The sequence below is a fragment of the Paraburkholderia aspalathi genome (assembly GCF_900116445.1).
Taxonomy (GTDB): domain Bacteria; phylum Pseudomonadota; class Gammaproteobacteria; order Burkholderiales; family Burkholderiaceae; genus Paraburkholderia; species Paraburkholderia aspalathi.
The window spans coordinates 57,672-115,342 of sequence record NZ_FPBH01000005.1; the positions used below are offsets into that span (position 1 = coordinate 57,672).

Here is a 57,671-nt window from a genome sequence, read left to right on the forward strand (position 1 = left end):
TTGATGTGGCATTGCTTGCCCGAAGCTGTCCGCAACTGCACCATCACCGTATCGAAGTCAGTCAGCTTCTCAAGCGACTCGTCGACGAGACGGCTGGCCATGGCCATTACCTCGACCGGTTCTTCGCCGAGCAGCCAGCGAGCCATGTCCAGGTCGTGGATCACCATGTCGCGGAAGATGCCGCCTGAGTGTTCGACATAGTCACGCGGAGGCATGCCCGGGTCACGGCTCGAAATGATGACCTGGCGCACTTCGCCGACGTCGCCTGCGTCGATCGCTTTGCGGAAGGCTTGCGATGTCGGGTCGAAACGTCGATTGAACGCGAGCATGACGCGACCGCCCAGTCGCTCGACTTCGTTTGCCGCGGCTAGCGACTTCTCCATGTCGAGGTCGATAGGCTTCTCGCACAGAACAGCCTTGCCGCGCTTGACGGCTTCGAGCATGAACGTGATGTGCGTATCCGTCGGCGTACCGATGACCACTGCGTCGATGTCGTTGCGCTCGAGGACGGCTGCCGCGTCCGTCGAGGCCTCGCAGCCCAAACGGCTAGCCAGCGACTTAGCCGCACTTTCAACGGGGTCTGCCACCACGACCAGTTTTGCGTTCGGGCTCGCGGCGACGTTGCCGGCGTGAATGCGACCAATGCGGCCGGCGCCGAGTACGGCGATTCGAATCATGTGAGTCTCCAGAAATACGTTGTCGGTTAAGGTCGAAAGCTTCAGGCGGAAGTCGCGGCTTTTGCCGAGAACTGGGCGATGGTGGTGTCGTAAGCGCGCTTTGCCATCTCGTCGAGCGGAAATTTCCGGTGCACCTCGGAGATGAGTTCCACGCCGTAGTACGGCAGCGTGCAGCCTGCTTGTTCAAGGGCATCGACGAAGGCGGGGCAGTCACCTGCACCTTCGCCACAAAGCTGGCGGTTAAAGGTCGAGTCGTCGAACAACGATCCCTTGACCTGCGCGCCGACGTCATCCATCTCCACGCCCTTGATGAAGCGCGCGGGGATCTGGGCGACTTCGCTATAGGGGCTACCGCCGCGTGCGACGTGCCAGTGGTCAACCATCAGGCCGCCATTGGGTTGGTTTGCGCCTTGAGCAACCTGCAGCGCTTCCGCGATGTTTCGAATGGGAGAGAAAGGCATGAACTCGATTGCAACCGTGGCGTCAACCATCGCCACGTCCTGGCAAAGCTTCCCGAATTCGTCGGTCATGCGGGGGAAGTCGGCCGGATTCTTGTCGAACGGACTCGCGCCGATTTTCAGATTGCGCATGCCCAGTTCGCCGCCCAGTTCGATGAAACGGCGACGGCAATCGTCCGACTTGGCACGCACCTCGCCGTCGAAGTACCAGTCCATGAGGATCTCGAGCTCGAAGTACTTCATACCCGTGTCGTCCAGAATCTTCTTGACGCCGGACACGCCGTACTTCCCGATGCTGTACTCGAGATCATCGAGAATGAGGCCGATACCGCTCCAGCCGGCACGCGAAGCTGCTTCGCAGCGATCGCGCAGCGGGAACGGGCTGATTTCGTTCGGTGCACACGGATAGACGTCGCCAGCGAGTGTCCAGTACGCAGCCAGCAGTTCTTTCTTCGCGCTCATAGGTAGTACTCCTGTATCTCTCAATGTCATCAGTTTTTTTGGCGGCACGCTCCCGCGCACCAAACGATTACGGGATTGCCCGCGTGGGCTTTGTGGACGTCGCGAGGGTGAAGTCCCACGACACAGACCAAAACGGCGATAAGACCCCGACGCGTTTAGCAGCTTCCGCGTCGTCAATCTTGTTGAATTCAGCGATGAGTTCACGCTTGACGCCGAAGACCGCGTCTTCGGGGAGATACGGACAGTCGGGCGTAAAAATGTGAGTGATGACCGGGTCAAAGCCAGGCGCGGTCACGATGAAGTGCAGATGAGCGGCTCGGTTAGGGTGTCGGCCTATTGCGGCGAGGAGCTTGCCAACCGGACCGTCCGAAGGAATCGGATAGTGACGCGGCTTGACAGACTTGAACCAATAGCGGCCCTCAGCATCCGACGTAAAAACGCCGCGAAGATTTGAGTCAGGCTGAATGCCTTTCTGCTGCACGTCATAGAAGCCGTCGTCGTTGGTCTGCCACACCTCGAGCTTCGCGTCAGGAATCGGGTTTCCATTGATATCGGCAACCCGGCCTTCAACAACCATGAGCTCGCCCTTTCCGTCCAGGCAGATGTTCGCGCCGTTCGGATATTCAGGTGCGTTGGCGACGTAGAAGGGACCCAGAATCGTGTTCGGCGTAGCACCGCTCGGACGACGATGATTGATTGCATCAACGAGCATCGAGACGCCCAGAACGTCGGAGAGCAGGATGTACTCTTGCCGCCAGTCCGTGCACATTTGACCCGTCTCGGTCAGGAAGCGAATGGCGGTGAACCATTCCTCATGCGTCGGCTCAATTTCCTTGACCGCAGCATGAAGATGCTTGACCAGAACGGACATCACCTGACGCAGGCGAGCGTCGGCATCTTCGCTCATACGGGCGTTGACGACTTCGGCCGAGCGAGCCTCATCGAAATAAGGCGATGCGGGCGGAACTGCAGAGGTTGCGCTTTGCATTGCGTGTCTCCATCAATCTCTTCTGTAGCTTTGAGACGAGTCTATATTCGTCGTGACTGGCAAAACAGAGCTAGAAAGGGAAAGTCTTTCGCGCTGAGTGGGAAGAAACCCCAAATGCGATGAGCGCAAGCTCACGCTGTCCAATGACGTTCGTATTCGTTCTGGTGGAACCGCGCCACAAGCGCGTCAATGAACAGTCGCACCTTTACAGGTAGGTGGGAGCGAGTCTGAAACGCGATGTTCATCGTCAGGCGGGGAAGGTCCCAGTCGTCGAGCACCGGGACAAGTCGGCCTGCTTCGAGATCGTCGTAGATGATGTATTTGGGCTGCACCAGAATGCCCATGCCGTCTAGCGCGGCGATGCGCAATATTTGGCCGTCATTCGACTCCACTAACGGCTTCACTTTGACCACGACGTTCTCGCCACCACGTGTGAAAGAAAGCTCGCGTGGATTGTCGGCGAGTTGATAGTTCAGCAGTCTGTGCTTCGCGAGCTCCGCCGGGAAGCGAGGGCGTCCGTTCGCCTCGATGTAGCCGGGCGATGCGGCCAATATGCGGCGTGTCGAAGCCAGTCTTCTAATGGTTATGTTGCTATCTGGCTCAAGGACTTTCGTACGAATCGCGACGTCGATGCCGTTCTCGATGATGTCGCAGTAACGGTTAGCCGCTACCACGTCCACTGTAATGTCGGGGTAGCGCGCCGTGAAATCAGGAAGCATCGGCGCGATGTGAAGCATGCAGAACGATAACGAGGCGGTGACGCGAAGGATCCCGCTTGGCCGCACAACCGCTTCCTTGGTGACAGCCTCTGCTTCGCCAAGATCGGCGAGGATGGATTTGCAACGTCGATGAAACTCGGCGCCCGCCTCAGTCAGGTAAAGGTTGCGAGTCGTCCTGCGCACCAGTTGGACGCCAAGTCTCGCCTCCAACGAAATCAAATACCGACTTGCGGCCGAGATGGAAAGCTCGACAGCTTCCGCAGCACGGCTGATGCTGCCCGTCTCGGCCACCTCGACGAATAGTTGTAGTTCCTTGAACTGATCCATGCCCTTGCACCATTACGCCTCGTTCGCCCACATCCGAGCCGGATACGGGAGCACGCGCGACTTCGCTGAGTCATTTCGTGTGTCGCGTCGGCATCATGATAGTGCTGTAGCTCTATCTTTTAGTCACAAAAACACATCAATAATCTATCAGTTCAGTGGATTCGCCATGCCCTTGACGCCAGGCATGCTTCGCGAGGGCTCGCGCAAACTCGACCGGCCCCCAGTCCTCCCGAAGCGCTCGGAGCATCATCTGGCCTTGGCTCTCCGGCGCGAGTCCCCCGGCGGGCGGATCCCTGTCAAGGTTTGTCGGGAACGCATAGCCTTCGGCGCACGAGGCAATGACTGAAAGGACCTCGAGCCCGCTTATCTTGCCGGTCTTAAATCTGTCCCGAAGGACTGGGTAGAGAGTCTCGGACATGCGCGTTCGATCCACGGCTTCCATCGCCCGACCATAAGCCGACGAGATTTGAAGCAGGTTTGCCATGCGCTGAACGTGGCTCGTTCGATTCGACCCGGCTGCGTGAAATAGCGCCGGATTGAAGAAGATGGCATCGCCCTTGGCAAGCGGCACCTGAACGAAGTTGTTCTCGAAATACTCGCGGAAATCAGATCTACGCCAAGCCACATAGCCTTGAGCGTATCGCTGCGAGTAAGGCAGGAGTTTGGTCGGACCGCTCTCAACTGGCATGTCGCTGTGCGCAACAGCCCCTTGCAGCGTGAGAAAAGGCGACATCCTATGCACGTGCGCTGGAAAAGACGCCGCCATCTCAGCCGTCTGGAAGCCCAGATGGTAGTCACGATGGGCTTGCTGTGCCTCGCCGCCGGGTCTGACAACATTGACCTGCGACGTAACCTGAAAGCACGGGCCAAGCCATGCCTCGGCGGCCGCCGGCAGCCAAGGGTTCGAAAAGTATCTGGCGAAGACATCAGGTGCCGCAAGGCAGAGTTTTTCCTGTGCGTTCCAGATACGATCGTTTGCGCCTGCTTTCGCGAAATGGTCAGCCTTCGAGCCCGATTTCTTCTCGGCTTCAATAATCGATTCGAAGATGGCCGTCGCCTCATCCACGCACCCGGTGTCGTCAAAAGCGCGCTTGAGCACAAAGACGCCCGCTCCATCTCGCAGGACTTCGGCCCACTCCGACAGTAGCTGAAGCCTTTCCGTTTCAGACGAGCGCACTTCTTCCAGCTCACGGCATTCGTATACAGGAATCGCTTGAACCGACTTTGTCGCGTAGCGTAGCCCGCGCTCCCCTGTCGCGTTGAGCGCTCTCACGAAATCGCTCAAGCTGCAGTCGCTTTCGCGATACCAGTTGGTTCGCTCAGCGCGATAGTCTCCGCGTCGGTCGTCCATACGTGCCTCCTATATTCGATGTAGGATAGCTCGCAAAGCACAGATCGAATTATCAGAAACACATCAAAAAACTATCAACGATGGAGGGTCGGATTGGCTCACCGCTTCTTGATCAAGGAAATTGCCCTTCAGGCAGGGCTTGGAGTGGCAACTGTTGATAGGGTGCTGAACGGACGCGCGAACGTCCGGGAGCACACTCGCAATCGGGTTGAGCAGGCGATAAAAGAACTTGAGAAACAGGAGCTAAACCTGGCGACCACGGGGCGCAAGCTCATGGTCGACGTGGTAGTGGAAGCACCAGCGCGGTTCAGCGACGAGATAAAGAATGCGCTCGAAGCGGAACTCGCGTTGATGCACCCGGCGGTTGTTCGTCCGCGCTTCCTGTTGCGGGAGACGATGACGACGCCCGAAGTCGTGGATGCTCTTCGATCTATCGCCCGCAGAGGCAGCCATGGTGTTTTTCTGAAAGCCCGCGACGTTCCCGAGATTGCCGAGGTGGTCCGCGAACTCCAGCATCACGGCATTCCCGTCGTCACCGTCTTCACCGACATACCGCTGTCGGGACGCATCGCCTACGCCGGACTCGACAATCGCGTCGCTGGGGCCACGGCGGCCTACCTTCTGGGCCTTTTGCTGGGCCCCCAGGCGGCTAATGTGTTGATAACGATGAGCGACGAGCATTTTCGGGGCGAGGAGGAGCGCGAGATAAGCTTTCGTCGAGCATTGCGCAAGCATCACCCCCAACTCAGGCTGATTGATGCAAGCGGCGGACACGGCCTTGATTTGCCGACTGAAGAGCGAGTCCGAAGCGTTCTCAACGATGGTACTTGTATCGCTGCCGTGTACTCCATGGGCGGGGGTAATGTCGCGATTCTTCGCGCGCTGGAAGCGCAGCAGCAAGCTCCGGTCTGCTTCATCGGCCACGATCTGGACAAGGATAATGTGCAGCTTCTACGCACTGGAAGGATTCAGGCCATCCTGCATCATGATCTCCGACAGGACATGCGCTCCGCGTGTCATCACGTCATGCACTTCCACAAGCTCCTGCCAGCATCCTCTGTCGCGTCATCTTCTTCGGTCGTGGTCGTGACGCCAGAAAACATTCCGGACCACATCGCCAGTCGTTTCCGCGATTGAATCGACCACTCGTGTTCCTGATAGGTCCGGGAATCAATCGTCACCCGGACCTCTCGACAGCATCAGAACTTCGTCGCCAACCCTGCAATAACGCCAAACTGGCTTTTGCCATAGTTGGGGTTGGTGCTCGAGGTGCTCCCGTTGACGGGGTCGTTGTTGATATTCGCGCCATACAGACCACTGTCGAGGCCGATGTTAGACGACGAGCTGTTTCTCACATACGCCAGTTCCGTGTACAGGAGCGTTCGCTTGGACAGCGAATAGTTCGCCCCCAACGTGTAGAGGGTTGCGTTCCCATTCCCGTTGTTTGCATTCGCGTGATAGACGGCGCCAGTGATAGCAAGCGCAGGCGTCGTTTGCCAGATCGCGCCAATCCACTCATGATTAACGGCTGTCGGGAGGCTCGTTCCTGCCGGCAACGCTGACGGGGTCGCCGTGCCGAAATAGCCCGCATTCGATGCGTTCGGAGCGCTCAGATGCTGGTAGCCAATGTATCCAGTCACAGGACCGAATGCGTACGTCAAGCCCGTGAGAATCGAGCGGGAAGCAAGGTACACGTTGCTGAATTGGCCGTTTCCGTCGCGAACCTCGTCATAGGTCGCCTGCCAGAAAAGGCCCTTGTTCGCGTAAGAGAGTTTGATACCATCCGAGCGCCCCTGCGAGCTTCCGAGTCCGCTAGAAGTACCGAGTTGACCAGGTGCGCTTCCAGGATTTCCCGCGTTCCACGTCGACGAATTCGTCAAATCATACTGGCCTTGCAGGGTAAAGCCGCCAATCGTCGGCGACAGGTACTCCGCGCCGTTCGCTGCCTGCGAAAAGATGCGGCCGCGTACCAGCGTTCCAATCGCATACTTCTTTGTTTGCTGGGGGTCGACGTCGCCCGAGTATTGACTTATCTCAGCCGAACCCATGTTGCCGAACTTGATTTGCCCCCAGGTGTCATTCTGCAGGCCTACGGTCGCCTGCCCCTCGAAGAAACTTCCGTTCGCGAAAGCCCCGGTCATGGTATTCAGTCGGGACTCGAGCGTGAAAATTGCATGAGTGCCGCCGCCGAGGTCCTCACTGCCTTTGAGACCAAATCTCGATTGCGCCCAGCCTCCACTTTGCGCACCGAATACATGCCCCTTCGGTTGATTGGTCTCGTATGCGATACCGTTGTCCACGATGCCGTATAACGTGACGCTGCTCTGAGCCATCGCGGTTGCCGTCGCAGACAATGCGAACATGCCGAACAGAAGTTTCTTCATTGCTATCTCCGTTAATATAGTTGTACTACGTACTTCCCCTGATACAGCAGGAGATCACATCTTTCCCGGCGCCCGTCAATCGTTGATCAAATGCGACACGCCTGAAGGACGTGGAGTCTCAGAGACGCTCGCAAGGAAGGAAATGAGAAGAAAAAACAAGCACTGGAGTAAGGCTTAGGCGGAGGGTAATAACTTCCGTGGGGCACGTCTCCTGAACTGCGCTTGTATTTTTGCCCGAGTGTATATTCCCCATCCACTCGAACAAAGAGCAGAAAGGGGAATCTCTTTCGTGAAATCAGGGAAAATCCGCGTTAGAGCAAGTGCGCAAGAGCCTTTCAGCGTTATGCCTCCTCGCCTCCTCGCGGTTAACCCCTGTATCCCTGTCGACGTCTCATCGATTACGGTTCGAGCGTTCCCCATGCGAAGAGACACGTTCTTCTCAGGAACCAACCCAAATGGACCGTGAGCAGTCTCACGCCGCCTAACGCACCCATACGGAGATACGTATGAAGTTCAAGCAACTGTCTGTTTTTGTTGTTTCAGCAGGTATGGCTTTGAGTCTCCTCTCACTTCCGACGTTGCAAGCTCATGCAGCGACAAGCGATGCCGGCGCCTCCGATAGTGCTATGTCGAAGCAGGAGATGAAGGCGCAAAAGAAGGCCGACCGCAAGGCGCGCCGCGCGAAGAAAAATGCCGAGCTCAGTAAGCTGGAAAAGAACGGGTATAACCCGGCGGGAGATCAAACGAACTATCCGCAGAATCTGCAGAATGCCCAGCAGAAGGCGAATGGTCAAAAGCCTACCAACGCACCTGCGGTCGCACCTTGACGCTTTACGCGTACTGGATCGCACGCGTGGTCAAGCTGATGATGGCTCGAGTCGCGCGGGCGATCGAACAGGATCGTGGGTAGCCGCCGTCGTGTGACGGCCTCCACCTCTGCCCACAAAAAGAAGACTACGTAAGCGCCATCCCTCCTTCGGCCTCACTCCACCTCGCAACCCATCCGGGCAACTCCGGCGACGGCTGCGTAATCTCCGACAGTTCCAGCAACTCGGCAGTCGTCACAACACCGCCACTTCGCTTCAGGAACCGTGCTCGCACAACGGCCAATGCAACCCGCACGTCATCACGCACGAACCCTTGCTCGATGAAAATGTGCTTCTCATCCCAACCGATAACGCGAGTCTGGACATTATAGCGGTCGCCAAGCTCGAGCGACCGATGAAAACGCATCGTTTCCAGCGTGACGACAGGGTACCAACCTTGTGCCTTCAATTGCCGCCACAGACCACTACGCATCATCAGATCGACGCGCGCCAGATCGAGGATCGTAAAGTAGCGGCCGTTGTTCATATGGAGCAAGACATCGAGGTCATTGAGCCACACTCGAAACGGCGTGACACACGTGTCGAGCACCTGCAGCCGGCTCCGGCCACGACTGGTGATTAACAAAAGCAGCAAACGAATTAGTAGGCTCATGCGAAAACCCGGTGGTAGGAACGCGCCGCGCGCGGCACAAAAGCGTGAATGGTAGTCGCGCAGATAAAATCCGGGATGCAGAGGGCGAGGCAAATCTGTAGAACATTCCCTCGAAAAGATGCGGCATGCAGTGGTGAATCACGACGTAGGGATATGTTGCCGGCGCACGCGCTTCGCCAAATGCCCGGATAATATCGCTCTGGCACGCTAATCAAGGGCACCCCAAGATGACAAAGCCTTCAATCGCAAAACGCCGTAACGGCATGGTCAAAACATTGGCGGCCTTGATGGCGTCAAGTGCGGTCTTGTCCGTGCCCGTTCCCACGCCCGCTGTCGCGCAAACGAAAGACGCCGGCGCATCGATGGCAAGCGTGTTCGCGCCGAGCGGCACGCTGCGCGCGTCGATCAATCTCGGCAATCCGATTCTGGCAAATCTTGATCCGGCAACGGGCAAACCGGTCGGCGTGTCTGTCGATCTCGCTACCGAGCTCGCCAAACGACTGGGCGTACCGCTGCAACTGATCGCGGTCAAGTCGGCGGGTGAATCGGTTGACAACGTGAATCAGGACAAGGCAGACATCGGGTTCTTCGCCGTCGATCCGAAGCGCGGACAGGAAATCGCCTTCACCAAACCGTACGTGCTGATCGAGGGCTTTTATCTCGTGCGCGACACCTCGCCGATCACGACTAACGAGGGTGTCGATCAACCCGGCGTGACCGTCGCAGTTGGCAAGGGTAGCGCCTACGATCTGTTTCTGACGCGCGAACTCCATCACGCGACAATCGTCCGGATTCCAACTTCACCGGCGGTTGTGCAGGGATTTCTGGATCAGCATCTGGACGTGGCTGCAGGCGTCAAGCAACAGCTCGAGAAAGACGCCGCTAAAGCCAGCGGATTGCGGTTACTGGACCAGCGCTTCATGGTGATCCGTCAGGCGATGGGTGTGCCAAAGGCCAAGGGCGATGAAGCGGCCACGTATCTGTCGAAGTTCGTTGAAGATATGAAGACGTCGGGCTTCGTCGCGGCGTCATTGGCGCGGCATCACATCGCCGGTGCGGAAGTCGCAGGCAACGACGAGTAGCGCCCCCCACCCTATTCGTTCGCGACGTCCGGCATGACCTGCCCCATCTCCATCGCCTGACTGGCCGGTACGTCCTGAATGCCGATGACAATCTGGTCATCGGGCGCTCCCGTCGCGGTCTGAAACAGTTTCCAAAGACGTTGTATCAGTTCCCGCTTGTACTCAGGTGGCCGCCCGGCCCGCATCAAAAGCGTTAGCGCGGCAGTTGCCGCCGGTTCTCCGGCGGTGAACCCGCTGCCCGGCGCATAGTCCTGAAACACAATATGCACCCAGTTTTTCGGCACGCCCGCGAATTCGGAATGCAGGTTAGTCAGTTCCATCGCGAGCTTGGCCTTGGCGTCACTGCTAAGTGCGCCGTTCTGAGTAGTCAAGGTGTAGAGCGGCATGAGAGCGACTCCAGGACTGATGTTTCACGGGCGCTCGCATCGAAGAAAGCGCCTCTCGTAACCGGACCCTCTGCCAACGCATAGGGGCACCCAGACGATCACTCGACGTAGTTCTTCAGAATGCGCAGGTCGGTCACGGAGTACGCCATACCGAGCCGATAGCCCCGGCCGACGCGCACGGGCGCAATCAGGTTCATATCCTCACCGGCGACTTCGGGAATCTTCAGCTCCGCCGACCCGGTCCAGACATCCACGATCGCAAGATTATCCGTGAGCGACATAGTCAATTCATCGACCGGCGGCTTCTCCTGAAGTCCCGCGGCGAGTTGAGGAAAGTAACGGCGCATTGTTGTTGGCCGGTTGAACACGGTCGTCGGGTCAGCAACAGGTTCCTCGAGCTGGATGCGGGCGGTCGCCAACCGCTCTCCATGCGCTGACACACTCGCGCCGAAGCGGCTTCCTTTAGCAAGCGGCGCCGCTGCCAGACTGGGCGCGGAGAAACTGCGAGTCTGGTAGACGCTGGCGAGCTTCTTTGGAAAGCCCTGCGCCCATCCGCGGGCGATGGCGGCGTCGTTATCGACGAAGATGTAGGGGCAGTAGTTGACCGGAACACCGTCGAAGACCGCCTCGACCAGAACGAAAGCCTCGCGGTATTGATAGCGGGCCGGGTCCGTCACCTCGTCATTGGAACCCGTGAACTGCCAATCCAGAAACCAGAAGAAGGCCCGGCCGCCGGATTTCTCGTCCACCGTGACGCCCGGCGGGAGGAGCGCCGCGATCGCTTTCTGATCGGTCCAGTATTCAATGGCGATACAGTCGCTGGAATAGTGCCACGGCGGCAGCGTCGCCAGTGCGGACTTTCCTTGCGGAGTGATAGGGACCGAAAACGCTTTAGGCATCTCGCTTCTCCTTGATCGGCGCGACGAGAGGTCGCTGTACGTGGAATCCATGCGTTTCCTGCGGACGCCGCGTATCAGTAGTTGACGCAGACCGTTCGAGGACACAACGCGCGGCCAGAATGCGATCCGCCGTAGCGCTCGATCCGGCACGCCGCGCGAGAGCTAATAGTGCCGTGTCCCGCCTGCTACCGCTTTCGAAATCGCACGGCCGCGCAGCAGTTGTGCCCGCTTTCAGGATCAGTTCACGTCGTGCTCGACAAGGAATATCGACATTGCCTCACGCAAAGTCCGCGCTTTCTCCCGCAAACTCGCCGACGCCGAAGCGACGCCCTTCACGTGTTCGACATCGCGCACCAGCATCGCGTCCATTTCGCCCATGCCTTGACTGAACCGATCGACATCGTGGCTCTGGGCCTCACTCGACGCGCTGATGTGCTCGATCAACTTGGCCACGTCTCCCACATTGCCGACAACGTGTTGCATGGCCGTGCCGGCGCGTGTCGCGAGCGTCGAGCCGTGCTCGACACGCTGTAAAGAATCGCCAATCAGGCCTTTGATTTCACGCGCAGCGCTCGCGCTCCGATGCGCAAGGGTACGAACCTCCTCGGCCACCACCGAGAAACCCCGCCCGTGGCTGCCCGCACGGGCCGCTTCGACCGACGCATTGAGCGCGAGAAGATTTGTCTGAAACGCAATGCTCTCGATCATCGTGATCATGTCGCCCATTCGATGCACGGCGTCATTAATCTCAGTCATCTTATCGACGACTTCGCTGACAACCTGTTCGCTTTGCCGTGCCGCGGCTGAAGTTTGCCGCGCGAGGCTGTTTGCCGATGCCGCATGTTCCGCGCTTTCCCTCACCCGTTGCGCGATCTGCTCCATCGCCGTGTTGGTCGCGTTGAGCGTTTCAGCTTGCGTGCTGAATTGCTGCGACAAGGTGTGGTTTTCGGAAGCGATGTCGTCCGATGAAACAGCCATCTGGTCGATCGTCGTGGTGATGCCTCGCATCGCGTCGTGGATGGCGTTGAGTGTGTCCTTGAAGGTGCGGCTGCTGGTACCGTTGAGCTTCATCGGCGGAAGACGCAGGTCGAATTTGCCCTCTTGCTGTGAAAGGTTTTCGCCAAGAACGGCCAGCTCCCGGCCCGTCTGTGCATCGGCTTTCATATGCCATGCAATGAAAATCAGCAACCCGGCCTGGACGACTACATAGGCTGCATGCGTCAGCACGGTCGACCACGCGGGCTCGGTGAAGCAATAGACGTCCAATCCGGCAAGCTGGAGATAGTTGAACGAGAAGTGGTGCACCGCGATGACGCCGGCGGCGCAGAGAATCGGTCGCCAGTCCCGATAGGCCAGCAGGAACGACATCAGCACAAAGACGCCAAAGTGCAATTCAGTCAGACCGTGCACCTGATGAATCTGCAACGCAGCGAATGTCATCAGACTGGCCGCGAGGAAGAGACGCGTCACGAGTGCGCCTGCGCGCCAGTAAGTTAGCGTCGAGGCGATCACGACGGTAGGCAATCCGACCCACAGTACGGCGCGCAAGTTGTAGTCGCGTATCGCCAACAAGCAGGAGATCGCGAACAGGGCCCATACGACAACGAGCATGAGCCTGTCGGCCTTCACGTAAACCGTGTGCAACAACTCGTCTGGCTGTTTCATGCGGGTCTCTCAGTATCTATTTTTATTGGCCTGGTGCGGCCGCGCGCTCGCCGAATATTCTGCGGACAACGGCTTGAGCGCGCGATTGTTGACGTGGGGCCTCGTCCACGCACAATGCACCTGCATAACGGCATGCGTGACCGATTCTTTAGATCAATGGAAACCGTACTCTGGGTTACGTCGGTCGAAAATCGAATCGCTCCAGTGGTGAGGGACGACGTCTTCGAAACGGATCATCTCCACCTGGTCGCCGCGTTCGTTCCATGCAGCTTCACCACTGGGCCAGGAGTGCTGCAGATCGAATAGCAGTCTCACGCGCTGCGCATAATGCGCTGGCGGCCCCGACGGTGCCGTCCATGTCCATGCAAGGAAGCGTGCGCCGTGCACGTTCATGAGTTCGATGCGGGTCGGTTTTTCAGTCAGGCCTTCTTCACGAAAGCTATGGGCATCGTGCTCGATGGTGCGCGCAATGTACTGCAGGCCGAGATCGCGGACACTATGGCGGGACTGGGTGTGCGCGAACGCGCCGTCGACGGCGACCTTGCCCGAGACGATACGCAGCGCGCCGCCCAGATGGGCGACGATGCTATCAGGATCCCTTGTTTCGTCGTAGAGAATCTCCTGTCCTGCATGGGCGCCGTCGGGTAGCCATTTTGCGTAGACTTTTCGAGGGGTGTCCTGGTAGCGGACAACCATGTGATCGGGCCGATCGGACCATCTTCCGGATATCCGCTCCTGGCGGAACATCCTGTATTCGCAGGCGTCGCCGGGAACCATGTCGGACCTCGCGTACTCGACGAAGGCATCCGGCTTCATTGCATCCATTAGCGAAAGGATCTGAGCGTCGGTGAGGGGCAGAAGCGAGCGGCTTTCAATCCACGTTCGCAACGAAGCCGCCTGATCGCGAGCCGCGAGACACCGAAACCGATTGACATCCAAACTCACGGTATCCGACGTGGCGACATCGGCGCATCCCGCCGACGTACGAGATGAAGCCAGTGCAATCGGGCTATTAGATTGGGCGTGAATGTCCGTTGAGACAAACAGGCATGTCAACGCGAACGCGCACAGCAAGGTCCGCACGGTTGCCTGCCAACCTGCGGCAAGCACCGAGCTTCGGCTTGCTGGGTGGTCGGAAATACGCGCTCCGCAAAACATCATGGGTTCAAACCGCCGCTGGTTTCACGGCTTCTGAACGCCCGCCCGAGCATGCTGCATGCGTCGACCGCCATGGATCGCAATTGCACCTCTGAGACGAGGCCAGTCAGCGCGCATCCCGTCCCCTGACTCTCCCAGTAGAACGTGCTGCGATTACCGTCACGAAACAGGCGGAACGCCGTCGCGTCCTTTGGAACCCCTGCAACGTACATCGTGAGCCGGGCGCCGGCCGTGTTCTGATACATGAACTGCGCGGCAGGGCCGGATTCGCCGGGCAGCAAGCGGCCGCCAATCAGCGAAAAGCCGTATTCCCGAAGCGAAGGCACCGACAAGCGCTGACCGAGGCGCCGTGACAGCCAGTCGACCAGTTGATCGCGTTGCGGCGCCGCTACTTCTACGGGGTGGCGTTGCTCAGGCGCGTACACCGCGAAAGCGATGTCGGCGCGCTTCGCGAACACGGGTGAATCAGCCGCGATATTCGTCGACATCCAGCCTGGTACTGAGCCGAGCGCCACGCCCATCGCCACGCACGATGCCGCCACACCGGCCTGTTGCCACCATGACGTACGGTGGCGCACGACGATACAGCGCGCATCGTCGTGCGGTTCTCCGAACAGTGCTGTCAGCGCGGCTTTTTGCGCGCGGTAGTTCGCCACGCGCTCGGCCGCCCGAGGGTTGGTCGTCAGTCGAACGAGCGTGGTCTCGTGCTCCCTGGCGGACAGTTCATCGTCGGCAAACGCCGATAGCGGCCGCAAATCCGGGTCGCCCAGGCCTCGCCTCGTTCGGTCTCCATGGTCGTTCATGGTTCGTTTCAAACTTCCCCCAAGCGGATGCCGCGTGATGATGGAATGTCGCGCAGAGCGCCATGCATCATTTCTAGCGTCGACACCCCGAATAAACGTACGGCGGGGCCGCTATATTCCATCAGGAACTGCGCGCAAGGTGGAATAGACGCCCCTGCAAAATCGTTTAGACGACATACGAACCACCGGTAGACTTCGATGAGCACTCGACAACAGCACGTCATCCGTTCTGTCAGCGCGGGGCTGCTAATTGCACCCGTTGCGTTGTTCGCTGGCTGCGGCGGCGGAGGCGGTGGAAGTAGCACAAGCAGCGTGTCGATGGTTTCGATCGCCGGTACGGCGGCGACCGGCAAGGCGCTCGCGAACGCGACGATCAGCATCAACTGCGCGCGGGGCTCGATGTCGGTCACAGCAGATGCGAGCGGAAACTACCACGCGGCATTCAGCGCAGCGATGCCGTGCATGATCGCTGCGACTTCGGGCGGGACGACGCTGCACTCCGCAGCGTTCGCCGGCGGCACGTTCAACGTCACGCCGGAGACGGATCTGATGTTGTCGTATCTGGCGGCGCAACTCGGTACGAATGAAAGCGGGCTGATCGCCGGCTTCGCGACGAACACGCAATTTCAGCAGACGCTGCAGAATCAGACGAACGTTCTGACTGCGCAGGCCGCTGTCGTCCAGAACCTGCAGCAAAAGTACAGTGTTACGCTTTCCACCGCCAATTTTCTGACCACCGCATTCACTGTCGGTCAGCCAGGCGAGGACAGCGATCTCGAAGCGCTCCTCTCTCTTGGCGCAATCGACGCCAATGGAGAACCGGACGCAGCCGCCGTCTCACTTATCGCGACGACGGGGGCCGCACATCCGATTGCCACATCGCCAAATACCGGCACAAACGGGACCGGTGGGACCGGCGTAGGCGGCACGGGAAGCATGGGCGGCATGATGTGAGGCAACACGACACACGCTCAACCGACACCACTCACGCACAGGTCAGGTCAATTCCACGGTGAAGTCACCCGCAGAATGGCTGCGGCTGGAATCGGGTGAACTCGTGCGAAACAGCGCAGTGAACTCCTCCGCAGGCAGAGGCCGTGAGAAAAGATAGCCCTGTCCCGCCTGGCACGACCATTCCCGAAGCAGTCTTGCCTGCTCACTCGTTTCAATCCCCTCGGCCGTGACGGACAGTCCAAGAGACTGCGCCATGGAAATCACAGCACGAACGATCGCATCGTCTTCCGCACTCGTGCCAATGCCCTGAACAAAGGAACGATCGATTTTCAGCACATCCAGCGGCAGCCTGCGAAGATAACTGAGCGATGAATAGCCCGTACCAAAGTCGTCGATTGCGATTGTGACGCCAAAGTCTTTCAGCTTCTGGAGCGTCTCGATACTCTTTTCGGTATCCCGCATGATCAGACCCTCCGTGACCTCCAGTTTCAGCGAGGCTGCTTCGATGTGAGCGTTGGAGAGCGCCGCAGCCACGTCGGCAACGAGGTGGGGATCATCGAACTGTCGAGGCGAGAGATTGACGCTAATCTGCAGCGGCGGTTCTGTTGGGAACTCCCGTTGCCAGCGGGCGACTTGCAGGCACGCCTCTTCCAGTACGTATCGTCCGAGCGGAATGATCAGGCCGCTCTCTTCTGCAATCGCAATGAACTCGGACGGCGGCAACAAACCTCGCGTGGGGTGCTGCCACCGCACGAGCGCTTCCATTTCCCGGAACCCTGCCTCCTGAAGCTGCATGATGGGCTGGAAGTACACGCGTAGATCGCGATGCTCGATCGCGTAACGCAGGTCCGTTTCAATCTCCAGCTTCTTGACTGCTTCAGCGTGCATGTTCTCTTCGAAAACCACGTAACGACCCTTTCCACCGTTCTTGGCTCGGTACATCGCAACGTCGGCGTCCCGCAACAACGTGTCAGCATCGCCGCGGCCGCGGCCCGCGTGCGCGAATGCCAAGCCGACGCTCGCGCTGACGATGTACTGCTTGTTGTCGAGATCGAACGGCTGACTGAATTGCGCAAGAATGTTGTCCGCGACCAGGGTGCCTTCGCTCGTCGCTTCGCTGCCCAAGTGTTCCAGCAGGATGACGAACTCGTCTCCGCCCAGTCGCGCGACTGTGTCAGTCGGACGAACACATCCTTCGAGACGCTTGGCCGCTGCGATCAGCAGCCGGTCTCCCACATGATGTCCAAGACTGTCGTTCACCCGCTTGAAGTTGTCCAGGTCGATGAAAACGACGCCGATCATCGCGTTACGCTCACGCGCGCGAGCTTCGGCCTGGCTAATACGATCCAGCAGCAGTGCGCGGTTCGGTAACGAGGTGAGCGTGTCGTAGAACGCCCGTCGCGCGAGCTGCTCCTCGAAGTTCTTTCTTTCGGTGGTGTCGCTCGCGGTCGCCACGATTGCGCCGACGGCCGGTTCGTCCAAAAGGTTCGTCAAGGTAAGCTGAATATAGCGCCACGCGTCGCCTTCGCCTCGAGTACGGATCTCGATGGATTTCGTGGATCGAGCCGTCGACGATACGGTCTCCAACAGGCCCTGCAGCGTGGGACGGTCGATGGGATGAATCGGATCGAGCAGACTGGTGCCGACGAGCTGGCCCATGTTCTTCAAGGGGTCCGGTCGTCGCGTCGGCGCCTCGTAAGTCACAGTCCCGTTGACGTCGGAAACGAGTATCGCATCCGACGTGTTGGCGACAAGTGCCTGCAACCTCTGTTCGCTCGTGCGCAGCGCGTTCTGAGCCGCCGCGTCCACGTTCTTGCGAATGCGCCGCAGCATCTGAAGAAACAGCAGCGCGAGCCCCACGCCGATCGCCAGCACTACAGGGGTCGATATCAGGACGACCCGTTGTACGGCAACGAGCCGTTCGAGTTGCTTCGTCGCATCGTCGCGGTGCTGTGCTGCTGCTGCGAGAACCTTTTGCTCGATATCGTCGAAGAGCGGATCGGCCGAGTCCTCGTCGATCTCGTTGGCTCTGGCGATATCGTGATCGTCGACGGCCTTGAACATCGGCTTGGCGAACGATCGATACTTCGCGTGCTTCTCCAGCAGGCCGCGCAGCATCGCGCTGCTGTCAGGCTCAAGGGTCATTGCCTTCTTTAGCGCCGCGTCGAGTGCTTCACCGGCCTCGCGGTGCTCGCGAAGAACCTCCGGGCGTGGGTCCTGGAAGTACTTGCGCTCGGCCGATTCCTCCCATGCAACGCTATAGCGGGCTTCCTCGAAAGCGTTATCCGCCTCGTTGGCGGCTTGCGCGGCGAAACCGGCACTCAAACTTTCATACGCGCCCCAGAAGGCCAGGAGCGGCACACTCAACAGAACGAGGACGAGACCAAATACTGCCGTGCGGCGCGCGGGGGGCACGTTCGACGACGTCTGCTCAACTTGGTCTTCTGCTGCGTTGCGTCGCCACAGATATCGACGCCTTTGGGTGCCCTTCTGTCTGATCACGATTGCTCCGATGTGGAACGGCACGTCGACCAGGTGACCTGTTCGAGCAGGTTGGGCGGAGGGAAACTGAAAGTGTCAGTCCGCCCGTAGACGACGTGCGCATCCGGAAGTCGTGATCCGACGCATCGCTCGGTTCGTTCGTTGACTCCGAACCGAGCAAATGACGGACGACTCCGATCCCGGTCCACGTTATGTCGGACCACCGCTTATTAACGGCACGCTCCGGTTTTTTCTAAAGGTCTCGCGTGGGTGGACTGCAGTGCGCGCGTCAGTCGCGAACTAGAACAGCGGATGCGCTTGCGGATACAGCGCGGTCCTGAGGGCGAGGCCACCAAGGACAACGAAGATGATCGCGGCCAGAATGTGGACCGCCTTTGTTGGCAGGCGATCCGCAAATTTGTGTCCCAGGTAGATGACGGGCACATTTGCCAACATCATGCCGAGAGTCGTGCCGGCAACCACACCGAAAAACTCGTGAAAGCGCGCCGCCAGAGCAATCGTGACGATTTGGGTTTTATCGCCCATCTCGGCGAGAAAGAATGTGAGCGCGGTTGTGCCGAACACACCCATCGAGTTTTTCGTCAGAACCGCGTCGGCGTCGTCCAGCTTGTCCGGAACGAGAATCCACACCGCCATCACGGCGAACGACGCGACAACCGCCCAATTCAGAATGCCTGGACTCAGAACGCTCGCAAGCCACGCGCCGAGTGCGCCAGATGCACCATGGTTGATGAGCGTAGCGGCAAAAACACCAAGGATGATGGGGATGGGCTTGCGATATCGCGCTGCCAGAACCAGGGACAGAAGCTGAGTCTTGTCGCCGATTTCAGCAAGGCCGACCACACTGGTCGAAATGAGGAAGGATTGCATGGGGGTTGTTGTATCCGGGCCGCGCAGAAAAAACGCGATGACGCGCATTCCGGCGACCCGGTTAGGTCGGAATGCGAGTCATCGGTCTTGCCAGGCATTTAGCTGCGCACGCCATAGCGGGTCTTTCGACTCGCCAAGTATGTTGACGTGCGCCCTCGAACATGGCGTTCGAGGCGGCTACTCCCCAATGAGCAGGCGCGATTCTATCGCGCCATGTGTTGCAGAGGCAAGTCGCCACAATAGCGCCTCTCGCAATCGAGCATTGCTGCGTGCGCCAATTATTACGAATGCCTTTCGCGCGCGATATGTTCGCCTCTTTCTTTGCGGAGTCGTCCGCTCCTACCCATAAGCGCCCGCGTCCACATCGAAGCGCGTGGCCGCTGTGACTTCGTCGTGAGGCGCCGCTATTTGAACTTGACGAGGTCCTTGAAGATCAGTTGACCCCAGGTATTCCCTCTGCCTTGGACAAGCAAGCCGCCATCCTTGAGCGGTCCTAGCGCAATCGGCGCGAAACCGAGTTGTTCGGCCAAAGCAGCGACCGGTGCCACCGCATTTTCGTCATCGCTCGACAAAAACACGACGCGGCTGCCGCCATTCACGCTCGGATCAGCGGCCAGAACGGCAGCGGGCAGATGGTTAAAGCCCTTTACGAACCTTGCGCCGGTAAACGCTTTGGCGACAACCGCAGCCGACGGCTGACCTTCCAGATCTTCAACGGGAACACCGAAACCATTTGTCGTGTCGATGATCGTCTTGCCCTGCCAGGTTGGGATCTGCTTCGCGACTTCGCGATGTTCCCAAAACGGAACCGCGAGGAAGATCGTGTCGGACGCGATTGCATCCTGCAGCGTCGCGGGGACAACGGTGGGGCCGATCGCTCGTGCCTGTTGCATCAACGCCTCGGGAGGGCGCCGGCTGGCGACGATCACATCGATGTTCTTTCTTGCAAACGCTCGGGCGAGTGCCTGGCCTATCGCGCCAAAGCCAATAATCGAATAGTTCATGCGAACTCTCCATTCAGTACTGTAAGGAATCCAAATTTATCGACACAAATCAGATCATCTTTGTCGAGTTGAAAGGTCGTTCTACGCGCCTTTCGGCGCGATTTCAGATGGCCGAGAAGCCGCCGTCGACAGACAACTCCACCCCATTCACGAAGCTCGAATCGTCTGACGCAAGAAACAGCGCGACCGTCGCAATTTCCTCAGGACGCCCCATCTTTCCCCGCGGGATCAGGGATTCGAACATCCGCTTCGCCTCTTCGGTGAGAACCTGGTCCTGCATCGGTGTGGCGATCGGCCCCGGGCTCAGCACGTTCACCCGGATATTCCTGCCCCTCAGTTCGTTAAGCCAAGTGCGTGCGAATGAGCGCAACGCCGCCTTGCTCGCCGCATACACGCCATAACCAGGGAAACCTTTCACCGAAGCAACTGACCCGGTCATGAAGATCGACCCGCCATCGTTGAACAGCGGCAACGCCTTCTGAACCGTAAACAGCGTTCCGCGCGTATTCAGACCGAAGGTCGCATCGAAGTGCTGCTCGGTAATCTCGCCCAGTGGGACGGCTTCGCCCGTGCCTGCGCTCGCGAACAGGATGTCGATCTTGCCCTTTTCCCGCTTGACTGTATCGAACAGGCGGTCGAGGTCGTCCAGATTGGCCCCGTCGCCGCGCACGCCGGTCACGTTCCGGCCAATCAGCTTGACGGCCTCGTCGAGCGCCTCCTGCCTCCGGCCCGTGATGAAGACATAGGCGCCTTCTTCAACGAACCGCTTGGCGCTCGCCAGCGCCATGCCGCTTGATCCACCCGTGATGACTGCAACCTTACCCTCGAGCTTTCCCATGACATCTCCTTTCGTGGTGTCGTACTGCGCGTCTGTTCCCATCTGCACGAATGTGCTGTATCTTGTGGATCACTGATCCGGATACAGGTTCATTATATTCGGATCGCTGATCCGTTTGTCAAGGCAATTTATGCGAGCTGACGCCAGAAAGAATTACGACCATCTCATTGCAGTCGCGCGTGACGTCGTCACCGAGCATGGTGCCGATGCATCCATGCGAGATATCGCCCGCCGGGCCGACGTCGGGTTGGCGACACTATTTCGCCATTTCCCGACACGAGAAGCCTTGTTCGAAGCGTTGCTGCGCATGAAAGTGGACGAACTGATACAGCAGGCAGTCGAACTCGAAACGTCGAATCCACCTGACGAAGCGCTGGTGTCCTGGTTTCGCGAAGGGGTTGCATTCGTTCGTACCTATAACGGTATCTGCGCCTTGTTTGCGACCGCGCACGCGGACCCGGACTCCGCGCTTCATGCTTCGAGCACAGCGCTGCGTTCAGCGGGCGCGCGACTACTGGTCCGCGCTCAAGCCGAGGGAACGGCGCGCGCCGATATCGATGGAGTCGACCTGTTCGCCCTGATGTCGGCGTTCGGCTGGCTCGTCGGCCAGCCCGGATTCGCGCCACGAGGGGATCATCTCTTTCACGTTATTACGGGCGCCATCCTGACAAATGGGTCGAGCAACGATGTCAAGAAGGCAGCGTTCTAGCGGCCCTCCTGTCACGCTGGTGACTTAAGGCCCGCTTACATTCGTGGCTCACATTTAATCCCAAAGAGGACACAATCCGTGAACCACTCCTACCGCACTACGGCGGTAGGCTGCTGTCTGGCCGTCTGCGCCAGCCTGTCTGCCTACGCACATGCCGACGAATCACCCGCCATTTCCGGCTCGTCTGTCACGCTCTACGGTATCGTCGATACCGGTCTTGAATATCTCACCAGCGCATCGTCGTCGAAAGGCGAGACGCATAGCGTCACCCGTCTGACGTCCGGCGATATGTCCGGCTCGCGCTGGGGCATCACCGGCACCGAAGATCTCGGCGGCGGCTCACGCACCTTCTTCCTGCTCGAAAGCGGCATCAACGTCGATAGCGGCGCCCTGCTGCAAGGCGGCCGCGAGTTCGGCCGGCTCGCCTATGTAGGCATCGCGAACGACACCTGGGGCTCGTTCTCGCTGGGCCGCCAGGGCGGCCTGTTCCTCGACTGGGTCAGCGAATACAACCCGCTGAAGAACGCGGTCTATGCCATCAAGATGCAAGACCCGGCATTCTCGGACCGGCTCGACAACACCGCTCGCTATGAAAAACGCTTCGGCGAACTGACGGCGATCGTGCAATACAGCTTCGGCTACGACGCGGTCACGTATGGCCCGCAGCCGGCCGGCGACACGCGTTTTGCCCGGGTGATCGAAGGCGGCCTGCGTTATAAGCACGGCCCGTTCAGCGCGACGCTCGTGTACGACCAGAAAAATGGCGGCAGCACGAGTCCCACAGCCGCGCATACCTCGAAGGTCGGCGGCTACGAAGGCGATACGGACCGCCGCGTGTCGTTCGCAGCAAGCTACAAAATTTCCACGGTCACGACTTACGCCGGCTACCGATACCTCGATTCGCATGCGGTGCACCTGAGCACGCTGAGCACATCGCCCGTTGAAGCAACCAGCCTCTACTGGCTCGGCGCGACCTGGCTAGCGCAGCCTAACCTCGCGCTCTCCAGCACGGCGATGTACCAGAACTTCTACGGCACGTCGCGCGACCCATGGTCGTTCCAGGTTGATGCGGACTACTTCCTGTCCAAGCGTACCGACCTGTATCTGAACCTCGCGTACGCGCTGAACCGAAACGGCTCGAACCTGGGTCTGAACGGCTTCGGCACGGACGTGGTGGCCGGCAAGAACCAGTTCGGTCTGATGGCCGGCATCCGCCACAAGTTCTAAGCATGCAAATGAACGACGCGAGCGTATCGATCCACTTGCGCGGACTTCGTCAGCGTTTCGGTGAGCAGACCGTGCTCGACGGCATCGATCTCGACGTGCCGGCGGGCACGACGCTCGCGCTGCTTGGGCCGTCCGGCTGCGGCAAGAGCACCCTGCTCAAGCTGTTGGCCGGGCTGCTGCGTCCGGACGAGGGCTGTGTGATGTTCGGCGGCGAGACCGTGGCCGATCCATCGCACTGTGTGCCGCCGGAAGCACGCGACCTCGGCATGGTGTTCCAGGACTACGCGCTCTGGCCGCACATGACGGTAGCGGGCAACGTGTCGTTTCCGCTGGAAATGCGTGGCGTGCCGCGCGCCGAGCGGATTGCTGCGGTCGCACAAGCGCTTGCGCGTGTCGGCCTCGAACAGATGGCCGCGCGCCGCCCGTCGGCGCTTTCCGGTGGCCAGCAGCAGCGCGTCGCGCTGGCACGCGCGATCGTCGCGCGTCCACGCGTGTTGCTGTTCGACGAACCGCTCTCGAATCTCGACGCGCAATTACGCGCCACCCTCTGCGACGACATTCGCACCGTCCTCGCGCAACTCGGCACGACCGCCGTGTACGTGACCCACGATCGCAGCGAAGCCGATGCGCTCGCGCACACGATCGTCACGCTTGCGCAGGGACGTGTAGCGCAGACTGTCCATCGATAACGGAATCGCTACAATGTATAAGCTACTTTCTTCTATCGTTTGTTCCCTTTTCCTCGCCTTCGGGCCGATTACTTCCGTGCACGCGCTTACTGTCTACACTGCCGGTCCTGGCAATCTCAGCAAAAAACTCGCGCAAGGTTTCGAGCGCAAAACCGGCGTCAAAGTCGACCTGTTTCAGGCCACGACCGGCAAGGTGATGGCGCGCATCGAGGCGGAATCGAGCAACCCGCACGCTGACGTCCTGATTTCCGCATCTTGGGATACGGCCCAGGATCTCGAGCGGCGCGGCTGGCTCGCCCCCTACACGAGCCCGAATGCGGCACACGTGCCGCCCATGTTCAAGGCGCCGTCTTACGTCGCGCAAGGTATCTCGGCGCTTGGCATCGTCTGGAATACACGCGCGGGCAAGCCCGAGCCGCACGACTGGCGCGATCTCGCCGCGCCCGAATATCGCAATCAGGTGACCACGCCGAATCCTGCGCTGTCAGGTGCCTCGCTCGATCTGCTATTGGGCCTGCAGGACCGGCTCGGCGAAGCCGCATGGACACTATTCGACAGCCTGCACAAGAACGGCATGCTCGTGCTCGGGCCGAATGCGCAGGCGATCAATCCGGTGCTTCAAGGGGCAAAATCAGCCGTGTTCGGCGCGGTCGATTACGTCGCGTACGGCGCGGCGGCCAGCGGCGAATCGGTCAAGGTGATTTTCCCGAGCAGCGGCACGGTGATCGCGCCGCGGCCGATGATGATCCTCAAATCGTCGCATGCTCAGGCGGACGCCCGGGCATTCGTGGACTACGTGCTGTCCGACGAGGGTCAGCAACTGGTCGCCGCCGCCTACCTGATTCCAGCGCGCGAAGACATCGATTCGCCGCGGCCGCGTTTGAAAGACCTGAAGCTCCTGCCACAAGACGATGGCAGCAATACGAAGTCGCGAGCCGAGGTTCTGTCACGCTTTAACGCGCTGTTCGGCGAACACTGATGGCCAGCGTGATCGCGCAACGCGGCCTCGCGCGACGCGGGTGGCGGTTGGGGCGCGTCGGGCGCACCGCCGCGCTTGGCATGCTGTTCGTCGCATTGGGGCTGCTGGTTGCGTTGCCTACCGCCTTCGTCGCGTTGCAGGCGATCTTTCCGCAGTTGAGCTCCGTTGCGCATCCCTTTGCGGCGATCCGTTCGACGCTTACGCAATCCGACACGTGGCCGCTGCTCGGCAACACGTTGCGTTTCGGCGTTGCCGTCGCGCTGGCGAGCATCGCTTTAGGCGTGCCGCTCGGCGCGCTGCGTGGCTTGACGCGATTGCCAGCCGCGCGGCTATGGGATTTGCTGTTTCTCGCGCCGTTTCTGATTCCGCCGTATCTCGCGGCACTGGGCTGGATGTTGCTTCTGCAGCCGCACGGGTATCTCCAGCAACTGGCCGGCTTCGATCTCGGCGGTTATCTGTTTTCGTTCGCAGGCATTGCGCTCACGATGACACTGAGCGTGTTTCCGGTCGTGTATTTCGCGGTCTCGCGCGCGTTGATGTCGACCGGCGGCCGGCTCGCACAGGTCGCTCGGGTATGCGGCGCCACGCCATGGCGTGCGTTCGTGCGCATCACGCTGCCGCTCGCCGCGCCGGCGATTACCGCCAGCACCTTGCTCGCCTTCACCATGGCGATCGAAGAATTCGGCATTCCGTCCGCACTTGGTGCGCGTGCCGGCTTCAGTTTGCTCGTGACATCGATTGAAGCGCGTTTCTCCGATTGGCCGATCGATCTGTCCGGCGCAGCGGTGCTCTCTACGTTGCTCGCGCTCACCGCGCTTGCGGCCTTTATTGCGCAACGGCGTCTGCTCGCCGGCCGCGACTTCGATACGCAAACAGGCAAGCCGGTTGCCAGCGATCCGTTCGAACTCGGTCGCTGGCGGTGGCCGGTTTTGTTGCTGTTCGGCGCGGCGGCGTTCTGTACGACGATTGCGCCGCTCGGCGCGATCGTGGCGACGTCTTTCGTGCGTACGCTGTCGGGCGGCTTGAGCGTGTCCAATCTGACGCTCGCGCATTTCGCAGCGATCGCCTCGGTGGGCGAAGGCGCCGGCGCCCTGTTCACGAGTCTCGGTCTGGCCGCAGCGACCGCCGTGTTGACAGGGACACTGGGGTTTCTGGCTGCGTGGATCATCATCAAAACGCGCACGCCTGGACGCGCTGCGCTCGACGGCCTCACGCTGCTGCCCCATGCGATGCCCGGCATCGTGGTCGGCGTCGGTTTGATCCTCGCTTGGAACCTGCCCTTCTGGCCCATCACGCCGTACAACAAGTGGGCCATTCTCCTGCTGTCGTATAGCTGCCTGCTGCTGCCCTATCCGGTGCGTTATGCGAGTGCGGCGCTGCGGCAGATCGGCGGCAGCCTCGAGGCCGCGGCACGCGTGCATGGCGCAACTGAAGCCCGCGTGCTGTGGCGCATCGTCTTGCCGCTGGTGGCCCCGCCGCTCGCGGCGTCGATGATGATCGTCTTCGCGGTGGCATCGCGCGAACTCGTGACCTCGCTGCTGCTCTCGCCAAGCGGCGTGCAAACCGCGTCCGTATTCATCTGGCAGCAGTTCGAGCAGGGTTCGATCGGGGACGGTATGGCGATGGGCACGTTGATGCTGGAGATCAGCGGCGCCGTGCTTGCGTTGGCATCGCTTTGGACACGGCGTCTGGATGTGCTGCCTTGAATTGCGCCGCGCCGACGACTGAGATTCGTCGGCGCGGCAAAACTGCGATTGTTACCGGCTACAGAAGGTCGGCTGATACTTGTAGACCCACGCGGTCTTCGTCGAACTCGGCGATTGCACCCAGTTCGTCATGCCCTGGATCGTATTGAAGATCAGTTGCGAGCGCGAAGTGACCTTGTCGGTGAAAACGCCGTTGTCGTTAACGTCGACTTCGAAGGAGATTTCCGCGAGCGCCGGCGTGCTCGAACCGTTGGCGTACCAGACGGTCATCGTGAAGTCAGCGTCTTCCTGACCGAGATCGCTGGTCGGGCCGTCAAAGGTCAGCTCATGAATCGACAGACCGCTCACCGGCGCGAGCGACTGGCTGCTGATGCTGTCGAATACGTGGGTGGTAGGGAACAGGTCGTTGATGTCGCTCAGGTGGTTGATGTTCTTGGAGTTGGAGAGCGGTTCGTTCGTCGAATGCGAGTACGTTTGATTCGAAGGCGGTGTGATGTCGTCTTCTAGCTTGCTGCTGGCCTTGGACGAACTGCCGCTGACATCCGTATTCGCCGAGGTGGTTTCGTTTGCTGAGCCGAACTTCAACTCGATATTGCGACCGCTGCTGTCATCGCGTTCGCGCATCGAGTAGCCGGCCTGCTTAACGGCGCAGGTTCCCGGCGAGTCGTAGTACAGCACGGTGCGATCGTTGTCGGCGCTAAAAGTCTTCTTGACCGTGCTATCGAAGCCGTTTGCCGCGAGACTCGCCTGAAGATCCGTCAAAAAACGATTGGCCGTATCGACGGGCGAACTGTCGAACGCAACGGGATTGAGCAACACTTTGTATTCGCGGCTGCCTACGCTCGGCGTGCCAGCGTGAGCCACTTGGGACGCCGCGAAAAGCGCGAGCGCTGCTGCATGATTCCATTTGATCTTTGTCATTTCGGTTCTCATGGTTGAAGGGGTACTGCAACCGTGACATTAGTTATCCGAAGTGACGTTGATGTGAAGTTTCAGAAAAATTGCGGCAGTGAGCGCGACGTCGCGGACTCGTCGCGCAATCACGCCTTATTCAAGTTGCTAATCGGCGGCCACTCCATTGAAACAGCGGAGTGGAACCGGTCAGTGATTGTTCACGCAGCGACTTTCCGTTCCGCTCCGAGGGGCAGTTCGGGCATGTCACGATCAGACTGCGGCACAGTGCCGGGCCGGCGATGCACGTCATGCGTCACGAAACCCTGTTCGCGGCTTGGCACATCGAACCACTCCCGATGCGCAAACGAATCGCGAATGTCTTCAAGACCACTTTCCCAATGCTCGTGCATCGTGTCGACGCTGAACTCGTAGTCCTTGTAATGCCCTTCATACGGCTTGTTCTTGTAGATCAGGTGCACCACATTGATCGCGCTGCCGTCGGCTGCTTCTTCAGCGAGACGGAATAGCGGATCGGTCCTGCGCAGATCCGGTGGAACATGCGCGAGCAACTCCTTGACGAACCGTGCATGCTTCTGACGATCCGCCAGCATGCTGGTTATCGCCCGCGTGCGGCTGGAGTACTGGATATCTTTGGCGCGCTCGGACACGTCGAGAAAATCTCCCGGCGCATTACCTCGCGCGCTCCACAGATCGACCTGGAAAACCAACGTATCTTTGTGGTCCGCATCGCGAAGCACTTCGGTCAGCGGCGTGTTGGAAACCAGCCCGCCGTCCCAGTAGTACTCGCCGTCGATCTCCACCGCCGGAAAGCCTGGCGGCAACGCCCCTGACGCCATGAAATGCTCCGGCTCCAGACGCATTTTCGTGTTGTCGAAGTACACCAGGTTGCCGGTCCGCACGTTCACCGCCCCCACTGAAACGCGAATGTCGCCATCGTTGATTCGATCGAAATCGGCGAACTTCAACAACGTTTCCCTCAAGGCGGCCGTGTCGTAATAGCTGACCGCGTTGGGGTTTTGCTTGCCGAAACCTGCCATTGGCAACGGGTTGCGCGGCGAGAAGAAACCTGGCTGCCCCTCTGTCAACGCGCGGCTGGCTGCCCACAAACTCGCCCACTTGCGCGACAGGTCCTGCGCGCCGAAGCCGGGCAGCATCCATGCGCCCAGACCACCGACCCAATCGAGCGGATGGCAGATCGAATCCCAGAAACCGCGTAACGCTTCCACGCGGTTTTCGGGCGCATTGCCGGCAATGATGGCGGTGTTAAGCGCGCCGATCGAGACACCGGCGATCCAGTTCGGTTGCACACCGGTCTCGGCCAGGCCTTCGTAGACGCCGGCCTGGTAAGACCCCAGCGCGCCGCCACCTTGAAGCACTAGCGCGATCTCGTCGTAGCGCGGCAGCACAAACGCATCCGGCTGCCCGTTGATTTTTTTTGTGCTGCTGCGCATACGCGACCCCTTATTGCATTGACCAGCCGTGGCTCACGATCACCGACTGCCCGGTGAGCGCAGACGATTCGAAGCCTGCAAGGAACGCAACCGTATTGGCGACGTCCTCAACGGTAGTGAATTCACCGTCGACGGTTTCCTTGAGCATCACGTTCTTCACCACTTCGGCCTCGGAGATACCGAGCGCCTTGGCCTGCTCGGGAATCTGCTTGTCGACGAGCGGGGTGCGCACAAAGCCCGGACACACGACATTCGCCCGCACGCCGCGCGGTCCACCTTCCTTCGCAACCACTCGGGCCAGTCCCAGCAAGCCGTGCTTGGCGGTCACATAGGCGGACTTCAGCTTCGACGCCTCGTGTGAATGCACCGAACCCATGTAGACGATCGAGCCGCCCTTGCCGCCCGCGTACATGTGCTTGATTGCCGCCTTGGTGGTGAGGAAGGCGCCGTCCAGATGGATGGCCAGCATTTTCTTCCAGTCGGAAAACGCATACTCCTCGATTGGAGCGACGATCTGGATACCCGCGTTCGACACGAGCACATCGATGCTGCCGAGCTCCTGCACCGCACGTTCGATGCCGCTATTGACTGCTTCTTCATTCGTCACATCCATTGCAACCGCCAGCGCCTTGCCGCCCGCGGCGACGATGCTGTCGGCCACTTTCTGTGCGTTCTCGAGATTCAGGTCGGCAATCACTACTGCGGCGCCGAGGCTAGCCAGTTTGCGTGCGCACTGCTCACCAATACCGCTTGCTGCGCCCGTCACAAGCGCGACTTTATTGTTCAACGACATGTTGCGTTCCTTCCTTATCGGTTCACGGACCGTTATTGATTGACTGCGAGCTTCACGCTCTCGGTTGTGGCGAGATAATCGAGCGCAACCTCGCCGATATCCAGTGTGAGATTAGCAATCACATGTCGCGCGCCGACCACCCGTTTCACTGGCAGATCGGCGACGGGCGCCAATGCGTGCGGATGCAGTTCGAGCGCGGCGGGACCGGACCACGCACCCAGCACGCTCACGTCGCGCAGATAGAAACGCACGAGTTCGCACACGCGCGCCGAACCATCAACGTGCGGGATCACTTTCAGCAAATAATTCGGTGTGTCCGCAAGCTTCTTGCGTTCAACCTCGATGTCGAGCGGCACATGCTTGAAGCCCATCGTGCCGGTTGCGATACGTTGTGTGCCGTAGTCGAGTGTGCCGAGCAGCGTGTCGTTGCCGTCTACGCTCAAGGTCGGCTTGGCCAGCTTCTTCGGAAAGCCCCAGATCTCGCGGCCGCCGGCGATCGGGCCTTCGTCGTCGAGGTACATCGAATGCGTGTAGTTGCCGAGGCGACCTTGCTGGTCTCGCACCGAGATGACCTGGCCGCTTTCGGTGTAGTCACCGAAGCCCGACGAATCCGGCATGCGAATGAATTCGTAATGCACGAGGTCGTTTTCCGGATGCAACGGCTCCGGCACGATGGCGCGCAGCGCATCGAAATCGGTCTCATACGAGATGATGAAGTATTCCCGATTGATGAAGCGGTACGGCGGCCGGGGGTAGGCTGGATTGTGAACGGGCATCGCAAAGGCGTCTTTGCGGATCGAAGCGAGGTTCATGAGACTCCTTTATGACTGGCACATGCAGCACCGGTGCAATGGTAGAGGCAAACCTCACGCGATAAGACCCATCATTCGTCAATAGACCGTTTACCACACTGCAACACTGCCGCTGGAACTTTGGCGGCGTCATGCAAATCAGTGCATGTCTAAACACGCCAGAAAGGAGCGAAGCACACCGGCCCCAAAAAAAGATCGCGCGAGCGCGATCCGATGCATAGCACCGGGCGCCCGCCTCATTTTGAGGTCAGTGAGAAGCAGAGAACGCGTCGAACGTCGCAGCCGGAGATAGCGCGAACGATGCCCGCATATCTCGAGCCTCATCGACCGGTGAGCGTCCGAAGAAACGCTTGAACTCGCGGCTGAACTGCGAGGGACTTTCATAACCGACACGTGCCGATGCAGAGGCTGCCGTCAAACCGTCGCGAATCATCAGCAGCCTCGCCTGATGCAAACGCGTCGACTTGATGTATTGGATCGGCGAGGTGAGCGTGACGGTTTTGAAGTTGACATGAAACGCGGGAACGCTCATCCCCGCCTCTTCCGCGAGACGACTGACATCCAACGGCTGCGCGTAGTCAGTGTGAATTCGCCGCAGCGCTTTCGCGACCCTGCCGAAGCGCCCCTGATGCGCGAGTGCAGCCCTCATCGCTGCGCCGCGTTCCCCGATCAATACCCGGTAGCAGATTTCCCGCACGATTGCGGGCCCCAGCACCTCCGCGTCCAGAGGTGACGTCAGGGCTTGCAGCAGGCGCAGGGCCGCTTCGGCGAGGTCTCCCTCGAGCGGCGTCGATACGATCCCTAGCGGCGTGCCTTCCTGATGGCTTCCGCTGCGATCGATCGCCAGTATCAGATCGGTCAATTCGATCAGATCGAGTCGCAACGTCACAGCCAGCATCGGCTCGGCCTCGCTCGCTTCGGTTTCAGTCGAGAACGGCAGTGGCACGGACAAGATCAGATAGTGCTGGGCGTCGTAGACATACACCTCCTCGCCCAGAAACCCCAGCTTGCGCCCCTGGCACACGATCACGATGCTGGGCTCGTACAGCACTGGTGTGCGCCCTAACGGACGGTTGGAGCGCATGAACCGCACGCCCTCCAGCGCGGACTGCGTGTACCCCTCATTCGGCGCCAGACGCTCAAGCAGGCTCACCATCTTTGCGGAAACCGGGTTGTCGGCAACTGTCACGAAGACTCCTCTTTCGCCAGATCGGGTGAATAAATTCTACCGGATACGCTCGGCGGCCCGCATCCACTTCAATAGGAATAGGCAATACCGCGATTGTCACGTGTATTCGCGTGCAGGAGCTCGGCTCATAAGATGGGTCATTGGCTGCACGGTGTGGCCGAAGCGCGCGGGAGACCGCGCCGCGATTGCCTTGCCGCCTCGTGCGCAGACTTCGTAGCCTCTCCCTCAGACAAACCTGCACAGCTTATTGGCACGGAGAACGCAACATGACAACGCAAACCCATCAACCCAAAGTCATCCTTATCACCGGGGCAAGCAGCGGTATCGGCGAAGCAACCGTCCGGCTGCTCGCCGCCCAAGGTCACCAGCTCGTGATCGGCGCACGGCGCACGGAACGACTCGCGGCGCTGGCCGAAGAAATCCAGGCAACCGGCGGCTCGGTTCGTTACAAGGCACTCGACGTCACGTCCGCCGAAGACGTCAACGCATTCGCCCAATCCGCACTGGACGCCTTCGGCCGCATCGACGTGATCGTCAACAACGCCGGCGTGATGCCTTTGTCGCCCTTGAGCGCGACAAAGGTGGACGAATGGAATCGCATGATCGACGTGAATATCCGCGGCGTGCTGCACGGCATTGCTGCGGTCCTGCCGACCATGGAGCGCCAGGGGTTTGGCCAGGTCATCAATATCTCCTCGATCGGCGGCCTCTCTGTCACGCCGACGGCCGCCGTGTATTGCGCCACCAAGTTCGCCGTGCGCGCTATCTCGGACGGTCTGCGTCAGGAAACCGACAAGATTCGCGTGACCGTGATCTGCCCGGGCGTCGTGGAATCGGAGTTGGCCGATTCGATCTCCGACGATACCGCGCGCGCAGCGATGCAGGACTTCCGCCGCGTGGCGCTGACGTCAGACGCCATTGCGCGTTCGATCGCCTACGCAGTCGAGCAGCCGGCGGACGTGGATGTCAGCGAAATCGTTGTGCGCCCAACGGCGAGCCCTTTCTAACAAGTCTCATCTCTTGATCCTCATTTCCTTGGAGCAATTCATCATGACTTCACAAGCATCCACCCACCAACCGTTCGCCGGCAAGGTTGCCATCGTCACCGGTGCGGCAAGCGGCATCGGACTCGCCACCACCGAACTGTTGCACTCGCAAGGCGCGAGCGTGATCGCCGTTGGACGCGGCAACAATGTCGAAGCGTTGGCCCGGCCCGGGATCGTCCCGCTCATCGCCGACGTCGCGCATGAGGAAAGCGCGGTGCGCGCGGTGGCCGCTGCGATGGAACACTTCGGCAAGCTGGACATTCTGGTCAACAACGCCGCGATCATCATTAACAAACCGGTCATCGAGATGACGCTCGACGACTGGAACGGTATCCAGGCGGTCAACTCCACCGGCGCATTCCTGTTCTCGCGTGAAGCCATGCGCGCGATGATGCCGGCGAAGACCGGCGCAATCGTCAACGTGGGTTCATACGCGTGCTACCAGGCGTTTCCGCTGATCGCGGCCTATGCGGCCTCGAAAGGCGCACTCGCTCAGTTGACGCGCGCCATGTCGCTCGAGGCGATCGATCACGGCATTCGTGTCAATGCGGTGGGATCCGGCGATGCGGTGACAAACATCACGAACCATCTTCATGACGACGGCCCGGCCTTCCTCGCCGAGCACGGTAAGAATGCGCCGATCAAGCGTGCGGCCGATCCGCGTGAAATTGCTGAAGTAATCGCCTTTCTGGCTTCTGAGAAAGCGAGCTATATCGTCGGCGCAGTCGTAATGGCTGACGGTGGAATGAGCGTGGCACTCAAGTAAGACTCTGACCACATTCTTTTGAAACGTCGCTGAAATTTTATTTCGTATTCCATATCTATCAAGGAAATTATCATGAACAAGTCCGCAAAAATCTGGTTTGTCACTGGCGCATCGAAAGGCGTCGGCCAACGGCTCGTACGGCAACTCCTCGCGCGTGGCGATTACGTCGCCGCGACTTCGCGAACCGTGGCGTCGCTGACGGAAGCGATCGGCCCCGCATCGGAGCAATTTCTTCCTCTGCAAGTGGATCTGACCAACGATCAGAGCGTGCACTCCGCCATCGCGCAAACGGTCAAGACGTTCGGCAAGGTCGACGTGATCGTCAATAACGCCGGCTACGCACAACAGGGCACCGTCGAGGCGCTTTCGGACGAGGAGCTTCGGCAGAATTTCGAAGTCAACCTGTTCGCACCGCTGTTGGTACTCCGGCACGCGCTCCCGCATCTGCGCGAGCAGCGCGGCGGGCATGTTATCAACCTCTCCTCGATTGTCGGCTATCAAGGAGGCTACGCTGGTTGGGGCAGCTATGTGGCGAGCAAGTTCGCGCTCGCGGGCCTGACCGAGTCGCTCGCGGCCGAGGTGGCCGAGTTCGGCATCAAGGCAACGGTGGTCTACCCTGGGCCGGTGCGCACGGAGTTTTTGTCGAGTGGCGCGCTAGCGGTGGCCAAACGACAAATCGATGAATACACCGAAGCCAAGGCATCGCTCGATCTGCACCTGGGCACGCTGCACGGTCATCAGGCCGGCGATCCGGACAAGTTGGCCATGCTGATCATGCAGGCTGTTGATGTCGCCGAACCGCCGTTGCACCTGTTCGCCGGCAAGATCGCCAACGAACTGGCGGCGCAAAAAGCCGCGGCGGTCCAACGCGATCTTGAAGCGTGGAAGGGCTCATCCGAAGCGACGGATTTTGTTGAGTAACCTCAAAGGCAGGCAGCGTTCAGCGATGGACGCTGCCTGGCGGGAATTCCAATGTTGGAGTAAACGTGATCGAATGTTGGAGTCGAAGAATCTAGTGGGATTTGCAATGGCTAAGGGACCTTTCAGAAGCAGTGCGTCGGAAGCAATTCATAGCGCAGCTTCCGGTCTGCATCGAGCAAAAGTCATCGACAAAAAGACGATGCGTGAGTATGACGATCTGTGCATCGAAAAGGCACCGGAGTTCAACGCGAAAGAAATCGCCCGCATCCGGAAAAGCGTGAACGTCAGTCAAGGTGTGTTTGCCTTGTACCTCAACACAACTGCGTCAACCATTCGTCAATGGGAACAGGGCGACAAGAAGCCCAGCGGGATCGCCGCTCGTATGCTCCAGCTCGTACAGAAGAACGGTCTTGAGATTTTCGGTTGAATCACTTCTTCCCGTCTGACCGTCCCCCACCGAGCGCCTCAAGCAGTGGCCGCAGCGCATCCAATTCCACACCAAACCCACTCCAGTCCCCCGCCTTCAATCGCTCGATCGCACGGTCATAGTGTGCAAGCGCCTCACGCGCACGCGCATCCGCTGTCCCCTGAGGCTGCGACGCGAGCGGACCACTTTCCTTGAAAAGCGCCGCCAACGCCTCACCCAACGTTTCCCTCATCACCACTCGATCCCCATACGCAGCAATCACCCGCTTCAACTCAGGTAACTGCCCCGACTCCGCACGCAGGTAGAGCGGCGAGATATAGAGAATCGAATTCTCAATCGGCACAACAAGAAGATGGCCGCGAATGACACGCGAACCCATCTGGTTCCACAGCGAAATCTGCTGCGAAATCTCAGTGTTCTGCTGGATGCGCGCCTCAATCTGGAACGGCCCATAGACGAGCTTATCCTTCGGAAACGAGTAGACGACAAGCTTGCCGTAGTTAGGCGGATCGCAACGCGCGGCGAGCCACGCGATCATATTGTCGCGCTGGCTGGGCACCATCGGCAGCATTAGGACGAACTCCTCGCGCGGTTCCCCCGGCAGCCGCATGATCATGTAGTAAGGCGCCATCGGCGTGCCGGGACTATTCCCGCCATCAACGCCGATCAATTCCCGTGGGAACTGCCAAAGATCCTCGCGATTGTAGAAAACCTCCGGCGCATCCATGTGATAGGCCCGATAAAGTTGCGCCTGGATCTGGAACAGCTCTTCCGGATAGCGGATATGTTGCTGAAGATCTTGCGGCATCGTCGCGAGCGGCTTGAACAGACCCGGGAAAATGCGCTGATACGTTCGCATGATCGGATCGTTCGGATCGCTCACATAGAAATCGACCGTACCGTTATATGCGTCGACCACAACCTTGACTGCGTTGCGGATGTAGTTGGCGCCATCGTCGAAGCCCGGCTGCGCATAGGGGAACCAACTGCTCGTCGTATACGCGTCCTGCATCCAGAAAAGGCGTCCGTTGCTTGTGACGAGGTAGGGATCATGATCGAGCCTAAGGAACGGGGCGATCGTGCGCACGCGATCCTGAATGTTACGGTGCAGCAGAATGCGGCTACTGTTCGTGATGTAGTCGGTTAGCAGAATGTTCGGATCGTTGAACTGCCACGCGAAGAGGCTGCGGCGCGCGCTGCTGCCGAGGCCAATACCATCGCTCCCGCTGTAAGCGGTGTAGACGTTGTCCTTACCCTTGGGATAGTCGAACTCGGGGATGCTGCCTTTCACAATGACGTAACCCTCACCCCCTTCACCAAAATACAGACGCGGCTCGCGAATAGCCGGCCCGCCGTGCGCGACAGGCGGAATATCCTGCAGATAGAAGGACGGCAAACCTTCCGTCGATTTTTCAGTGACGGGCGACATCACGACGCCGTTGCCATGCGTGAACAGGAGGTGCAGGTTCACCCAGGTCTGTGCGTTGGCGGGGAGCATCGAAGGCTCCAGTTCGCGGGCCGACAACATCACCTGCCGATAACCGGTGTCGAGCCGGTAGCGATCGATGTCAACAGAGAAAAATTTGTAGTACGTCCTGATCTCCTGCAACTGCGCATAGGTATCCATCAGCGGCTGCACATCCCACAGCCGAATGTTATCGATGGTCGCGCGATTGGCCTCGAGCGAGGCCAGATTCAATTCCTGATCAGCCGGAAACGGTTTTACCGCGATCTGTGTGAGGCCGTAAGCCATTCGCGTTAGCGCGATATTGTGTTTGATATAGGGCATCTCCAGTTGCAGTTCACTCGGCTTGACATAGAGGCGCTGGAACAGCGCCGGGTAGATCAAGGCGAACACGAACGAGGTGCCGAACACCAACAACAACGAGGCGACAGGAATTCGATATCCCTGCCGGCGCATATTGACCCAGCACGCGACAGCTGCAACAACAGCAAGGCCAACGAGCACCCACAAGACCGGAAGCTCGACGTGAATGTCGGTATAGCCGGCGCCGACCACGACGCCGTTATCGCCGTAGAGCAGCAGAAAGCGGTCGAGTGTGTAGGACCAGGCCTTCAGGAGAAAGAACGCACCGAGCAGCGCTGAAGCGTGAGCAATGGCAGCGGGAGAGAGTACACGCGGTGCCCGATCAAACGTGACGTCGCCGCGAACTCCATACACCGCGGCTGCAACGAGCGCACTGCAGAAGATCAGCTGCAGCAGCCAGTTCTTGAACGCAAGATAGGCGGGCAGCGAGAACAGATAAAAGCTAATGTCCTGGCCAAAAACCGGATCGCGGTCGCCATAAGGCACCTGATGCAGGAAACGTAACACCAGATCCCAGTTAGAGATTTCGCCCCCAGCGATGATCAGCGCCAGGACAATCGCGCAGCCCACAATGCTGGCGCGCCATGGAATGCGCGGTGCGAGCTGGTCCGCCAGTTCACTGATGAACTCCGGCGTACCTGACAGACGGGCCGTTTCGACTTGCCAACTACCGGGACGCCGCGCATAGCGATGCGCAAGGAACCCCGATGCAGCAATTACGCCCGCCGACACTACGAACACGGCGGCAAAGAGGAGCGCCTTGGCGGAGAGAGTCGTCCAGAAAACACCGACGTAACCGATTGAAGCAAACCACAGCCAGTCGACCACGACGCCAGTGAGACGCCCGGCGACGATCAAGGCGCCCACAACGACCGCAACCATAATTGCGATGCGTCTAACGTTCATGCCGGAGCTTGGTTGCCAATGCATCGCCCCTCCTTTGCCGGGACGCCACTTGTGGCTGACTGCGATCAGGTCTGCTTAAGCCGCTACTCTGCTGCGAACCTGGCTGACCGGTTTGAAGTCGGCGCGCAGTCAATGAATGATTAGGGTCACATAACTGATTGTAGTCCGGCGAAGCAACGCGCGTACGCTCACCCAGTCCGCGCACGGATGAACGGACAACCTCCCACAGCGCAACGTTAGAAACGCTCGATCATGCCGAACTGCACACCCCGCACAGATGCGCCCGGCCACGACGGCGTGAGCCCCGTCACATTCACCCCGCGCAACGTGAACTCACCCTGCCCGCGATTGCGCAACCAGCCGGCGCTCGCATAGAGCAGAGATCGCTTGGAGAGGTCGTACTCGCATGCCGCGCTGAACTGATCGGCGTTGTTGTCACCACCTGAGCGATCACGCAGATAGGTGTAGCCGAGTGAGGCACGAAAGTGCGAATTCACGGCATAGCGCGCGGAGACGGCTACACCGTCGTTGTGATATCGCGGCGTACCGCCATCGCCATTGAAGAACGATAGAAACCCCGTGACCGGGCCATAGATGTACGAGACGCCACCCAGGTTAGCGCGCAACGCGCCGTCGCCATGCGTCTGTTGATGCGCGTACGAGATGCGGAACGGTCCCTCGCGCCATGCGAAGGTTTCGATGTGGCCGGCGAGCCCGTTGCCATCATTGCTGGCGTCGCCGTCGCGCAGGGCTGCCATGATGGTCGTGGAGAAGCCATGGAATTCGGGCGAGAGATAGGTGATCGCATTGCTCTCGTAGGGCGTGATCTTGGAGAGGTTGTCGAGACCGGAAGCGATCGTGCCGGCGTCGAACGCATCGAGGCCGCCCTTGAACGGAATATAGATCGGCGAGTACTGACGGCCGACGCGCACGGTGCCGTAAAGCGTATCCACTCCGACCCAGGCCTGCCGGTTGAAGATCGTGTTCGCGACGGCAAAGGTGCCGTCAGCGGAACCGAAGCCGTTCTCCAGAGTGAACAGAATCTTGATGCCGTCGCCGATATCCTCGACGCCGCGCAAGCCAACGCGCGATCCCCGATAAGCGCCGGAATCCATACGAGCAACGTAGCCCGCCCCCGGATTGGTGATTTCAATGCTCGTATCGAGTGCGCCATAGAGCGTGACGGAACTTTGCGCATGCGCAAGCGTGGCGTGCATCGCGATCGAGGCCAGCACGACACAGGCTCGCGACGCAAAGCGTGAATGGTTCATTCGACGATATAAAAAGCGGCGCATTCAATGCGCCGCATAAGGGACAAGAAAAACCGCATGCGCGGCGCGTGCCGCTTACTGCGGCGGTAACGCGTAGGCAATCACATAGTCGCCGAGCTTTGTACCGAACGAGCCATGCCCGCCCGCCGCGATCACAACGTACTGACGGCCATCGATCGAATAGCTCATCGGCGTGGCCTGACCGCCCGCAGGCAGACGTTCCTCCCAGATCTGCTCGCCATTGTTCACGTTGAACGCGCGGATGTAGTTATCAGCCGTTGCGCCAATGAACGCGACGCCGCCCGCCGTGACGATCGGACCGCCGAGCATCGGCATGCCCATCTTGAACGGCAGAGGAATCGGCGAACTATCGCGCACGGTGCCAATGCGCTTCTTCCACACGATCTCATTGGTCTTGAGATCGATCGCCGAGATGTAGCCCCATGCCGGTTGCTTGCACGGCAAGCCCAGCGGCGAGAGGAACGGATTGATCGTCACGCCGTACGGCACACCGTACTGCGGCTGGACGCCTGATTCCGTGCCGCTGCCCTTGGCGCCCTCCACCGGCTCCAGCGGGTTGCCCGGTCCGCGCGGGATCAGACGCGAGACGAACGGCAAGCCGATCGGGTTCGCGACGGCAATCTGGCGGTCGGTGTCGATGGCAAGACCGCCCCACTCAAACACGCCCAGGTTGCCCGGGAACACGAGCGTGCCCTGTAGCGACGGCGGCGTGAACGTGCCCTCGTAGCGCAGCTGGTGGAACATCACACGGCATATAAGCTGGTCGAACATCGTGGCGCCCCACATGTCGGCGTCGGTCAGGTTCTTCGACGGACGATACGTGAGCTGTGAGAACGGCTGTGTCGGCTCAACGTGGTCGCCGGGCGCCGCGCCCTGCGGCACCGGCGTTTCGGGTGCCGGCACGACCGGCACGCCGGTGCGGCGGTCGAGCACGAACAGGTTGCCGGTCTTGGCCGGCGCGTACACGACCGGCACGGTCTTACCATCCTTGCCGGTGATGTCGGCGATGGTGGGCTGCGACGGCTGGTCCATGTCCCACAGATCGTGGTGCACGCTCTGGTAGAACCAGGCGAGCTTGCCGGTCGAGGCGTTGAGTGCGAGCAGCCCGGTGGCGTATTTCTCCAGCTCCGGCGTGCGGTCGCCGCCCCAGATATCCGGTGTCTTCACACCCATCGGCAGATAGACGATGTCGAGCTTCGCGTCGTAGGCGGCGGGTGCCCACGAGTTGGGTGAATTCCACGTGTAGTGTTCGCCCGGGCCGGGAATGTGATTCGGGTCTTTCGCACCCGGATCGAACGCCCAGAGCAATTCGCCCGTGCGCACATCGAAGCCGCGGATCACACCCGACGGCTCACGGTTCGAGAAGTTGTCCTCCACCGCGCCCGCCACGACGATCACCTTGCTGGTGATGATCGACGGCGAGGTGGGCTCGTACATGCCCGGCGTTGTGACCGGCTGGGCGTGTTGAAGGTCGAGGTCGCCGTTGTTGCCGAAACCCGCGCAACGTTCGCCCGTCAGCGCGTCGAGGGCGTAGAGGTGGCCGTCGTTGACCGGCAGGAAGATGCGGCGCGTACAGGCGGCCGTAGCAGGCCCTGAGGCGTCTGCGACGGCGACGCCCGAGGCAGGCGTGGCAGCAGCGCCCGAGGCGTCCGCAGGGGCTGCTGCGGCATCGCTCGCCGGCGCCGCAGCGGGTGCGGCCGCCGGGGCACTGGTCGACAGATCGACATACGACACGCCGCGGCACGTCACGTGCTGGAACGACGGATCGTTCTTCAGTCGCGGATCGAACTTCCACTTGAGCGTGCCCGTCTTCGCGTCGAGCGCGAACAGGATCTGATGCGGCGAGCATAGGTAAAGCAGGTCGCCGATCTTGATCGGCGTGACTTCGTTGGTAATCTCGACAGGATCGTTGGGCCCCTTCATGTCACCGGTGCGGAAGGTCCAGGCCACCTGGAGATTCTTCACGTTCTCAGGCGTGATCTGCTGCAATGGCGAGTAGCGCGTGCCTTCCTGGGTGCGCCCATAGGCGGGCCAGTCGGAGGGGTCGATCCCGGTGCTGGCGACGCTCGCGGGCGCGGAAGCGTTCAGTGTGCCGTTGACCTGTTGCGGATCGTTGAAGTTGGCGTACACGAGTATGCCGGCCCATGCCACGAGCGCGACGACGAGCGATACGACACCCAGCTTGCGCTCGCCCTCCAGCCGCCCGCTCACGAGCAGCAGCAACCATACACCGAAGATAACGAGTACACCGGAGCGCGGTGCGAGTGCCCAGAAGTCGGGACCCGACTCGAAGAGTGCCCAGATCGCCGTGCCGATCAGCACGAGTGCATAAAGCAGGAGCGCGGCGGGACTGCCTCGCCAAAGCAGCCAGGCCACGCCCAACAGCACGATGCCTGTGATGACGTAGTACGGCGAGCCGCCGACCGCCAGCAGCCATACGCCACCGATCAACAGATAGAGCGCGGTCAGCACCGTAAAGAGCAAGGTGATGCCGCCGATCACGCCCCGCGAATTCGATTGACTGGTCATGATGAGATCTACCCTCTTGAGTGGATACCGCCTGCCAGTGGTACCGACATCGAATTCGCATGCCGGCGCACGGTAAAAAGCATATCAGAACGCTAACTACACATATTAGGAGACGTAGCGGCCATCTGAAATGACATATTCGTCGTAAAGCCGGCTACTGCGCTTCGTGTCGCCCGATCAGATGCGCCGCGAGCTGGATGGCATAAACGGCCGAACCCGTTACCACACCCGTTATCAACACGCCGAGCAGTCCGAGCAGAACCGCGATGATGAGACCCGGCGTGGTGGTCGGCACCACGTCGCCGTAGCCGATGGTCAGCGCCGTGACCGCGCAAAAATAGAAAGTGTGGCCTAGCGATGAGGGCGTGCGTGTGGCTACATCGACGGCCCCGCCAACGAAATACATGGCGACGGTCAAAATGAAGAAAAGGATAAGCAGCATCGCCAGGATGGCGCGCAGATGCCAGAGAACCCTGGCAAACTCGGCAATTGCCCGTTGCGGCTGGATTCGGGTGCGAGCAGCGTTTTCGGCGGCATTGTCCATGTCATGAACCTCAGAGATGCGCGCCGCTTTGCGCGACACGGCATCCGCTGCTTGCACTCGAAATAGCGCGTGATGACGCGCGGCTTAGACCAGCGTCAGCTTGACGTCGATGTTGTTGCGTGTGGCGTTCGAATATGGGCAGACGATGTGCGCCTTGGCGATCAGTGCTTCCGCTTCTGCGCGGTCCATGCCCGGCAGCGAGATTTTCAGTTCGACTTCGATGCCGAAGCCATTGGGGATCTGTCCGATGCCGACATTGCCATCAATGGCGACGTCCTTTGGCAGCGCGATCTTGTCGCGCGCGCTAACGAACTTCATTGCCCCGATGAAGCATGCGCTATATCCCGCCGCGAAGAGTTGCTCGGGGTTCGTTCCGTCGCCGCCTCCGCCGCCGAGCTCCTTCGGCGTGGTCAGCTTGAGATCGAGGTGGCTATCGGGAATGGTCGCGCGTCCGTCGCGACCGCCGGTGACGTGTGCGTGAGCACGATATAAGACTTGTTCAATCGACATTCAAGACTCCTTTGTGTGCCAGGATGATCGACGCCTTACGCCGCCCTTTCTGTTCACGTTCTGCGACATGAAGGTCTCGAGAAGTTGATGCCAAAGCTAACACGCATAGTAGTCGGGTCAACTCAGACCGGCAACCGGGACGGAGGTGCTTTCGCCTACTTTAAGCGGTCTGTTGGCGGATTGATATGACATATTCTAGGTAGGTGCGGTGGTATGCGGGTAGGGTTGCGCCGTGTGACACGGGTTGCCGATGGCATGTGTCATGTGACAGCACTGAGACGGGCGATGGCCGTCTCAGTGCAGGCGGTTTCCGAACGGTTCTTCGGCTGTACCGCGTTGTCGGCCGATGGCCCTTCTTGATCGTCTAGTGTTGCGCGACGACCGGTTGCTGGGCTGCGTCGGCTCCTAACGTTGCGGCAGTTTTCTCTGCTTGGCTTTGGCGTTGAGGCTCGTTTGCGGTGGCTGTCGGTTCGCCTGCTCGTTGCGCCACCTCTTCTGCAAGCAGGTTCGCCGCGTGGCGTGCCGTGATGCGGCTTTGCGGAACGCCCTTCGCATCGAGCGCAATCACCTTGTACAACTCGCGGTCGCATTCGAGTTCCTGCTGATATTGCTCAGCCGTGTCCACCAGCAATTCGAGAAGCGTCTGACGACGTCGTCTTTCCTCAAGCGTGATGGAAGGATTCCTACATATCGAGGACGCAAGTGTGATCAAGGTATCCAGTTGAGCCAGATGCCGGTCGCATAAATCGAATGCCGACAGGGCAAGCTTTTCGTACTGGATTGCCTCGACAGGCGGACGTGAAGCGGGTTGATTTTTGTTGGACTTGCTCATGGTGACGATCTCCCTGTTACTTCTTGGATCGCCCGACACTCGCTTGGGAAGGGGGTGAGCGGGCACGTAGAAGGGTTGACAGACCGGTGTTACGTCAAGCCGGCGAGCCTTGCGGCTCCCCCACTACAGCCCGCCCATAGAATATAGACGTGCAGCAGCAGACGCACTCCCGCCTAAGCGGGGTGCGGACGTAACAATCAGGCTGTCAAACCTGGTCGCCGGGTGTCTCCTGACGACTTGGTAATTATAAGGGAGACCACCGAGGTTGGCTTTAATCTTGTAGGCCAAATGTTTGATTTGGCCGAACGGATAAGGAGAGATAGGACGAAGGTGCACGGGGCGTCGAGATTGTTCGCTCGTCCTGTCGGTTGGCAACCGATCAACCCGCTTTCAAGTTGCGACTTGCGCCTGCTTTTTGAGCGCGATGGGATTTTCAAGAAAAGTTTCACATGGCCGCTGCACCAAAACTGTATTGTGAGTTACTAAAGATTTGCTCGACCATGCCGAAATTAAACGCGTACGTCGAGTACGTATAGAACAAGTTGGTACGTGAGGTGGAGATGGATAAGGCGAACGACGACAGATTTACAGCATTCCTGCGTGAGAAAGCAGCGGAGGCCAAGAGAGATCTTGGCTACGATCCGAGGCAATTCATCGCGATGCTTGGTGTTGATGGTGGATTCACCGCCGTGTCGAAGTTGGTCGGCGGTAGAAATCCTTCTGATGGATTTACCAAGCTGTGGGAAAAGGGTCGCCTAGATCTGTCGGTCGAGGCGTTAGTACTGGAAACCGAATGGAACCGGTTCTTTGATGAGCAACTGCTTCAACAAGCAGAGCGGAAACTGAAGGATGCTGGCTATAGATACATCCGGTATCAGTCTCTTGGCAATGGCGAACGGCTACCAGCTGAAACCCTTAACAGGGCGACACCGGAGTTCATCTGGAAAGCCGTTCAGCAATTCCAGAGCGGTAACGTACATCATCCGTTCAGTCCGTCAACGGACTACGATTTGATTTTGGATGACGGCCTCCGACTTCCCCCGAAAGCGGTTTTCGGTGTAGCACTATCCATGGCGCTTGACGGCGAAGCTATCGAACCGAAGCATTTTTCAGGGGGGGAATCTTTCGACGGAATACGGGTACCAGTCCATCAGGGCCCAACCCATTAGTGGAAGCATCCGCTATCCCTCCCCAAGACTTCTGGCACCTGACGCGTATCCGATATTGGACAATGGTGGTCCGATCCCTGAACCGAATTCGGTCTACCTGTCACCCCCGCTTCAGCGTGACTCGGGCGCCGTGCAAGGTTCGCGCTGTGAATCTTTCGAAAAGTACCCCGCATCTCAAGTATTCAAGGATTTCACTGGCGACGCCGTGGATGTCAGCTGCAAATCGATGAGCGACAAGGCGGTAACTTATCAGAATCGTGAAGCGTATCTTTACGACTACGGCATCTCCGTGAGACTCTTCGAAATCAACGAAGATGGATTGTCGGTATCCAGGATTCGAGAAGTCAACATAACGCGATGAGGCTCGGTGCTGGCATACCTGTCTGCCAAAAACCAGTAGCGATGGGCGAACGATGCGAGCGGGTGGACCTCGGGAGTTTCTCTTCGGTCCGCTCGTGGTCGATACGGCTTAACCCCAATCTCCTGAATCGACTAATTTCGACGTGAAGACCACACATTTGATACGGGCAGCCACGTTGGAAGATGCACCGCGTCTCGCAGTGCTTGGCGCGCATGTGTGGGTGCATACCTATGCAGCGGTTGGCGTGTCTGATGTCATTGCGGACTATGTGCTGGCGTCATTTACACCGAGCACATTCCGAGCCCTCATGGGGGAGGCGAGCATCGTTCTTCTGATCGCGGAGGAAGGAACTAGCCTCGCTGGTTATATCATCATGCGGTTAGGCTCGAGCCACGCTGATGTTCCCAACGAGATTCAGACGCTCTATGTCCTGGACGCTTTCGCACGGCGAGGAATTGGATCTGCCTTGATGAATCACGCCAGAGACATTGCAATGGCGAGGACCGGAAATCGGTCCATCTGGCTCTCTGTGAACTCGCAAAATGGCAAGGCAATTTCGTTCTATCGTTCTCACGGAATGGCGCAGGACGGCACAGTTCACTTTGAGCTTGGCGGCACAAAACACGAAAACAAGATAATGATCTCGCGAGATTGATGAGTTTCTATCTGCAGGTCGACGATGATGATCGTCGACTCGTGCCGGATGCGGGTCGATCAATGGTGGAGGTTGCGTGGCATTTGAACGAATGGCTGGCTATCTGTTTTCAAGTCAACGCCATACTTTTCGCCCCCACGTAGCTGTGGAGGCGGCGAATGAAACATCGAGTCGCCCCGGAACCATGCGATTTCGTCCAATGTTTCGCATCGTCGCGTCCATTGTCGTGTGCGCAATGGGTTACGGGTGCGCATCCGCGCCTGAATCCGGCGACTACGCTAGTAACAATACAAAAACGGTTCTATCGCCTGAATGCCCTGACATTACTGGCATTTACGAAGGCAGAGTACGACAGATCGTCGAAGGTTACGCGCCGGATGTATTGCCTTTCACGGACGAGATATTTCATGCGGAAGACATTGAAGCAGCTCAAGTGATGCGCGCGGGCTATAAAAGGGATGCGGACGGTCGTCGCATCGCGCCGGATACCACGGCTTTCCAGAAAAATACTGACGGCAACTACACGGTCGTGACTTATTACGGCACGTCCGAGCTAGAGAGCTTCCGAACCAAATTTAACAGCGGCGTCAAAGTATCGTGCGAGACAGGGGTTATTAGTTGGGCCACTCAGGAGCAATCGTCACGATCCGAATACGGGCCGAACTACTTCTTTTCCGGCCGTTCAGTGCGGCTTGATAGCAATGGCGACATTCTGCTCACGACGTGGACCCATATGAGCTATCACATGACGCTACTATGGCTCCCTATGGGAGCTGGCACGGATAAAACAGTCTATCGCTATAAGCGTTTGCGATCGGCAAGCGATCATTGACGGCACACAATGCGTGTGACAGAAGAGCCAACGGTCTGTGTAGTTGGCAAAAGGCGTTTGTGCCCGGGGCGTCCGAACCGCTTTTCATATCGCCCCGATGATCGACAGGTCGCCAGCCGGAGAGGCCATCCAATTAGGTGTGTCAAAACGGTGGGGCGCCCGTTCATCCCAGCAAACTCATCCACTTCCGACGATGCCTATCAGTCCGTGTTCTCACGAATGATCCGCTCAAGAATCCCGGCGTCTTCCGCCTCGCCCTCCGATCCCTTGAATACGCATACCTCCGTGTGCCCGTCGCGGAACACATCGACCTCAACGCGCATCCCGACAACTGCGATTGACACCAGGATGGTATCGGGGCGATTGCGGCTCAAAGTGTAGTGAATCTTCTCTGCGTCGAGCTTTTCGAGCAGATCAAACAAAACTGTTGTCATGGTTTTAGCTATTTCTTGAAACGGCTTTCGTTAAGCAGTTTCAGTGCTTTCCGCGCATCCTTCATGCCGTCATTTGCATCACTTCGTAAATCGCCCAACATCGGATTCAAGTACTGGCCCGGAAATTCGCGCAGTGCGGATCCTTGGCATTCTGCCGAGATCATGAAAAATACGGCTTCCTAAATTCCACAAAATTCCCATCACCATACCCCCCAGCAACATCAACTCCCCCGCATCCCCATCCCACCATTTGCAACACGATACCAGGGGAAAAACCTAATGTCTGACAAATCCTTACGCGTGCATATTTGAACTAGATGTTCATTAGTGGATTCAGCATAAATCCGCAGCAGGAGACACGATGAAGATTTCCATCAGTCAAAAGCGTCGCGAGCAGCCGAAGTTAGGCAGTACTGCTCTCATCCCCTCTGTTGCAGCACCTGCCCTCGCTGCATCCCTCCTAGCCCGGCGCAACCGGCAATCCCCCTTCACTTCCACCTAACACTTTCGCTTCAGCCAACGCTCCGCCGCAGGCGAATCAAATTCTGCGCGAGCGAACCTAAGGCGCTCTATCTAAACGAAATCACGTTGCGCTCGGCCAGCAATAACGATGTCGACCTGGCCGACACAACGACAGGAAAGAGCACCTACCCAGAAATCCCAGTTTCATTTTTCAGCAAAGGAAAATCATGAAGATCCTGGGTCGTACACAGGTGTATCTGTTCTTCGCAAGCATCGTGATGGCTTTCGTTTTGTCCGGCTGCGGAGGCGACCAGCAAGGGGCCTCCAACGCCGCGAGCGTCGCGCAAGTCGCGGCCAACTCCGCAAACGTTTCCGCACAAGACGCGTCATCGCAAACTCAGGCCCGAGGGTCGATTGCATCGATTGCACTACCGCCTATGGGTTGGGCCTCGTGGAATGCGTACGGCTGCAACATCACCGAGGATCTGGTGAAAACGGCCGCGGACGTTATCTCCGACGGCCTGAAGAAAGATGGTCCGTTGATGAAAGCAGGCTACAGCTATATCAACGTCGACGACTGCTGGTTCGCGCCATCACGCGATGCGCAAGGCAACCTGGTCGCCGACCCCGTGAAATTTCCCAGCGGCATCAAAGCGCTGGCCGACTACGTTCACGCCAGAGGTCTGAAGTTCGGCATGTATGAAGTGCCCGCAGCCGAAACCTGTGCTCAGCGTAACAATCTGTACCCTGGACACACCAACCCGATGGGCAGTCTTGGTCACGAAGTTCAGGATGCCAATACATTCGTGGCATGGGGTGTCGACTACGTAAAGTACGACTGGTGCTCGCCAGATGGCACCGTCGACGATCAGGTGGCCGGTTTCCAGAAGATGCGCGATGCGCTGAACAGTGCGGGTGCCGCCGTGAATCGGCAGATCGTCTACAGCATCAATCCGAACAGTTTTCACACCGACAAGACGGGCAGATCGTACGACTGGGGGCAAGTCGCGGATCTGTGGAGAACGACCGAGGACATCACCTATGACACCGGCACGCCGGGCCATCAAAGCACGCCTGATTTTTCCAGAATCGTGAACCAGAATTTCTACGGCAATCTGTTTCCGGAAGCCCAACATACGGGCGTCTATAACGATGCGGACATGATGCTTGCCGGGTTCGGTCTGACCGCCGCGCAGGATCAGACGCACATGAGCCTGTGGGCCATTTCCGGTGCGCCGCTTATCCTGGGTCTCGATGTCACGACGCCGATCAGTTCGCCAACGATGGCGACGCTGACCAATCCGGAGGTGCTCGCCGTCGATCAGGACCCGCGTGGCCTCCAAGCGATCCGGGTGGCGGTGCCGCAGAACGGTCTGGGCGTGTGGGCCAAGCTGCTCGTCGGTCAAGGTCGCCGTGCGGTAGTTCTGCTCAACACAACCGGGTCGGCCGCTCCGATCACGGTGAACTGGAAGGATCTCGGGCTAGACCCCGCTGCTTCGGCCAGCGTGCGGGATATCTGGGCGCACAAGGATCTGGGTTCGCACAGGTCCGGGTACACGGTGTCCGCTGTTCCGGCTGGCGGCTCCGTCATGCTGACCATCGCCGGCGTGGACGATGCATCGAAAATCCACCCAGCCAAACCAGGCAGACATGAAGACGGCGCAGCAAGCTATACGGTGAATGCAACCACGGGCGGCTACATCGACGTGACGTACCTGAACGAAGGAACGTCTTCGTTGAAGGTGCCGTTGACGCTCAACGACAACGTACTCACAACGATCCAACTGCCCGTTACCACCGGACACGCCCAAGGCACCGTCACGCTGTACATGCCGTTCGTGCCGGGAAGCAACACGCTGAGTTTCGCTCTTCCGGACAAGGGCCACCACGCTCCGTCGATCGAGAAGGTGGCGCTGATCGCCGCTCCGCAACCCGCGTTGCCGCCTGTCGCCTATCAAGCGGAAAGCGCCACCAACATCATTCAGGATGCGGCAGTCCAGGCATGCAACATATGCAGCGGCCACGAAAAGGTCGGCAATTTTGTGAACGCGGATTCGAGCCTCCAGTTCAACGGAATCGCGGTGCCTGTCGATGGCGAGTATGCAGTCCCCGTGGTGTATATCAGCGCGGACGACGGTGGCGGTTCACCTCGTGCACTGAGCGTGAGCGTCAACAATGGCCCTCCGGTTCCCGTGCAGTTTCCTGGTGAAGGCACCTGGGATTTTCCGATCCTGTCGAGTGCTCAGGTCACAGTCCCGCTGAAAGCCGGTGCGGCCAACACCATCAAGTTCTCTGTGATTTCCGGCAACTACGGTCCCGACATCGACGGCTTGGGCCAACCAATCAGCCAGCCGGTCAAACAATGAACCGGCAATCCTAGGAGACAGGCATGAAGAACTTCTTGATGCGGATTGCGCTGCCGCTCGTGTTGGCTGCGAGCGGGGTGCAGGTGTCCGTTGCCGCCGACGCGATGGCCCAACCGAATGCCACAGCGGCAGAATCGTGGAACAAAGGAGCCCGCTTCCGGCACGACGAAGTGGCGGTCCTGTTCGTGATGGGACAGAGCAACAGTGCCGGTCTTAACGGCCTGCCCGCGAATCTGACGTTGACGGGAGCCTCGGGTGCAGGCGCGGGCACCGGCGGGATGCCGGCGCCCAATGTATGGGGCATTCGCAACGACGGCTGGAGCAACATCGCAGGTAACGCCGATGGATCGGGTGCGCCATTTACCCAGCCGATATCCGCGATCGATCACGTGTCGTGGGTGAACTGGTCGGACAGCACGTCGTCCGACATGAATCTCGGCTACTACGGCGGCAGCGGAAATGCCGCCAATTTCGCCGCGTACGCGTGGCAGTCGGCGATCAATGCAGGCGAGCCGCTGCCCGATCTGTACATCATTCATATCGGCTGGGGCAGCCAGGGCGTGGACGTCGCAGACGATGCGTTCAGCGGCTGCTGCGGCTGGACGGTGCATGGCGTTAATCTCTGGCAACCCATGCTCGATGCAAGCAAGACGCCGACGTATGCGCTTGCACCGTTCGCGCGCCGCATGATGTATCTGGGACTGAAGCAGATTCTGGCGACCGGCAAGAAGCCGCGCATCCTCGGCCTGGAGTGGAACCAGTGGGAGGCAGAAGCGGCACCGCTGAATTCGTCCGGCAACGCAACGACGATTCGTCGCGCGCCGCAGAATTACGCTTACCTCTTCAGCAGTTTCTTTGCTGCGGTGGGTTCGACCTTCCCGGTTCTGATCGTGAAGCCGTTGTCGACCGCTTACGACAACGTCACCAACGCAGTCGCGCCTTATAACCCCGCCGCGCTCGCGTCGATGCAGAAAGTGTTCGGCGGCTTCGTCGACGCGAATCCTCGCATCTTCAGTTTCGCCGATGCATCGCAATCGCCGGACTGGAATGGACAGCCGCCCGGCTTCGGTATTTTCCAGGGCGGCACGTTAGGCGGTGGCGACGGCAGCGTGCACTACAACCTGGACACGCAGAAATGGTTCGGCGAGCAGGCACTTGCAGCGTGCCTTGGGCACGCCCGATCCTGCGGACCGCGCATCACGGATCTTCCGAGGCGCCTGCCGAATTAACGAACGGATCGCTCCGCGGCCTCCGTTCTCGTTTGTTCATTGGAGCGGAGTAACGCGGGCGACAGGAAGCAGCCCATGACCGCAGACAGAATAATGAAAATCGAGGCCGCATCGACGAGCAGCCCAAAGCGGATAAAAACAAAGTAGCAGCACAGAAGATTCAGCAGATGCAAGCTGATACCCACAGCGGCGACACCCTTCGGGACAACTCTGATGAACGTCGCAAACCGGGATTGGGGACGAGGCACATACCAGATGATCAGCAGCCCGAACGTCATGATGAAGGCACATTCGGCCCATTTCAGCCACGTGGGGCGGCGCAGAAACCGTCCCTCGACAATCGTCTCGATGACCTGCGCCTGAATCTCGATACCCGGCACCAGTTCTCCCAGCGCCGTCGTGCGCATGTCGGTCACGCCGGCACCGGTTAGTCCGACCAGCACCAGCTTGTCCCGGATCCGTTCCGGATCGACTATTCCCTGCATGACGTCGCGCGCCGACACGTAGCGGCTCAGCGTCGACCGAATGGACGCGAAGTGCAACCAGATGTCCCCTCCGGGCTGCGTGGGCACCAACACATCGGCGACACCCACCGCTTGCACGCCCGAGGTATCCGCAAAGACGTCAATCGCCGATGAATCCGTGGCAACGCGGAGCATTTCCATCGGCAGACTGGGGACCAGTTTCTCCCTCAACCCCGTGATGAGCGGAATGTGCCGGACTACGCCTTGTTCGAGCGCTACGCTCAGCATCGCCTGCCCGCGCGCCGCCGCCTGCAGTTCCGGCAGGCTGCCGAGAACATAGTCGAAACGCGGCACGTAGCCCAGCGGGTCGGTGCCATGAACGCGGATCGGTGCGCTTCGCAGATCGGTGCGGGTGCCGAACGCAGCGTGATCGAGCGCCGCGGCGCCCAGTATGGTCGGCGCTGCGCGCAACGATCTCGCGAGAATGGCTTCGTGACTGGGCAGCGCCCGCAGGCCGGCGGCCAGCGCCGCAGCCGTTTCCGGCAGATTGCCCGCCACCTTGTCGGGAGAAGTCTGATCCGGCTCCGGCATATAAATGTCGAGACCGATCGCCAGCGGTTTCAGCGCCGCGATGGCATCGATCAGGTTCGCGAGTCGATTTCGCGGCCAGGGCCATTGGCCGACGGTTGCGAGCGTCTCCTCATCGATCTCGACAATGGTCACCGGCTGAGCCGTCGGAACACGTGGGTAGTGACGTTGATACTGATCGAACAGAATTTGCCGGGCTGTTTTAAAGGAGTCGGGAAGCGTTTCATCGAGCGTGTCGACGAAAGCTGGACGTGCTATATCGCTCGGCCATTCGCTGCACAGGTTGAGCAGGCTCAGGCCGAACAACACTACCAGTGCCACCGGACGCCCCTGGGCCACCCTCAGCAGATTCCTGATCCGGGCGTGCCATGGGTCGAAATAGCGTTTCATCGACGGAAAGGCCATTCAGCGCCGATGACTGGCGCGGGTCATTGGATTGTGATGACTGCGCGCCGGTTCATGCGATTGGGAACACCATCTGCCGTGGGCACCAGTGGCTCGCGCTTGCCCCGGGCCGCAGTTTCTATTTGCTGAGCAGGGATGCCTTGCTTGATCAGGAACGCTGCAACCGTCTTCGCCCGCTGCATGGAAAGTTGGTCATTGAATTCCTGAGAGCCCGCCAGATCAGTATGACCGACCACCACGAGCTGCGGCGCGGGCCACGTCGCCAGGACGGCTTTGAGCTGTTTAACCGTGGCCGTCGACTCAGGGGCCAACTCCGTGGCGGAATCAAAGAGAAAAAAGATCGTGAATGCCTGGGGACGAGGCGGCCGGGCCGCAAGCAGCGCGCCATATCGTGTCTCCACGGTGGCCTGGCTATCCATCGTTTTTTCGATGGCGCCGCCCTTGGTGACGTCGGCCTCGGCGTAGGCCTTGTCTATTTTCTGTTCTCCGGTGGCGCTGTGGACAATGACCGCGCCGACTTTGCCATCGGGATCCGGCAATAGAATAATTTTGTCCGGCGTGCTGCACGCGGCGAGGAACGGCAGCAGGATGCACGCTGCGGCAAAGGCCAGCCCGTAATGTCGAATTGCAGCCTTCAACGCGCCCCCCTTATTTATCGCCGACTTCGATGATGAATTCGGTGCCGCGCACGCCCAGCGTGGTAGTCGGCGTGCTGAAGCGGACTGCATCCGGATTCGCCTTCGCCAGCTTCCCCGAAATCACAGCCAAGGAACCGCGTTTGATGGAGGCGTCGAGCACCCCGTCATGGGTCGTGGTGTTGAACGCGAATTTGTTGAGCTCGAGGATGGTATTGGCGCCGGCAGAGAGTTGGGTGGCGTCACGCAGCGTGATACCGACGGAAGATTCCGCGCCGGTCACGATGCGATCGCTGCCGTAAACCTCGCTGCCGATGGCCGCACCCGAATTCCCTCCAGCCCGCTCGATCTGCACCGTACCCTTAAGAGTCTTCACGACGCCGGCAGCATCGGCGGCAAGCACATTCGCGACAGCCGTGCATCCGCAGGCAAGAATCAAGGCATATCTGATGGTTCGAAGACGCATCGGTGGCACCTGATTGCGTAAAGTTGCTTTCCGCGGAATAGTGCGGGGGCCCCGATGTCGACCTGGTGTTGTGCGCGATCATTCCCCATTGCTCGTCGAGCTGGGGCTTTTGAAGGACATGCAGAAATACGGCGCTGGATGTCCGGTGGAGATCTGTCTGCTGCACCGAACAGAGTATGGACCTGATTCAAATCACTCTGTGCGCTTCCGCGCATTTCGTCAGACACTTCTCAGCGCAGGTCTTTGACCTGGCTCGGCGTGACGTCTCCGGCAAATCTATTGCCGAAGTGGGTTCTCGTGTAGTTGACGACAGCGGCGACCTGATCGTCATTCATCTCGTCGCCAAAGGATGGCATCGCCTTTCGGCCGCGCAGTACGTTGATGATGACGTAGGGTGCTGCTCCGACTGCCGGGTTGTCAGCAAGCGCTGGGTAGTGACCCGCGCCCTGCGCGCCTTTTCCATCGGGCATATGGCATCCCGCGCAGGTCGCGTTGTAGAGCGCTTCGCCGCTTTTTTCGGTGAAGCGATAGCCCGGCGAAATCGTGAAGGCGTGTGGGGCGTCCTGTGCCGCAGTCTGAGCCGACACCGTCGCGGCACCCGACAGCCAGGCCATCAGCATCACGCGGAGGATCAGCGTCGGCCTATCCATTGACGATTCTCCGATGCAAGCGAGTGATCGCATCCAGCGACGACAGCACGGCGCCTTCCTGCCATGCCGGGATATGAGAAGCGTGCTCTCCGGCAAGGACGATCCGTCCGTCGATCTGGCAGAGATTCGCGTAATGCGCTTCTCTCAACGCCTCCGTCCATGCGGCGAAGCAGCCATTCGTGAACGGCGATCGGCTCCAGCTCATCGCGAAGCCGTTCTGATACTCGCGCGCGTACTGCGGATGAATCTGGCTGCCCTGGCTCAATGCCACTGCGATCCGCTCGGCAGGAGGGAGCGCACCCATCTCATAGCTGGCGGGCCCCCACATGTAGGCGCCCAGCAGCACCGCGGGACCGGTCGATCCGTAACCTGTTGCCGGATAGCCGATCGTCGAGATCGGCAGGTTCGTATACGTAATGCCGCCGTAGATCTGCTCGTCTTCCTCCCAGAATCGCCGGCCGAACTGCAAGCCGATTTTCACGGATGTCTCGTAGGGCACCGCATCGATCGCGGCGCGCATGGCCGGGCCGACCGCAATGTCGATCTGACTCAGAATCGAGAGCGGGATCGTGCACACCAGCCAATCCGCGTGCGCGTTCCTTTCGGTTCGGGTGGTCGTATCGGTGTAGCGCACGGTGACGCCTTGCTCGTTCTGCACGATGGCCATGACTCTCGCGTTGAACGTTACGGCGCTCGCGACCTGCGAATAAAGCGCATGGGCAATCCTGTCCATGCCGCCGACCGGCTGAAAAATGCTGCTCTGGAAATCCTGCTCGTTCCCAGACGAGAGCCAATGCCACAAACGCGATGCAAGCAAAGGGTCGCGTGGGAGCAGATTCGATGGCACGGCATTGGGCATCAGGCCGCCGCCATCCGCGGTCGCGAATCCACGGCGTTCACTGCTTCGCTGGCCCGCGTGGTAGCTCCCATCCCGACCGAGTGCACCCCATTGGCGCAGGGATTCGAGTAGCAGATGCGCATCGTCGGCTGACAATGCGTCATCAAGTGCGTTCTTGCGGACTGCTTTGGAAAGCAGCTCGGCGATATAGCCTTGATAATCGGCCTGCACCGCCCGGAATCGTTGCGGCTTGCCGTCGAAGGCCTCCGTCGAATGCAGGTAGGCGTTGTAATTGACCTGGATGAACGGCTCGAGCGGCACCTTCAGGCGCTTTGCGTAGTCCAGTACGCCCTGGTGGTGATATGGAATGCGCCACGGCCCTGGGTTCAGATAAAGCCCGTCAGCGAACTCGCAGTTCTGGGTGGCACCGCCGAGTTCGGTATAACGATCACCGCCCCTGACAGTCCAGGCCCGACCACCTGCGCGGTTGTTGTACTCGAGCACCTGCACGTGGTAACCCGCGTTCCTCAACTCAAAGGCCGCGACAAGGCCGGCCATGCCCGCGCCGAGCACGAGAATTCGCGTTCCTTTGGGTGCGCCATCGAGTCTGATCGGTCCGGCGTAAGTCGAGGCAGCGGCAAACCCCAACGTGCCCATGCCTTGCATCATGGCGGCTGCACCGAGGTTCTTGCCGATCAGCGTCAGCAGGTGCCGGCGGCTCATCGCATTGGTGGTCATTCTCGACATAAGGACGTGGTGCCCCGACTGGAGAGAAACGATGGCGAATGAAAACGGATGGCGTCCCAGATTGCAAAGGCCAGAGTCATCTGGATTTGTATGTCTGGGGATTGCGTTTGGGCGTGTTGCGGCGGACTAGTTCATTCTATGCGAACACCCGGGAACATTGATTCCTTGTAATGGGTGGCCCCATTCCTACCAGACATACGGGATGAGACGATAGCGCACACGGCTCGCGTATTCGTTGTAGCCGTAAAGGTCGCGGCGCAAGATCTTTTCCTCATCAAGAAGCCGCCAGAAAAGCACCAGCAGGATTAGCGGGACGAGACAGATCGTGAGCCAGGAGCCGAGCGCAAGCGGCATGCCGATGAAAAGCCAGAGCGCGCCAGCGTACATCGGATGACGAACATACGCGTAGGGGCCCGTGTCGATCACTTTGTGATCATCCGCAACACTAACGTTGGCGGCTGCATAACTGTTGACTTTCAGTACCCAGAAAATAAAGAGGAATGACAATACGATCACCATTTCCCCTACATAGGACAGGTAAGCAGGTACGGGCGAAAGTCCGACGCGATAGTCGAGTGGAGGTAGGGTGAGGAAGAGAAAAAAGGCTAGGATGATGAGCGACACGATGATCTTCTGCGACCATTCTTTCTCATGCTGTGGTCCGGCATTCATGCGGCGCTCGAGAAGCGGCCTGTCGTAGAGGGCGAGATAGACGGTGAAGCCAATGGTCGAGACGGAAAAGATTGCGATAAAGAGCCATCCTTGCCAGTAGCGCCACGTGCCCGCAGGCAAGAAAATGAAGGCGACGAATACAGCTATCCCCACTACTCCTTGGGCGATGGCTTTCTTGTAGAGCGGATCCATGACGTGAATCGTATCCCCTCCACTCCACCCCTGCAATGCGCGGCCTAAGCACGATCAAAACTCTCAGCCCATTGCCCCAGGCGCGGAACCTCCCGCGCCTGGGTGCATGACGGGAGTACGAGGTTTAGCTCCCTTGCAGCCGAATATCACGCGACGACGCCCCGACGTACACCGTCCCGCCAGGCACATACCGCCAGCCATTGCGCGACGTATCCCACACGCTTTGCATGCGCGGTGTGACCGTGATACGGACGTGGCGTGCATCGCCGGGGTTCAGGCCGATCTTCTCCCAGCCGACCAGACGTCGCGGCGGCTCGTCGCGGTAGGGCACACCGAGATACACCTGCGGCACTTCCGCGCCCGCCATGCGGCCATCGTTGCGCACTGTGAACGACACGTCGATCGCGCCGTCAGGGCGATGTTTCACCGAAAGCCCCGAGTACGAGAAATGCGTGTAGGACAGCCCATATCCGAACTCGAACATCGGGGTAATGTTTTTCGCGTCGTACCAGCGGTAGCCCATGTTCAGCTTCTCTGCGTAGACAGGATCCGGTTCGAACGCGCCGTTTTGCCCCCACGTCGGCGTATCCTGATCGCGCACAGGGAAGGTGACGGGCAACTTGCCGGAAGGATTAACCTTGCCGAACAGCACGTTCGCAATCGCATTACCGCCGCCTTCACCCGGATACCAGGCTTCCACGATTGCCGCCACACGATCCTTCCACGGCATCAGCACCGGGTTGCCGCTTTCCACAACAACGATCGTGCGGGGATTGGCGTGCGCGACCGCGTCGACGAGCGCATCCTGGTTCGACGGATTCGCAAGGCTCAGACTTTGCAAATCGCCGAAGTCTTCACCCGCCGGCTGCGCGACGACGACAATTGCGACATCCGAGCGAGCCGCGAGCGCCGCCGCCTGATCGATCTCCTGTTGCGTGTACGCGCGAAACGGCGTTTGCTGATCGCTGTTGCCCGCAAAGCTCACCTGTGCCGACGGTGCGAGCGCGCGAATCGCGGCAACAATGGGTGTGTTCAGCTTCAGCCACGGATTGGTCCACCAACTGCATCCAGTCGATGTGCCGAACGTCAAGCCGCCGCAACCCGCGAATGCCCCCGTAACCGGGTCACGTGTATTGCCTGACCCGCCGCCCGTCAGCACGGCTGCATCCGCGTGTCCGCCAATCACTGCAATCCGTGAGAGCGAGGCTGCGGAGAGCGGCAACTGGTTACTGTCGTTCTTGAGCAAGACCATCGACTGCTCGGAGACCGCCTGTGCGAATGCGTTCGCGCCAGCGAAGTTTATCGTGGCGCCCCCCTTCGCAGGATCATCCATCACACCGACGCGAATCATCACGTACAGCTTGCGACGCACCATGTCGTCGAGACGCGCGGTCGATACCGATCCGTTCGCGATCGCCTGCCGAACTGC

The 57,671-nt window shown here is 59.5% G+C and carries 53 protein-coding genes and 1 riboswitch (2 of these 54 cut by a window edge); of the genes, 18 read left to right on the forward strand and 35 right to left on the reverse strand.

From position 1 onward, the window contains the following. The 5 genes from iolG to BM438_RS10015 form a co-directional block, all read right to left on the reverse strand. Positions 1-677 carry the 5' portion of an inositol 2-dehydrogenase gene (iolG, locus tag BM438_RS09995; protein ID WP_093634129.1) on the reverse strand. It extends 316 nt beyond the left edge of the window, so the window shows 677 of its 993 coding nt (coding positions 1-677); the start codon lies at positions 675-677; the stop codon falls past the left edge of the window. A gap of 41 nt (positions 678-718) precedes the next feature. After that, positions 719-1,597 (reverse strand): sugar phosphate isomerase/epimerase family protein, encoded by an 879-nt coding sequence (locus tag BM438_RS10000; protein ID WP_093634130.1) that lies wholly within the window; start codon positions 1,595-1,597, stop codon positions 719-721. A 67-nt stretch (positions 1,598-1,664) separates the two neighbouring features. Further along, entirely contained in the window at positions 1,665-2,585 is a 921-nt protein-coding gene (locus BM438_RS10005) for an intradiol ring-cleavage dioxygenase (RefSeq protein ID WP_093634131.1), read from the reverse strand. Positions 2,586-2,716: 131 nt separating this feature from the next. Then, positions 2,717-3,631 carry a LysR family transcriptional regulator gene (locus BM438_RS10010; protein ID WP_093634132.1) on the reverse strand — a complete coding sequence of 305 codons (915 nt, stop codon included), beginning with the start codon at positions 3,629-3,631 and terminating at the stop codon, positions 2,717-2,719. Between the two features lie 136 nt (positions 3,632-3,767). Next, entirely contained in the window at positions 3,768-4,982 is a 1,215-nt protein-coding gene (locus tag BM438_RS10015; protein WP_093634133.1) for a phytanoyl-CoA dioxygenase family protein, read from the reverse strand. A 93-nt stretch (positions 4,983-5,075) separates the two neighbouring features. On the opposite strand from BM438_RS10015, the gene BM438_RS10020 reads away from it, so the two are divergent. After that, positions 5,076-6,119, forward strand: coding sequence for a LacI family DNA-binding transcriptional regulator (locus tag BM438_RS10020; protein ID WP_054033920.1), 1,044 nt, complete (start codon positions 5,076-5,078; stop codon positions 6,117-6,119). A gap of 62 nt (positions 6,120-6,181) precedes the next feature. Here the strand turns inward: BM438_RS10020 and BM438_RS10025 are convergent, their stop codons facing one another. Further along, positions 6,182-7,366, reverse strand: a complete 1,185-nt coding sequence (locus BM438_RS10025) for a porin (RefSeq protein WP_093634134.1) — start codon at positions 7,364-7,366, stop codon at positions 6,182-6,184. Positions 7,367-7,872: 506 nt separating this feature from the next. On the opposite strand from BM438_RS10025, the gene BM438_RS10030 reads away from it, so the two are divergent. Beyond that, on the forward strand, positions 7,873-8,193 hold the full coding sequence (locus tag BM438_RS10030) for a DUF4148 domain-containing protein (protein ID WP_093634135.1): 321 nt from the start codon (positions 7,873-7,875) through the stop codon (positions 8,191-8,193). A 127-nt stretch (positions 8,194-8,320) separates the two neighbouring features. Here BM438_RS10030 and BM438_RS10035 read toward each other — a convergent pair whose 3' ends face one another. Beyond that, the gene (locus BM438_RS10035) at positions 8,321-8,845 is read right to left on the reverse strand and encodes a thioesterase family protein (protein ID WP_093634136.1); all 525 of its coding nucleotides are present in this window, start codon (positions 8,843-8,845) and stop codon (positions 8,321-8,323) included. Positions 8,846-9,207: 362 nt separating this feature from the next. Between BM438_RS10035 and BM438_RS10040 the strand changes: the two genes are divergently transcribed. Then, the gene (locus tag BM438_RS10040; protein WP_244179350.1) at positions 9,208-9,927 is read left to right on the forward strand and encodes an ABC transporter substrate-binding protein; all 720 of its coding nucleotides are present in this window, start codon (positions 9,208-9,210) and stop codon (positions 9,925-9,927) included. An 11-nt stretch (positions 9,928-9,938) separates the two neighbouring features. Here BM438_RS10040 and BM438_RS10045 read toward each other — a convergent pair whose 3' ends face one another. From BM438_RS10045 to BM438_RS10065, 5 genes are all read right to left on the reverse strand, one after another. Further along, entirely contained in the window at positions 9,939-10,313 is a 375-nt protein-coding gene (locus tag BM438_RS10045) for a tautomerase family protein (protein ID WP_093634138.1), read from the reverse strand. Positions 10,314-10,411: 98 nt separating this feature from the next. Beyond that, entirely contained in the window at positions 10,412-11,212 is an 801-nt protein-coding gene (locus BM438_RS10050) for an acetoacetate decarboxylase family protein (protein ID WP_093634139.1), read from the reverse strand. Positions 11,213-11,449: 237 nt separating this feature from the next. Next, positions 11,450-12,877 (reverse strand): methyl-accepting chemotaxis protein, encoded by a 1,428-nt coding sequence (locus BM438_RS10055; protein ID WP_093634140.1) that lies wholly within the window; start codon positions 12,875-12,877, stop codon positions 11,450-11,452. Positions 12,878-13,030: 153 nt separating this feature from the next. Continuing rightward, complete coding sequence (locus BM438_RS10060) at positions 13,031-13,987, reverse strand: DUF1571 domain-containing protein (protein WP_167378362.1); 957 nt, start codon at positions 13,985-13,987, stop codon at positions 13,031-13,033. A gap of 47 nt (positions 13,988-14,034) precedes the next feature. Beyond that, positions 14,035-14,838 carry an anti-sigma factor family protein gene (locus tag BM438_RS10065; RefSeq protein WP_093634142.1) on the reverse strand — a complete coding sequence of 268 codons (804 nt, stop codon included), beginning with the start codon at positions 14,836-14,838 and terminating at the stop codon, positions 14,035-14,037. Positions 14,839-15,036: 198 nt separating this feature from the next. Here BM438_RS10065 and BM438_RS10070 point away from each other — a divergent pair, with 198 nt between their 5' ends. After that, the gene (locus BM438_RS10070; RefSeq protein ID WP_093634143.1) at positions 15,037-15,792 is read left to right on the forward strand and encodes a hypothetical protein; all 756 of its coding nucleotides are present in this window, start codon (positions 15,037-15,039) and stop codon (positions 15,790-15,792) included. Positions 15,793-15,834: 42 nt separating this feature from the next. On the opposite strand, the gene BM438_RS10075 is transcribed toward BM438_RS10070, so the two are convergent. The 4 genes from BM438_RS10075 to BM438_RS10090 all read right to left on the reverse strand — a co-directional run bounded on the left by BM438_RS10075 (position 15,835) and on the right by BM438_RS10090 (position 21,006). Beyond that, positions 15,835-18,294, reverse strand: a complete 2,460-nt coding sequence (locus BM438_RS10075; protein ID WP_143131685.1) for a putative bifunctional diguanylate cyclase/phosphodiesterase — start codon at positions 18,292-18,294, stop codon at positions 15,835-15,837. A gap of 279 nt (positions 18,295-18,573) precedes the next feature. Further along, positions 18,574-19,164 carry a TMEM165/GDT1 family protein gene (locus tag BM438_RS10080; RefSeq protein WP_093634427.1) on the reverse strand — a complete coding sequence of 197 codons (591 nt, stop codon included), beginning with the start codon at positions 19,162-19,164 and terminating at the stop codon, positions 18,574-18,576. Between the two features lie 10 nt (positions 19,165-19,174). Beyond that, positions 19,175-19,362, reverse strand: a riboswitch (yybP-ykoY riboswitch). A gap of 206 nt (positions 19,363-19,568) precedes the next feature. After that, positions 19,569-20,168, reverse strand: coding sequence for an NADPH-dependent F420 reductase (locus BM438_RS10085; RefSeq protein WP_093634145.1), 600 nt, complete (start codon positions 20,166-20,168; stop codon positions 19,569-19,571). Positions 20,169-20,271: 103 nt separating this feature from the next. Further along, complete coding sequence (locus tag BM438_RS10090; RefSeq protein WP_093634146.1) at positions 20,272-21,006, reverse strand: SDR family NAD(P)-dependent oxidoreductase; 735 nt, start codon at positions 21,004-21,006, stop codon at positions 20,272-20,274. 130 nt (positions 21,007-21,136) lie between these two features. Between BM438_RS10090 and BM438_RS10095 the strand changes: the two genes are divergently transcribed. From BM438_RS10095 to BM438_RS10115, 5 genes are all read left to right on the forward strand, one after another. Continuing rightward, entirely contained in the window at positions 21,137-21,715 is a 579-nt protein-coding gene (locus BM438_RS10095) for a TetR/AcrR family transcriptional regulator (RefSeq protein ID WP_093634147.1), read from the forward strand. A gap of 78 nt (positions 21,716-21,793) precedes the next feature. Further along, a complete protein-coding gene (locus BM438_RS10100) occupies positions 21,794-22,942 on the forward strand; it encodes a porin (protein WP_093634148.1) in 1,149 nt (382 codons plus the stop codon). A 2-nt stretch (positions 22,943-22,944) separates the two neighbouring features. Then, a complete protein-coding gene (locus tag BM438_RS10105) occupies positions 22,945-23,631 on the forward strand; it encodes an ABC transporter ATP-binding protein (protein WP_244179334.1) in 687 nt (228 codons plus the stop codon). Between the two features lie 13 nt (positions 23,632-23,644). Further along, on the forward strand, positions 23,645-24,610 hold the full coding sequence (locus tag BM438_RS10110; RefSeq protein WP_093634149.1) for an ABC transporter substrate-binding protein: 966 nt from the start codon (positions 23,645-23,647) through the stop codon (positions 24,608-24,610). Continuing rightward, positions 24,610-26,316 (forward strand): ABC transporter permease, encoded by a 1,707-nt coding sequence (locus BM438_RS10115; protein WP_093634150.1) that lies wholly within the window; start codon positions 24,610-24,612, stop codon positions 26,314-26,316. The genes BM438_RS10110 and BM438_RS10115 overlap by 1 nt, the downstream gene beginning before the upstream one ends. A 51-nt stretch (positions 26,317-26,367) precedes the next feature. Here the strand turns inward: BM438_RS10115 and BM438_RS10120 are convergent, their stop codons facing one another. The 5 genes from BM438_RS10120 to BM438_RS10140 form a co-directional block, all read right to left on the reverse strand. Then, a complete protein-coding gene (locus tag BM438_RS10120; RefSeq protein WP_093634151.1) occupies positions 26,368-27,237 on the reverse strand; it encodes a hypothetical protein in 870 nt (289 codons plus the stop codon). 191 nt (positions 27,238-27,428) lie between these two features. Then, entirely contained in the window at positions 27,429-28,682 is a 1,254-nt protein-coding gene (locus BM438_RS10125) for a DUF3734 domain-containing protein (RefSeq protein ID WP_093634152.1), read from the reverse strand. Positions 28,683-28,692: 10 nt separating this feature from the next. Then, complete coding sequence (locus tag BM438_RS10130) at positions 28,693-29,475, reverse strand: 3-hydroxybutyrate dehydrogenase (protein ID WP_093634153.1); 783 nt, start codon at positions 29,473-29,475, stop codon at positions 28,693-28,695. Between the two features lie 32 nt (positions 29,476-29,507). After that, the gene (locus tag BM438_RS10135; RefSeq protein WP_054033950.1) at positions 29,508-30,287 is read right to left on the reverse strand and encodes an acetoacetate decarboxylase; all 780 of its coding nucleotides are present in this window, start codon (positions 30,285-30,287) and stop codon (positions 29,508-29,510) included. A 247-nt stretch (positions 30,288-30,534) separates the two neighbouring features. Beyond that, a complete protein-coding gene (locus tag BM438_RS10140; RefSeq protein WP_093634154.1) occupies positions 30,535-31,476 on the reverse strand; it encodes an AraC family transcriptional regulator in 942 nt (313 codons plus the stop codon). A 266-nt stretch (positions 31,477-31,742) separates the two neighbouring features. Here BM438_RS10140 and BM438_RS10145 point away from each other — a divergent pair, with 266 nt between their 5' ends. The 4 genes from BM438_RS10145 (at position 31,743) to BM438_RS10160 (ending at position 34,636) form a co-directional block, all read left to right on the forward strand. Next, positions 31,743-32,483: an SDR family oxidoreductase gene (locus BM438_RS10145; RefSeq protein WP_093634155.1), complete on the forward strand. Its 741-nt coding sequence runs from the start codon at positions 31,743-31,745 to the stop codon at positions 32,481-32,483. A 43-nt stretch (positions 32,484-32,526) separates the two neighbouring features. Further along, on the forward strand, positions 32,527-33,288 hold the full coding sequence (locus BM438_RS10150) for an SDR family NAD(P)-dependent oxidoreductase (RefSeq protein ID WP_093634156.1): 762 nt from the start codon (positions 32,527-32,529) through the stop codon (positions 33,286-33,288). 72 nt (positions 33,289-33,360) lie between these two features. Further along, positions 33,361-34,209: an SDR family oxidoreductase gene (locus BM438_RS10155; protein ID WP_093634157.1), complete on the forward strand. Its 849-nt coding sequence runs from the start codon at positions 33,361-33,363 to the stop codon at positions 34,207-34,209. A gap of 106 nt (positions 34,210-34,315) precedes the next feature. Continuing rightward, positions 34,316-34,636: a helix-turn-helix domain-containing protein gene (locus BM438_RS10160; RefSeq protein WP_093634158.1), complete on the forward strand. Its 321-nt coding sequence runs from the start codon at positions 34,316-34,318 to the stop codon at positions 34,634-34,636. A 1-nt stretch (position 34,637) separates the two neighbouring features. On the opposite strand, the gene BM438_RS10165 is transcribed toward BM438_RS10160, so the two are convergent. The 6 genes from BM438_RS10165 to BM438_RS10190 all read right to left on the reverse strand — a co-directional run bounded on the left by BM438_RS10165 (position 34,638) and on the right by BM438_RS10190 (position 43,077). After that, complete coding sequence (locus BM438_RS10165) at positions 34,638-37,394, reverse strand: UPF0182 family membrane protein (protein WP_093634159.1); 2,757 nt, start codon at positions 37,392-37,394, stop codon at positions 34,638-34,640. Positions 37,395-37,606: 212 nt separating this feature from the next. Next, complete coding sequence (locus BM438_RS10170; RefSeq protein ID WP_093634160.1) at positions 37,607-38,641, reverse strand: porin; 1,035 nt, start codon at positions 38,639-38,641, stop codon at positions 37,607-37,609. 75 nt (positions 38,642-38,716) lie between these two features. Continuing rightward, on the reverse strand, positions 38,717-41,191 hold the full coding sequence (locus BM438_RS10175; protein WP_093634161.1) for a glucose/quinate/shikimate family membrane-bound PQQ-dependent dehydrogenase: 2,475 nt from the start codon (positions 41,189-41,191) through the stop codon (positions 38,717-38,719). 154 nt (positions 41,192-41,345) lie between these two features. Then, positions 41,346-41,774, reverse strand: coding sequence for an ion channel (locus BM438_RS10180; protein WP_341865746.1), 429 nt, complete (start codon positions 41,772-41,774; stop codon positions 41,346-41,348). Between the two features lie 45 nt (positions 41,775-41,819). Beyond that, entirely contained in the window at positions 41,820-42,245 is a 426-nt protein-coding gene (locus tag BM438_RS10185) for an organic hydroperoxide resistance protein (RefSeq protein WP_054033960.1), read from the reverse strand. Between the two features lie 364 nt (positions 42,246-42,609). Next, positions 42,610-43,077 carry a hypothetical protein gene (locus tag BM438_RS10190; RefSeq protein WP_093634162.1) on the reverse strand — a complete coding sequence of 156 codons (468 nt, stop codon included), beginning with the start codon at positions 43,075-43,077 and terminating at the stop codon, positions 42,610-42,612. 560 nt (positions 43,078-43,637) lie between these two features. On the opposite strand from BM438_RS10190, the gene BM438_RS10195 reads away from it, so the two are divergent. The 3 genes from BM438_RS10195 (at position 43,638) to BM438_RS10210 (ending at position 46,094) form a co-directional block, all read left to right on the forward strand. Next, positions 43,638-44,246, forward strand: a complete 609-nt coding sequence (locus BM438_RS10195) for a hypothetical protein (RefSeq protein ID WP_093634163.1) — start codon at positions 43,638-43,640, stop codon at positions 44,244-44,246. 503 nt (positions 44,247-44,749) lie between these two features. Next, positions 44,750-45,262 carry a GNAT family N-acetyltransferase gene (locus BM438_RS10205; RefSeq protein WP_143131686.1) on the forward strand — a complete coding sequence of 171 codons (513 nt, stop codon included), beginning with the start codon at positions 44,750-44,752 and terminating at the stop codon, positions 45,260-45,262. A 76-nt stretch (positions 45,263-45,338) separates the two neighbouring features. After that, positions 45,339-46,094, forward strand: a complete 756-nt coding sequence (locus BM438_RS10210; RefSeq protein WP_143131687.1) for a hypothetical protein — start codon at positions 45,339-45,341, stop codon at positions 46,092-46,094. Positions 46,095-46,294: 200 nt separating this feature from the next. On the opposite strand, the gene BM438_RS10215 is transcribed toward BM438_RS10210, so the two are convergent. Continuing rightward, complete coding sequence (locus tag BM438_RS10215) at positions 46,295-46,516, reverse strand: hypothetical protein (RefSeq protein ID WP_244179335.1); 222 nt, start codon at positions 46,514-46,516, stop codon at positions 46,295-46,297. 701 nt (positions 46,517-47,217) lie between these two features. On the opposite strand from BM438_RS10215, the gene BM438_RS10220 reads away from it, so the two are divergent. Both BM438_RS10220 and BM438_RS10225 read left to right on the forward strand, forming a co-directional pair. Continuing rightward, the gene (locus tag BM438_RS10220; protein WP_208620645.1) at positions 47,218-49,356 is read left to right on the forward strand and encodes an alpha-galactosidase D; all 2,139 of its coding nucleotides are present in this window, start codon (positions 47,218-47,220) and stop codon (positions 49,354-49,356) included. A gap of 23 nt (positions 49,357-49,379) precedes the next feature. Then, positions 49,380-50,585, forward strand: coding sequence for a hypothetical protein (locus BM438_RS10225; RefSeq protein WP_093634168.1), 1,206 nt, complete (start codon positions 49,380-49,382; stop codon positions 50,583-50,585). Here the strand turns inward: BM438_RS10225 and BM438_RS10230 are convergent. From BM438_RS10230 to BM438_RS10260, 7 genes are all read right to left on the reverse strand, one after another. After that, positions 50,582-52,027 (reverse strand): CHASE2 domain-containing protein, encoded by a 1,446-nt coding sequence (locus BM438_RS10230; RefSeq protein ID WP_093634431.1) that lies wholly within the window; start codon positions 52,025-52,027, stop codon positions 50,582-50,584. The genes BM438_RS10225 and BM438_RS10230 overlap by 4 nt on opposite strands. 38 nt (positions 52,028-52,065) lie before the next feature. Further along, positions 52,066-52,680, reverse strand: coding sequence for an OmpA family protein (locus tag BM438_RS10235; RefSeq protein ID WP_244179336.1), 615 nt, complete (start codon positions 52,678-52,680; stop codon positions 52,066-52,068). 10 nt (positions 52,681-52,690) lie between these two features. Continuing rightward, positions 52,691-53,080: a FecR family protein gene (locus BM438_RS10240; RefSeq protein WP_244179337.1), complete on the reverse strand. Its 390-nt coding sequence runs from the start codon at positions 53,078-53,080 to the stop codon at positions 52,691-52,693. 293 nt (positions 53,081-53,373) lie between these two features. After that, positions 53,374-53,793 carry a c-type cytochrome gene (locus BM438_RS10245; protein WP_093634171.1) on the reverse strand — a complete coding sequence of 140 codons (420 nt, stop codon included), beginning with the start codon at positions 53,791-53,793 and terminating at the stop codon, positions 53,374-53,376. Continuing rightward, positions 53,786-55,378, reverse strand: coding sequence for a flavin monoamine oxidase family protein (locus BM438_RS10250; protein ID WP_093634172.1), 1,593 nt, complete (start codon positions 55,376-55,378; stop codon positions 53,786-53,788). The genes BM438_RS10245 and BM438_RS10250 overlap by 8 nt, the downstream gene beginning before the upstream one ends. A gap of 186 nt (positions 55,379-55,564) precedes the next feature. Further along, positions 55,565-56,242, reverse strand: a complete 678-nt coding sequence (locus tag BM438_RS10255; protein ID WP_093634173.1) for a methyltransferase family protein — start codon at positions 56,240-56,242, stop codon at positions 55,565-55,567. Between the two features lie 124 nt (positions 56,243-56,366). Further along, a protein-coding gene (locus BM438_RS10260) for a beta-glucosidase family protein (RefSeq protein ID WP_093634174.1) crosses the window boundary here: on the reverse strand, positions 56,367-57,671 show its 3' portion. 909 nt of this gene lie beyond the right edge of the window; only the last 1,305 of its 2,214 coding nucleotides appear in the window; its start codon lies off the right edge, out of view — the gene reads right to left on this strand; the stop codon is at positions 56,367-56,369.

Coding starts and splice junctions, on each gene's coding strand:
- BM438_RS10155 (WP_093634157.1), top strand. CDS start 33,361: ATGAACAAGTCCGCAAAAATCTGGTTTGTCACTGGCGCATCGAAAGGC.
- BM438_RS10245 (WP_093634171.1), bottom strand. CDS start 53,793: ATGGATAGGCCGACGCTGATCCTCCGCGTGATGCTGATGGCCTGGCTG.
- BM438_RS10065 (WP_093634142.1), bottom strand. CDS start 14,838: ATGAACGACCATGGAGACCGAACGAGGCGAGGCCTGGGCGACCCGGAT.
- BM438_RS10110 (WP_093634149.1), top strand. CDS start 23,645: ATGTATAAGCTACTTTCTTCTATCGTTTGTTCCCTTTTCCTCGCCTTC.
- BM438_RS10015 (WP_093634133.1), bottom strand. CDS start 4,982: ATGGACGACCGACGCGGAGACTATCGCGCTGAGCGAACCAACTGGTAT.
- BM438_RS10050 (WP_093634139.1), bottom strand. CDS start 11,212: ATGCCTAAAGCGTTTTCGGTCCCTATCACTCCGCAAGGAAAGTCCGCA.
- BM438_RS10225 (WP_093634168.1), top strand. CDS start 49,380: ATGAAGAACTTCTTGATGCGGATTGCGCTGCCGCTCGTGTTGGCTGCG.
- BM438_RS10190 (WP_093634162.1), bottom strand. CDS start 43,077: ATGAGCAAGTCCAACAAAAATCAACCCGCTTCACGTCCGCCTGTCGAG.
- BM438_RS10135 (WP_054033950.1), bottom strand. CDS start 30,287: ATGAACCTCGCTTCGATCCGCAAAGACGCCTTTGCGATGCCCGTTCAC.
- BM438_RS10120 (WP_093634151.1), bottom strand. CDS start 27,237: ATGACAAAGATCAAATGGAATCATGCAGCAGCGCTCGCGCTTTTCGCG.
- BM438_RS10010 (WP_093634132.1), bottom strand. CDS start 3,631: ATGGATCAGTTCAAGGAACTACAACTATTCGTCGAGGTGGCCGAGACG.
- BM438_RS10115 (WP_093634150.1), top strand. CDS start 24,610: ATGGCCAGCGTGATCGCGCAACGCGGCCTCGCGCGACGCGGGTGGCGG.
- BM438_RS10220 (WP_208620645.1), top strand. CDS start 47,218: ATGAAGATCCTGGGTCGTACACAGGTGTATCTGTTCTTCGCAAGCATC.
- BM438_RS10185 (WP_054033960.1), bottom strand. CDS start 42,245: ATGTCGATTGAACAAGTCTTATATCGTGCTCACGCACACGTCACCGGC.
- BM438_RS10160 (WP_093634158.1), top strand. CDS start 34,316: ATGGCTAAGGGACCTTTCAGAAGCAGTGCGTCGGAAGCAATTCATAGC.
- BM438_RS10125 (WP_093634152.1), bottom strand. CDS start 28,682: ATGCGCAGCAGCACAAAAAAAATCAACGGGCAGCCGGATGCGTTTGTG.
- BM438_RS10090 (WP_093634146.1), bottom strand. CDS start 21,006: ATGGGAAAGCTCGAGGGTAAGGTTGCAGTCATCACGGGTGGATCAAGC.
- BM438_RS10080 (WP_093634427.1), bottom strand. CDS start 19,164: ATGCAATCCTTCCTCATTTCGACCAGTGTGGTCGGCCTTGCTGAAATC.
- BM438_RS10170 (WP_093634160.1), bottom strand. CDS start 38,641: ATGAACCATTCACGCTTTGCGTCGCGAGCCTGTGTCGTGCTGGCCTCG.
- BM438_RS10005 (WP_093634131.1), bottom strand. CDS start 2,585: ATGCAAAGCGCAACCTCTGCAGTTCCGCCCGCATCGCCTTATTTCGAT.
- BM438_RS10255 (WP_093634173.1), bottom strand. CDS start 56,242: ATGGATCCGCTCTACAAGAAAGCCATCGCCCAAGGAGTAGTGGGGATA.
- BM438_RS10145 (WP_093634155.1), top strand. CDS start 31,743: ATGACAACGCAAACCCATCAACCCAAAGTCATCCTTATCACCGGGGCA.
- BM438_RS10165 (WP_093634159.1), bottom strand. CDS start 37,394: ATGCATTGGCAACCAAGCTCCGGCATGAACGTTAGACGCATCGCAATT.
- BM438_RS10070 (WP_093634143.1), top strand. CDS start 15,037: ATGAGCACTCGACAACAGCACGTCATCCGTTCTGTCAGCGCGGGGCTG.
- BM438_RS10055 (WP_093634140.1), bottom strand. CDS start 12,877: ATGAAACAGCCAGACGAGTTGTTGCACACGGTTTACGTGAAGGCCGAC.
- BM438_RS10095 (WP_093634147.1), top strand. CDS start 21,137: ATGCGAGCTGACGCCAGAAAGAATTACGACCATCTCATTGCAGTCGCG.
- BM438_RS10030 (WP_093634135.1), top strand. CDS start 7,873: ATGAAGTTCAAGCAACTGTCTGTTTTTGTTGTTTCAGCAGGTATGGCT.
- BM438_RS10085 (WP_093634145.1), bottom strand. CDS start 20,168: ATGAACTATTCGATTATTGGCTTTGGCGCGATAGGCCAGGCACTCGCC.
- BM438_RS10130 (WP_093634153.1), bottom strand. CDS start 29,475: ATGTCGTTGAACAATAAAGTCGCGCTTGTGACGGGCGCAGCAAGCGGT.
- BM438_RS10000 (WP_093634130.1), bottom strand. CDS start 1,597: ATGAGCGCGAAGAAAGAACTGCTGGCTGCGTACTGGACACTCGCTGGC.
- BM438_RS10250 (WP_093634172.1), bottom strand. CDS start 55,378: ATGTCGAGAATGACCACCAATGCGATGAGCCGCCGGCACCTGCTGACG.
- BM438_RS10230 (WP_093634431.1), bottom strand. CDS start 52,027: ATGAAACGCTATTTCGACCCATGGCACGCCCGGATCAGGAATCTGCTG.
- BM438_RS10035 (WP_093634136.1), bottom strand. CDS start 8,845: ATGAGCCTACTAATTCGTTTGCTGCTTTTGTTAATCACCAGTCGTGGC.
- BM438_RS10175 (WP_093634161.1), bottom strand. CDS start 41,191: ATGACCAGTCAATCGAATTCGCGGGGCGTGATCGGCGGCATCACCTTG.
- BM438_RS10045 (WP_093634138.1), bottom strand. CDS start 10,313: ATGCCGCTCTACACCTTGACTACTCAGAACGGCGCACTTAGCAGTGAC.
- BM438_RS10040 (WP_244179350.1), top strand. CDS start 9,208: ATGGCAAGCGTGTTCGCGCCGAGCGGCACGCTGCGCGCGTCGATCAAT.
- BM438_RS10195 (WP_093634163.1), top strand. CDS start 43,638: ATGGATAAGGCGAACGACGACAGATTTACAGCATTCCTGCGTGAGAAA.
- BM438_RS10025 (WP_093634134.1), bottom strand. CDS start 7,366: ATGAAGAAACTTCTGTTCGGCATGTTCGCATTGTCTGCGACGGCAACC.
- BM438_RS10150 (WP_093634156.1), top strand. CDS start 32,527: ATGACTTCACAAGCATCCACCCACCAACCGTTCGCCGGCAAGGTTGCC.
- BM438_RS10105 (WP_244179334.1), top strand. CDS start 22,945: ATGCAAATGAACGACGCGAGCGTATCGATCCACTTGCGCGGACTTCGT.